Consider the following 55,045-nt stretch of genomic DNA (forward strand, 5'->3'; position numbering starts at 1 on the left):
CGAACCAGGGGAACTGAAACATCTAAGTACCCTGAGGAAAAGAAATCAACCGAGATTCCCTTAGTAGTGGCGAGCGAACGGGGACCAGCCCTTAAGCTGGTTTGAGATTAGTGGAACGCTCTGGAAAGTGCGGCCATAGTGGGTGATAGCCCCGTACACGAAAATCTCTTGCCAGTGAAATCGAGTAGGACGGAGCACGAGAAACTTTGTCTGAACATGGGGGGACCATCCTCCAAGGCTAAATACTACTGACTGACCGATAGTGAACCAGTACCGTGAGGGAAAGGCGAAAAGAACCCCGGAGAGGGGAGTGAAATAGAACCTGAAACCGTATGCGTACAAGCAGTGGGAGCCTACTTTGTTAGGTGACTGCGTACCTTTTGTATAATGGGTCAGCGACTTATATTCAGTGGCGAGCTTAACCGAATAGGGGAGGCGTAGCGAAAGCGAGTCTTAATAGGGCGCTTTAGTCGCTGGGTATAGACCCGAAACCGGGCGATCTATCCATGGGCAGGTTGAAGGTTAGGTAACACTGACTGGAGGACCGAACCGACTACCGTTGAAAAGTTAGCGGATGACCTGTGGATCGGAGTGAAAGGCTAATCAAGCTCGGAGATAGCTGGTTCTCCTCGAAAGCTATTTAGGTAGCGCCTCATGTATCACTGTAGGGGGTAGAGCACTGTTTCGGCTAGGGGGTCATCCCGACTTACCAAACCGATGCAAACTCCGAATACCTACAAGTGCCGAGCATGGGAGACACACGGCGGGTGCTAACGTCCGTCGTGAAAAGGGAAACAACCCAGACCGTCAGCTAAGGTCCCAAAGTCATGGTTAAGTGGGAAACGATGTGGGAAGGCTTAGACAGCTAGGAGGTTGGCTTAGAAGCAGCCACCCTTTAAAGAAAGCGTAATAGCTCACTAGTCGAGTCGGCCTGCGCGGAAGATGTAACGGGGCTCAAACCATGCACCGAAGCTACGGGTATCACCTTTAGGTGATGCGGTAGAGGAGCGTTCTGTAAGCCTGTGAAGGTGAGTTGAGAAGCTTGCTGGAGGTATCAGAAGTGCGAATGCTGACATGAGTAACGACAATGCGAGTGAAAAACTCGCACGCCGAAAGACCAAGGTTTCCTGCGCAACGTTAATCGACGCAGGGTTAGTCGGTCCCTAAGGCGAGGCTGAAAAGCGTAGTCGATGGAAAACAGGTTAATATTCCTGTACTTCCAGTTATTGCGATGGAGGGACGGAGAAGGCTAGGCCAGCTTGGCGTTGGTTGTCCAAGTTTAAGGTGGTAGGCTGAGATCTTAGGCAAATCCGGGATTTCAAGGCCGAGAGCTGATGACGAGTGCTCATTAGAGCGCGAAGTGGTTGATGCCATGCTTCCAAGAAAAGCTCCTAAGCTTCAGATAACTGGGAACCGTACCCCAAACCGACACAGGTGGTTAGGTAGAGAATACCAAGGCGCTTGAGAGAACTCGGGTGAAGGAACTAGGCAAAATGGCACCGTAACTTCGGGAGAAGGTGCGCCGGTGAGGGTGAAGCACTTGCTGCGTAAGCCCACGCCGGTCGAAGATACCAGGCCGCTGCGACTGTTTATTAAAAACACAGCACTCTGCAAACACGAAAGTGGACGTATAGGGTGTGACGCCTGCCCGGTGCCGGAAGGTTAATTGATGGGGTTAGCGCAAGCGAAGCTCTTGATCGAAGCCCCGGTAAACGGCGGCCGTAACTATAACGGTCCTAAGGTAGCGAAATTCCTTGTCGGGTAAGTTCCGACCTGCACGAATGGCGTAACGATGGCGGCGCTGTCTCCACCCGAGACTCAGTGAAATTGAAATCGCTGTGAAGATGCAGTGTATCCGCGGCTAGACGGAAAGACCCCGTGAACCTTTACTATAGCTTTGCACTGGACTTTGAGCTTGCTTGTGTAGGATAGGTGGGAGGCTTTGAAGTGGGGACGCCAGTTCTCATGGAGCCATCCTTGAAATACCACCCTGGCAACCTTGAGGTTCTAACTCAGGTCCGTTATCCGGATCGAGGACAGTGTATGGTGGGTAGTTTGACTGGGGCGGTCTCCTCCCAAAGAGTAACGGAGGAGTACGAAGGTGCGCTCAGACCGGTCGGAAATCGGTCGTAGAGTATAAAGGCAAAAGCGCGCTTGACTGCGAGACACACACGTCGAGCAGGTACGAAAGTAGGTCTTAGTGATCCGGTGGTTCTGTATGGAAGGGCCATCGCTCAACGGATAAAAGGTACTCCGGGGATAACAGGCTGATACCGCCCAAGAGTTCATATCGACGGCGGTGTTTGGCACCTCGATGTCGGCTCATCACATCCTGGGGCTGAAGCCGGTCCCAAGGGTATGGCTGTTCGCCATTTAAAGTGGTACGCGAGCTGGGTTTAGAACGTCGTGAGACAGTTCGGTCCCTATCTGCCGTGGACGTTTGAGATTTGAGAGGGGCTGCTCCTAGTACGAGAGGACCGGAGTGGACGAACCTCTGGTGTTCCGGTTGTCACGCCAGTGGCATTGCCGGGTAGCTATGTTCGGAAGAGATAACCGCTGAAAGCATCTAAGCGGGAAACTTGCCTCAAGATGAGATCTCACTGGAGCCTTGAGCTCCCTGAAGGGCCGTCGAAGACTACGACGTTGATAGGTTGGGTGTGTAAGCGCTGTGAGGCGTTGAGCTAACCAATACTAATTGCCCGTGAGGCTTGACCATATAACACCCAAGCAATTTGCTAACGCAGATTGCGGTGGTGAAGACGAAACGAACCGAAAGTTCGCGACGAACCACAAATATCGCATATCCGAATTGGCTGGCATGTCTGCAAAGACGTACTGGCAACCGAATTTCTTGACGACCATAGAGCATTGGAACCACCTGATCCCATCCCGAACTCAGCAGTGAAACGATGCATCGCCGATGGTAGTGTGGGGTTTCCCCATGTGAGAGTAGGTCATCGTCAAGATTCATTTCGCAAAACCCCTATCTGCGCGAGCAGGTAGGGGTTTTGTCTTTGTGCCCGGAAAATCGGCAGGCCATATCAACAGCAATCCGGTATCCCCAGGTATTGCGCGGCCGGCGTTACGCCAGGCCATATCGACAGCAAGCCAGTTCTCACAGCTACTGCGCGGTCAGTGTGGGAGCCGGCTTGCCGGCGATGCGCCGCGTCAGCGGCGCCCTGGGGGCCACGCTCATGGAAAGTGTGACTCGAACACCGATACAGCTCCTCATATGGCCATCTCCCACAATTCGAGTCGGAACACTAGAATAGAGCCGACGCATCCATTCAGAACCCCTTTATGCCTAACCCTGTCGAACCCGAAGCGCTCGCGCAGCTGCCGCTGGATGAACTGGTGGCCTGCCACGAGTGCGACCTGCTGATGCGCAAGCCAACCCTGCAGCATGACGAGAAGGCCCTGTGCCCACGCTGCGGCTATGAGCTCTATGCCCATCGCCACAACCTGGTCAACCGAAGCCTCGCCCTGGTGCTGACGGCGCTGCTGTTGTACGTGCCGGCCAACTTCCTGCCGATCATGCAATTGCACCTGCTCGGTCAGACCTCCGACGATACAGTCTGGAGTGGCGTGCTCGGCCTGTACAACTCAGAGATGCGCGGCATCGCCGTGGTGGTGTTCCTGTGCAGCATGGCCATCCCGCTGCTGAAGCTGCTGTGCCAGCTGGCGGTGCTGCTGAGCATCCGTTTCGACTTCGGTCGCAGCTATGGCCTGCTGATCTATCGTATCTACCACCACCTGCGTGAGTGGGGGATGCTCGAGGTCTACTTCATGGGCGTGCTGGTGGCCATCGTCAAGCTGGTCGACCTGGCCGAGCTGAGCATCGGCCTGGGCCTGTTCTGCTTCATCAGCCTGCTGCTGGTGCAGGTCTGGCTCGAGGTGGTCATGTCGCCGCACCAGATCTGGGTGGCCTTGTCGGGGGAGGATGTCCATGCGGGCGATTGATGCAGGCATCCTGGTCTGTAATGAATGCCATGAGCTGAACCGCCATGAGCCTGGCAGCACCTCGCAGGCCTGCACCCGCTGCGGTGCGGTGGTGCACGCTCGGCGGCCCAACAGTATCGTGCGTACGTGGGCGCTGCTGGTCACGGCGATGATTCTCTATATCCCGGCCAACGTGCTGCCGATCATGACCGTCAGTGCCCTGGGGCAGGGCAGCCCGGACACCATCATGTCTGGCGTCATCACCCTGATGAAGCACGGCATGTTGCCGATCGCCGCCGTGGTGTTCATCGCAAGCATCCTGGTGCCCACCTTCAAGCTGGTGGGTATCGCCCTGCTGCTCTATTCGGTGCAACGCCACCAGCCCCTGTCCGCACGGCAGCGCATCCTGATGTACCGCTTCATCGAATTCATCGGCCGCTGGTCGATGCTGGACATCTTCGTCATCGCCATTCTCGTGGCCGTGGTGAATTTCGGTCGCATCGCCAGTGTCGAAGCCAACCTGGGCGCTGTCGCCTTCGCCACTGTGGTGATCCTGACGATGCTCGCCGCTTTAACTTTCGATCCCCGACTGATCTGGGACAACACGGAGTCGGATGACGACCATGAGTGACTTGCCTACGGCTAAAACCCGCCCAGCTTCGAACTGGTCGGCCATCTGGATCCTGCCGCTGATTGCCTTGGCGATCGGTGGCTGGCTGGCATGGCAAGCCTACAAGGATGCCGGCATCGAGATACAGGTGCGCTTCGAGAGTGGCGAGGGCATCGTCGCCAACAAGACCGAGGTCATCTATAAAGGCATGTCGGTGGGCAAGGTGGTCGCCCTGGTGCTGGATGACAAAGGGGACAGCCGTGGCGTCGTCGCCACCGTCGAGATGCGCAAGGAGGCAGGCCCGCACCTGACCAAGGGCACGCGCTTCTGGCTGGTCAAGCCGAGCGTCAGCCTGGCAGGTATCTCGGGCCTGGAGACACTGGTTTCAGGTAACTACATTGCCGTCGATCCCGGGGAGGGGGAGCCTACCAAGCGCTTCACCGCGCTCAAGGAAGCTCCGCCACTGTCCGATGCCGAGCCGGGCTTGCACCTGACCCTCAAGGCCGAGCGACTGGGCTCGCTCAACCGCGACAGTCCGATCTTCTACAAGCAGATCCAGGTCGGTCGGGTGAAGAGCTATCGGCTGTCTGAAGATCAGGGCACGGTAGAGATCAAGGTGTTCATCGCGCCAGCCTATGCCAGCCTGGTGCGCAAGCACACACGTTTCTGGAACGCCAGCGGGGTCAGCATCGATGCCGACCTGTCCGGGGTAAAGGTGCGCACTGAATCGCTGTCGAGCATCGTGGCCGGGGGCATCGCCTTTGCAACGCCGGAGAACCGCAAGGACAGCCCGCCCACCGATCCAAGCCTGCCGTTCCGCTTGTACGAGGACTTCGACGCGGCCCAGGCCGGCATCCGCGTCAAGGTCAAGCTCAGTGATTTCGAAGGTTTGCAGAAGGGGCGTACACCGGTGCTGTACAAGGGCATCCAGGTGGGCACGCTCAAGGATCTCAAGGTCGAAAATGACCTTGCCAGTGCAACGGCCGAGCTGACCCTCGACCCACTGGCCGAGGACTACCTGGTCGAAGGCACGCAGTTCTGGGTGGTCAAGCCTTCGATCTCGCTTGCCGGTATCACCGGCCTCGAGGCATTGGTGAAGGGTAACTACATTGCGGTCCGCCCGGGCGAGCCAGGCGCCAAGCCCCTGCGCGAGTTCGAGGCGCGTCCCAAGGCGCCACCACTGGACCTGAAGGCGCCCGGCCTGCACATGGTGCTGTTCGCCGACACCCTGGGCTCGCTGGAAGTGGGCAGCCCGGTGATGTACCGCCAGGTGCGCGTGGGCAGCGTGCAGAGCTACCAGTTCGCTCGCAACAGCAAGCGCATCCTGATTGGCGTGCACATCGAGAAGGAATACGCCAACCTGGTCAACGGTTCCACGCGCTTCTGGAATGCCAGTGGCATCACCCTTACCGGTGGCCTGTCGGGTATCCAGGTCAAGAGCGAGTCGCTGCAGACGCTCATGGCCGGCGGTATCGCCTTCGACACGCCGAAACCGGATGTACCGCTCAAACGGCATATCCCGCGTTTCCGCCTGCATGAAAGCCAGGACGCGGCCAACCGTGCCGGTACCCTGATCACCATTCGCGTGGACCGCGCCGATGGCCTGAAGCCGGGCACGCCGATCCGCTTCCGCGGGTTGGACGTGGGCAGCGTAGAGAGCGTCGACCTGACTGGCGACCTGCAGGCGGTCCTGCTCCGTGCGCGGATTACTCAGGCGGCCGAGCGTATCGCCCGCACCGGTACGCAGTTCTGGGTGGTCAAGCCTGCCTTGGGGCTGGTGCGTACCCAGAACCTCGACACGCTGATCGGCGGCCAATACCTGGAGGTGCTGCCAGCGCTCAAGGATAAGGGGCCGCAGCGTGACTTCATCGCCCTGGGCGATGCCCCCGAGGTGAAAGGCGAGGAGGTCGGCCTGCCGCTGACCTTGAGCGCGGCGCGCCGTGGCTCGATCAAGCCGGGCGTGCCGGTCACCTACCGTGAGATCGCAGTGGGCAAGGTCACCGGCTTCGAACTGGGTCAGACCGCCGACCGGGTACTTATCCACATCCTTATCGAGCCTCGCTACGCCGGACTGGTGCGTGGCGGCAGCCGTTTCTGGAACAGCAGTGGGTTCGGCTTCGACTGGGGCCTGTTCAAGGGCGCCACGGTGCGTACCGAGTCGGTGGAGACCTTGATCGAGGGTGGGATTGCCTTCGCCACGCCCGATGGCGAGCAGATGGGCAACCCGGCGCGACCGCAGCAGACCTTTGCGCTGTTCGACAAGCCGGAGGATGAGTGGATGCAGTGGGCGCCGAAGATCCAGATCGGCAAGTAATGATGGGATGGGCCGCTATGCGGCCCTTTCGCCGCGGTTCTTCGTCACGACAAGCCGGCTCCCACGCCGACCGCATTGGCCTCGGGCCATTCGATATTCTGTGGCAGCCGGCTTGCCGGTAGCCTCGAAGGCACCGACGCTAATGCAGTTTTGGCGAGTAACGAGAAAAATCACAGGCATAAAAAAACCGACCCTAGGGTCGGTTTTTTCGACAAGAACGTCGCTTAGGCAGCTGCAGCTTCTTTCAGTGCCTTGATGTGGCCATTCAGACGGCCTTTGTGGCGAGCAGCTTTGTTCTTGTGGATGATACCCTTGTCGGCCATACGGTCGATTACAGGTACAGCCAGAACGTAAGCGGCTTGCGCTTTTTCGGCGTCTTTTGCGTCGATGGCCTTGACTACATTCTTGATGTAGGTACGGACCATGGAACGCAGGCTGGCGTTGTGGCTGCGACGCTTCTCAGCCTGTTTTGCACGTTTCTTGGCGGAAGGTGAGTTGGCCACCGTCGAGCTCCTCGAAAGACTTTAGGTAAATAGCAAACAAAATAGGCCGCGAATCATGCCGATGAGTCGATCGGATGTCAAGGCCACCTGCAAGGTTCCGCCGAGTGGTGAGCCAACAGGAGGGAAATATTCCTTTCTGTCGCACGACCTGTAAACTCGGGAATTTTTGGCTCCCCTGCGAAGGCGCGGGAGTATCGCACATTCGGACGCTGTCTGGCAGCGTCCTCTGCCCCTGGCGTGAAACTTTTCGATGAACCTGCTCAAATCCCTGGCCGCGGTCAGCTCCATCACCATGATTTCCCGGGTGCTCGGCTTCGTGCGCGATACCATCCTGGCGCGGGTGTTCGGCGCCGGCATCGCTACCGACGCCTTCTTCATCGCCTTCAAATTGCCCAACCTGCTGCGGCGGATCTTCGCCGAAGGCGCGTTCTCCCAGGCCTTCGTGCCGATCCTTGCCGAGTACAAGACCCAGCAGGGCGAGGAGGCCACCCGTACCTTCGTCGCCTATGTCAGTGGCCTGCTGACCCTGATCCTGGCCGTGGTCACCGTCATCGGCATCCTCGCCGCGCCCTGGGTGGTCTGGGTCACGGCACCTGGGTTTGTCGACAGCACCGAGAAGTACGAGCTGACCACCGCGCTGCTGCGGGTGACCTTTCCTTATATATTGCTGATCTCGCTGTCGTCGCTGGTCGGTGCGATCCTCAACACCTGGAACCGCTTCAGCGTGCCGGCGTTCACCCCCACGCTGCTCAACGTGGCGATGATTGCCTTCGCCGTGCTGCTCACCCCCTACTTCGACCCACCGATCATGGCCCTGGCCTGGGGCGTGCTGGCCGGTGGCCTGGCGCAACTGCTGTACCAGCTGCCGGCGCTGAAGAAGATCGGCATGCTCGTGCTGCCGCGCCTGAACCTGCGCGATACCGGCGTGTGGCGCGTGCTCAAGCAGATGCTGCCGGCGATCCTTGGGGTATCGGTGAGCCAGATCTCGCTGATCATCAACACCATCTTCGCCTCCTTCCTGGTGGCCGGCTCGGTGTCCTGGATGTACTACGCCGACCGCCTCATGGAGCTGCCCTCCGGCGTGCTGGGCGTGGCCCTGGGCACCATCTTGCTGCCGACCCTGGCCAAGACCTACGCCAACCAGGACCGTGAGGAGTATTCAAGGATCCTCGACTGGGGCCTGCGCCTGTGCTTCCTGCTGGTGCTGCCCTGCACCCTGGCCCTGGGCATCCTCGCCGAACCGCTGACCGTGGCGCTGTTCCAGTACGGCAAGTTCACCGCCTTCGACGCAGCCATGACCCAGCGGGCGCTGGTCGCGTATTCGGTGGGGCTGATGGCGATCATCCTGGTCAAGGTGCTGGCACCTGGCTTCTATGCGCAGCAGAATATCCGCACACCGGTGAAGATCGCGGTGTTCACGCTGGTGTGCACGCAGTTGCTCAACCTGGCCCTTGTCGGCCCGCTGGCCCATGCCGGGCTGGCCCTGGCGATCAGCCTGGGCGCCTGCCTGAACGCCGGCCTGCTGTACTGGAAGCTGCGCAGCCAGCAACTGTTCCAGCCACAACCGGGCTGGGCGATGTTCCTGCTCAAGCTGGTGCTGGCAGTGGCGTTGATGTCGGGCGTGCTGTTGCTGGGCATGCACTACATGCCGGCCTGGGAGCAGGGCAACATGCTCGAGCGCTTCGTGCGCCTGGGCGCTCTGATCGTCGCCGGTGTGGTGACCTATTTCGGTTGCCTGTACCTGTGTGGTTTCCGCCCACGGCATTTCGCCCGCAAGGCGCTGCACTGAGGCGCGAAAAGGGTCAGGCGTCGGTTTTTCGCATTCCATACCCCGTGGTGGCGCTGCTGCCTGTCACCAGCGCCCGGGTGTGGTTATAATCGGCCACTTTATGAGCAAGAAGCGCGTTATGCAGCTGGTTCGAGGTCTTCACAACCTGCGCCCCGAGCACCGGGGCTGTGTCGCCACCATTGGCAACTTCGACGGGGTCCACCGCGGCCACCAGGCGATCCTCGCGCGCCTGCGCGAACGTGGCCAGGAACTCGGCCTGCCCACCTGCGTGGTGATCTTCGAGCCACAGCCTCGCGAGTATTTTGCCCCGGATACCGCGCCGGCCCGCCTGGCGCGCCTGCGTGACAAGGTCGAGCTGCTGGCCGGCGAGGGCATCGACCGGGTGCTGTGCCTGTCGTTCAACCAGCGCCTGAGCCAGCTCAGCGCCGAGCAGTTCGTCAAGGCGGTGCTGGTCGATGGCCTGGGCGTGCGCCACCTCGAAGTGGGCGACGACTTCCGCTTCGGCTGCGACCGCGCCGGTGATTTCGCCTTCCTCACCGAAGCCGGCAAGCGCCATGGCTTCAGCGTCGAGGCGGCCAACACGGTCATCCAGGACGGCCTGCGGGTCAGCAGCACCGAAGTGCGCAAGGCCCTGGCCGATGGCAACTTCGAGCTGGCCGAACACCTGCTGGGCCGCCCGTACCGCATTACCGGCCGCGTGCTGCATGGCCAGAAGCTGGCCCGCCAGCTCGGCACCCCTACCGCCAACATCCAGCTCAAGCGCCGTCGCGTGCCGCTGTCCGGGGTCTACCTGGCCAGCATCGAAATCGACGGCCAGCAGTGGCCGGGTGTCGGTAATATCGGAGTACGCCCCACCGTTGCCGGTGACGGGCGTCCTCACCTGGAGATTCATCTCCTGGACTACGCCGGTGACCTCTATGGCCGGCGCCTGACGGTGGAATTCCACCACAAGCTGCGTGAAGAGCAGCGTTTCGCCTCCCTGGAGGCGCTGAAGTCGGCGATCGACGCGGACATCGCCGCCGCACGTGCCCACTGGCACGCTCAACCGCTAACGAAGAGCCTGAAATGACCGACTACAAAGCCACGCTTAACCTTCCGGACACCGCCTTCCCCATGAAGGCCGGCCTGCCTCAGCGCGAACCGCAGATCCTGCAGCGCTGGGACAGCATTGGCCTGTACCAGAAGCTGCGCGAAATTGGCAAGGATCGTCCGAAGTTCGTCCTGCACGACGGCCCGCCCTATGCCAACGGCAAGATCCATATCGGTCATGCGCTGAACAAGATTCTCAAGGACATGATCGTCCGCTCCAAGACCCTGTCGGGCTTCGACGCCCCGTACGTACCGGGCTGGGACTGCCACGGCCTGCCGATCGAACACAAGGTCGAGGTCACCCATGGCAAGCACCTGTCCGCCGACCGCACCCGCGAGCTGTGCCGCGAGTACGCAGCCGAGCAGATCGAAGGGCAGAAGACCGAGTTCATCCGCCTGGGCGTGCTGGGTGACTGGGACAATCCGTACAAGACCATGAACTTCGCCAACGAGGCCGGGGAGATCCGCGCCCTGGCCGAGATGGTCAAGCAAGGCTTCGTGTTCAAAGGCCTGAAGCCTGTGAACTGGTGCTTCGATTGCGGTTCGGCCCTGGCCGAAGCCGAAGTCGAGTACGCCGACAAGAAGTCCCAGACCATCGACGTCGCCTTCCCGGTCGCCGACGAGGCCAAGCTGGCCGCTGCCTTCGGCCTGGCCGCGCTGGCCAAGCCCGCCGCCATCGTGATCTGGACCACCACCCCGTGGACCATCCCGGCCAACCAGGCGCTGAACATCCACCCGGACTTCACCTACGCCCTGGTCGATACCGGCGAGCGCCTGCTGGTGCTGGCCGAAGAGCTGGTCGAGTCGTGCCTCAAGCGCTATGCCCTGGAAGGTTCGGTCATCGCCACCGCCCCGGGTTCGGCCCTCGAGCTGATCAACTTCCGTCACCCGTTCTACGACCGCCTGTCGCCGATCTACCTGGCCGAATACGTCGAGCTGGGCGCCGGTACCGGCGTGGTGCATTCCTCGCCCGCCTACGGTGAAGATGACTTCGTCACCTGCAAGCGCTACGGCATGGTCAACGACGACATCCTCACCCCGGTGCAGAGCAACGGCGTGTACGTCGAGTCGCTGCCGTTCTTCGGCGGCCAGTTCATCTGGAAGGCCAACCCGGCCATCGTCGACAAGCTCAGCGAAGTCGGCGCGTTGATGCACACCGAAACCATCAGCCACAGCTACATGCACTGCTGGCGCCACAAGACCCCGCTGATCTACCGCGCCACCGCGCAGTGGTTCGTCGGCATGGACAAGCAGCCCACCAGCGGCGACAACCTGCGCGAGCGCTCGCTCAAGGCCATCGAAGAGACCAAGTTCGTTCCGGCCTGGGGCCAGGCGCGCCTGCACTCGATGATCGCCAACCGTCCGGACTGGTGCATCTCGCGTCAGCGCAACTGGGGCGTGCCGATCCCGTTCTTCCTGGACAAGCAGACCGGTGAACTGCACCCACGTACCGTCGAGCTGATGGAGGAAGTGGCCAAGCGCGTCGAGCAGCAAGGCATCGAGGCCTGGTTCAAGCTGGATGCCGCCGAACTGCTGGGCGATGAAGCCGGCCAGTACGACAAGATTTCCGACACCCTCGACGTCTGGTTCGACTCCGGCACCACCCACTGGCACGTGCTGCGCGGCTCCCACGATATCGGCCACGCCACCGGCCCGCGCGCCGACCTGTACCTGGAAGGCTCCGACCAGCACCGCGGCTGGTTCCACTCTTCCTTGCTGACCGGCTGTGCCATCGACGGCCACGCGCCGTACCGCGAGCTGCTGACCCACGGCTTCACCGTGGACGAGAACGGCCGCAAGATGTCCAAGTCGCTGGGCAACACCATCGAGCCGGAAAAGGTTAACAACACCCTGGGTGCCGACATCCTGCGCCTGTGGGTCTCCGCCACCGACTACTCCGGTGAGATGGCCGTTTCCGAGCAGATCCTGCAGCGCAGCGCCGATGCCTACCGCCGCATCCGCAACACCGCGCGCTTCCTGCTCTCCAACCTGTCCGGCTTCGACCCGGCCCGCGACCTGCTGCCGGCCGAGGACATGCTGGCCCTGGACCGTTGGGCGGTCGACCGCACCCTGCTGCTGCAGCGCGAGCTGGAAGAGCACTATGGCGAGTACCGTTTCTGGAACGTCTACTCGAAGATCCACAACTTCTGCGTGCAGGAGCTCGGTGGCTTCTATCTCGACATCATCAAGGACCGCCAGTACACCACCGGCGCCAACAGTGTCGCCCGCCGCTCCTGCCAGACCGCGCTGTACCACATCAGCGAGGCGCTGGTGCGCTGGATCGCGCCGATCCTGGCGTTCACCGCCGACGAGATCTGGCAGTACCTGCCGGGCGAGCGCAACGAGTCGGTGATGCTCAACACCTGGTACCAGGGCCTGACGGAACTGCCGGCCGACGCCGAGCTGGACCGCGCCTACTGGGACCGCGTGATGGCGGTCAAGGCGGCGGTCAACAAGGAGCTGGAGAACCAGCGCACCGCCAAGGTCATTGGTGGCAACCTGCAGGCCGAAGTCACCCTGTTCGCCGAAGAGGGCCTGACCGCCGACCTGAACAAGCTCGGCGACGAGCTGCGCTTCGTGCTGATCACCTCGGCCGCCAGCGTGGTGCCGTTCGTCCAGGCCCCGGCCGATGCCGTGGCAACCGAAGTGGAAGGTCTCAAGCTGAAGGTGGTCAAGTCCGGCCATGTCAAATGCGGCCGTTGCTGGCACTTCCGCGCCGATGTGGGCAGCCACCCGGAGCATCCGGAAATCTGCGCCCGTTGCGTCGACAACCTGAGCGGTTCGGGCGAGGTGCGCCACTATGCCTAATGCGTCCGCGGGGCGTTTCGGGCGCCTTGCCTGGCTCTGGCTGAGTCTGGTGGTGCTGGTTCTCGACCAGGCCACCAAGGTCTACTTCGAGGGCGCGCTGAGCCTGTACCAGCAGATCGTGGTCATCCCTGACTACTTCAGCTGGACACTGGCCTACAACACCGGCGCGGCGTTCAGCTTCCTGGCCGACAGCTCCGGCTGGCAGCGCTGGCTGTTCGCCGTGATCGCCGTGGTGGTCAGCGCCGTGCTGGTGGTCTGGCTCAAGCGTCTGGGGCGTAACGAGACCTGGCTGGCCGTGGCCCTGGCCCTGGTGCTGGGCGGTGCATTGGGCAACCTGTACGACCGCGTGGTGCTCGGCCATGTGGTCGACTTCATCCTGGTGCACTGGCAGAACCGCCACTACTTCCCGGCCTTCAACCTGGCCGACAGCGCCATTACCGTGGGCGCGGTGATGCTGGCGCTGGATATGTTCAAGAGCAAGAAGTCCGAGGAAGCCGTCCATGACTGAGACCCGTATCGGCCAGAACACCGAAGTCACCCTGCACTTCGCGCTGCACCTGGAAAACGGCGACACCGTCGACAGCACCTTCGACAAGGCCCCGGCCACGTTCAAGGTCGGCGACGGCAACCTGCTGCCGGGCTTCGAGAACGCCTTGTTCGGCTTCAAGGCCGGTGACCAGCGCAAGCTGAGCATCGCCCCGGAGAACGCCTTCGGCCAGCACAACCCGCAGAACGTGCAGGTGATGCCGCGCTCGCAGTTCGAAGGCATGGAGCTGTCCGAAGGGCTGCTGGTGATCTTCAACGATGCCGCCAACACCGAACTGCCAGGTGTGGTAAAAGCGTTCGACGATAACCAGGTGACCATCGATTTCAACCATCCACTGGCTGGCAAGACCCTGAACTTCGAGGTGCAGATCCTCGACGTGAAGGCCGTGTGAGCCTGGAGCCGAGCATGCAAATCAAACTCGCCAACCCGCGCGGCTTCTGTGCGGGGGTCGACCGGGCGATCGAGATCGTCAACCGCGCCCTGGAAGTCTTCGGTCCGCCGATCTACGTGCGCCACGAAGTGGTGCACAACAAGTTCGTGGTCGAAGACCTGCGCAACCGTGGCGCGGTGTTCGTCGAAGAGCTGGACCAGGTGCCGGACGACGTCATCGTCATCTTCAGCGCCCATGGCGTTTCCCAGTCCGTGCGCCAGGAAGCCGCGGGCCGTGGCTTGAAGGTGTTCGATGCCACCTGCCCGCTGGTGACCAAGGTGCATATCGAGGTGGCCAAGTACAGCCGTGATGGCCGTGAGACCATTCTCATCGGCCATGAAGGGCACCCGGAAGTCGAAGGCACCATGGGCCAGTACGACGCCAGCAACGGCGGTGCCATCTACCTCGTCGAGGACGAGGACGATGTTGCCAGGCTGCAGGTGAACGACCCCGACCACCTGGCCTTCGTCACCCAGACCACGCTGTCGATGGACGACACCAGCCGGGTGATCGACGCCCTGCGCGCACGCTTCCCGAACATTGGTGGCCCGCGCAAGGACGACATCTGCTACGCCACGCAAAACCGCCAGGACGCCGTCAAGCAACTGGCCGACGAGTGTGACGTGGTGCTGGTGGTCGGCAGCCCCAACAGCTCCAACTCCAACCGCCTGCGCGAGTTGGCCGAGCGCATGAGCACCCCGGCCTACCTGATCGACGGTGCCGAGGACCTGCAACGCAGCTGGTTCGACGGTGTCCAGCGCATCGGCATCACCGCCGGTGCCTCGGCGCCCGAAGTGCTGGTGCGTGGCGTGATCGAGCAGCTCAAGGCCTGGGGCGCCACTGGCGCCGAAGAGCTCGACGGCCGCGAAGAGAACATCACCTTCTCGATGCCCAAGGAACTGCGGGTTCGCTCGCTGATCTGACTTAGTCACCTGCACAGCGGCGGTCCTCGTCGCTGCGCAGGCTGACCCGGCCACTGGGGCTCAGCACCACTTGATGCTGGCTGCCAGGCCCGCTGCGCTGGCAGATGTCCAGCGTGATGCCGACAAAGCCGCCCCCTATCGGCGCGCCACGCCTGCTGAAACGCACCTCCCGCGTGGAACTGGCCACCACCTTCACCGGCCTGGCCAGACGATGTTCGCGCAACATCTGGCCGTCGTGCTCTTGCGACACGCGCCAGCCTTTGCCCCAGTCACCTTCCAATGGATGAACCGTCAGCGCCTGCTGTTGCAGCGTGGCCTGGTTGCGCGCGGCGCGCAGTGCCTGCGCCAGTTCCCGGGCGACGGCGGCCAGTTGCAGGGTTTCGCCAAGCCTGGCGTAGGACGTTGCCCCCAGGTATGTCAGCAGGCTGCCAATCGTCAATGCGCACATCATTTGTAGCAGTGTTACGCCTTGTTGCTTCACCGTGCATTCCTCCCTGGAAGTGCTTCGCTGTAGCTTCCGGCTTGGCCACGCGAGGCGCCAGTCAGCCGGTTCGGGCAGACGGCGAGGAAAGATCCCAGGAGGGCGACGATGCGAGCGAAGGAAGGCGGGATGACGCTGCTGGAGGTGCTGCTGGCGATGACGGTGCTGGCGCTTGGGGTGTTCGCCGCAGCGGCCTTGCAGGTGCGTGGCATGCAGGCGGCCGAGAGCGCCCGGCGCGACGGTCAGGCGTTGCAACTGGCCCAGGGCATGCTCGAGCAGGTGAGGGCCAGCGGCACGCTCGAAGCGGGGGAGGAGAGTGCCTGGCGCTCGCGGGTTACCCAGGTGCTTGGCGCCTCGGCACAGGGGCGGATCAGGCACCACGCTGGCATGTTGGAGCTGCAGGTGAACTGGCCGGCCCAGGCAGAGGGCCGCCCGGCCTTGCAGTTGCAGGGCAAGGTACTGCCATGAAACGCGGGCAAGCGGGCGCCGGGCTGGTCGAGGTGTTGCTGGCCGTGGCCCTGGGGGCATTGTTGCTGGTGGCGGCGGGCCAGTTGTTCGGCCAGGCCTATCAGGCCTGGCGGCTGCAAGGCGCGGTGGCGAGGCTGCAGGACGATGCGCGCCTGGTCCTGCAGCGCCTGGCCGAGGATATCCGCATGGCGGGCATGTTCGGCTGCCTGCGCCTGGAGGCGGCAGACTTCGCCGATCCGCAGGCTGCGCTAGCCTTCGCCAGGCCAATCGAGGTCAACGCTGACAGCCTCACGCTGGTAGGCGCCGAGTTGCCGGGATTGCTCGGCGCGCCGGACTGGACCGTGCTTACCGACTGTCGCAGTTGGGCGCAGGTCCAGCGTGGGCAGCATGTACCTGGCGATGCCCAGCTGGCCTTGCCGGTGCGCCGGGTTACCTACCGGGTGCGCAATGGCAGCCTGTTGTTCACCAGCAACGCCCAGCACGCCAGCCTGGTCGATAATGTCCGGGCCCTGCGGGTGCGTCAGGGCGACGGTCGCGTCGACATCGAGTTGCTCATGCAGGACCGTGATCACCGGCTGGAGCAGCGCCATATCCTGAGCGTGGCCGTGCGCAATCCTGGGGCTGGCGCATGATTCGCCAGCGTGGGGTGGTGCTCTTGCTGGCCCTGAGCCTCAGCCTGCTGCTTGGCCTGCTGACCGCGCTGGGCATGCGCGAGGCCTTGCTGCAGGCGCGGCAGGTCGGCGAACAATGGCGCAGGGCGCAGGCCTTCGAACAAGCCGAAGCCAGCCTGGTGGAAGGGGCCGCGTTGCTGCAAGGCGGGTTGCCTGCGTTGTGTCTTGACTGCCTGCCGCCTGAGCTGCCGACGGCATCACCTGCCGCGCCGTGGCGAACCACCGACAGTGGCTACGTGCTGCTCCAGCACCTGGGGCAAACACTCCGTGCCGTCGGCCTGCCGCGAGACAAGCGGGTCGACCTCGTGCGGATCACGGCGCTGAGCCGCCAGCTGCGGGGCCGGCAATTCCTGGAAGCGGTCTATGCCGTGGACGGGCACGGCAATATCGGGCGTATCAGCTGGCGTCAGCGTCTGGAGGAGGGCTGACATGCAGCGGGGCCTTGGTCTGATCGAATTATTGATTGTCGTGGCGCTGATCGGCATGCTGGCAACCATTGCCTACCCCAGTTACAGCGACCAGCTACGGCGTGCCGCGCGCGGCGAGGTGGTCGGGCTGCTGCACGATGCGGCGTTGCGCCTGGAACAGCATCGCGCGTATGTCGGCGGCTACGCCGACACCGAGCAACTCGTCACGGTATTGTCGGCTGGCAGCCGCTACTACCGCCTGCAGGCTCAGCGCGACGAAGACGCTTTCACACTGCTTGCCCGCCGTGTGACGGAGGCGTTCATGGCAGGCGACCGCTGTGGCGACTTCCGCCTCGATCACGCTGGCGTGCGTGACAATCCGGGCGGCAGCGAAGACGAGCAGACATGCTGGGGAAGCTGAAGATCAAAAGGTGCCCGCGCACCGTGGAATTACTTCAGGTGTTGGATCGAACGATGAGCAAGCAAGTAGTAATTGTCGGCGGTGGCGTCATCGGCCTGCTGACGGCGTTGAACCTGGCGGCGGATGTCGACCGGGTGGTGGTGTGCGACCAGGGCGAAGTAGGGCGTGAGTCGTCCTGGGCCGGTGGCGGCATCGTCTCGCCGTTGTACCCCTGGCGTTATAGCCCGGCGGTGACGGCGCTGGCGCATTGGTCGCAGGATTTCTATCCACAGCTGGGCGAGCGTCTGTTCGCCAGCACCGGCATCGACCCGGAGGTCCACACCACCGGGCTGTACTGGCTGGACCTGGACGACGAAGCCGAGGCGCTGGCCTGGGCGGCGCGTGAGCAACGGCCGCTCAGCGCCGTGGATATCTCGGCTGCTTATGACGCGGTGCCCGTGCTGGGAGCGGGCTACCGCCGCGCCGTGTACATGGCGGGCGTGGCCAACGTGCGCAACCCGCGGCTGGTGAAGTCGCTCAAGGCGGCGCTGCTGGCGCTGCCCAACGTGACCCTGCGCGAGCATTGCCAGATCAGCGGTTTTGTCCATGAAGGCGGGCGTGTCGCCGGGGTACGTACCGAGCAGGGTGTGCTGGCTGCCGACGAGGTGGTGCTCAGTGCCGGTGCCTGGAGCGGCGATCTGCTGCAGACTTTGGGCCTGAGCCTGCCGGTGGAACCGGTGAAAGGGCAGATGATCCTGTTCAAGTGCGCCGAGGACTTTCTGCCGAGCATGGTCCTGGCCAAGGGCCGCTACGCGATCCCGCGCCGCGATGGGCATATCCTGGTCGGCAGCACCCTGGAGCATGCCGGTTACGACAAGACCCCGACCGCGGATGCACTTGAGAGTCTGAAGGCTTCGGCGGTGGAGCTGCTGCCGGCGCTGGCAGATGCCGAGGTGGTGGGGCACTGGGCTGGCCTGCGCCCTGGGTCGCCGGAAGGCATCCCTTACATTGGCGCGGTGCCGGGGCATGAGGGGCTATGGCTAAACTGCGGGCATTACCGCAACGGGCTGGTGCTGGCGCCGGCGTCGTGCCAACTGTTCAGCGACCTGCTGCTGGGGCGTGCGCCGATCATCGATCCGGCGCCGTATGCGCCTAAAGGGCGGCTGGGGTAAGTTCGTCGGGCCCGCTGTGCGGGCCTTTCGCCGGCAAGCCGGCTCCCACAATGACTGCGCTGTCTTCGAACCTTGCAGGTTCCCTGTGGGAGCCGGCTTGCCGGCGAAAGGCCGCAGGGCAGCCTCGCTCAGCGCGGTTGCCCCGGCCCTTGCTCCAGATGTTGCTGGCTGCAATACCACTCCTTGCCCAACTGCAACGCCCGGTCATTGGGCAGGTGCACGCCGCAATGGGCGCAACGCACCATCTGCAGCGGGTCCTGCAGGCGCGGTTCGGCAGGTGATTGCTGACTGGTCTTGAACTTGCGCCACAGCCAGAACGCGGCGGCGATCAGGGCGATCCAGAAAAGTAGGCGAACCATGGTGTCCAGCTTGTCGAATGAAGAAGGCGACAGTCTAGGACGCGGCCAATAAAAAAGGGAGGCCTCGGGCCTCCCTTTCTTTGCATGCGACGTATCAGTCGAACAGACCGAAGGTCATGTAGCTGAACCAGCTGCGGTCCTTCTCGGCTTCCTTCGGACCTTCCGGCAGGATCGGGTCGCCGTTCTCGTCCTTGGGCAGCAGTTCTTCGGGCATCTCGGAGCGGGCGTCCTGGAACTGCTTGACCACGTCCTGGTTGGCGCGGGTCTCGCCCGGCGGCAGCGGGGTATTGGTCTCGATCAGGCCCAGGGTGGCCTTGGACAGCCACGAGCGGTTGCCGTTTTCGTCGACCTTGGTGACGAACTGGCCATCGACCAGGCTCGGGTGGTCCGGGTAGTTGAGCTTGAGGGTCTCGAGGCTGGTGGCGGCCAGTTCGTCCAGGTGCATGCGCTGGTACGACTCGACCATCACCGCCAGGCCGTCACCCACCGACGGGGTTTCCTGGAAGTTCTCCACCACATAGCGGCCACGGTTGGCGGCGGCCACATAGGCCTCGCGGCTCAGGTAGTAGTTGGCCACGTGGATTTCGTAGGAGGCCAGCAGGTTGCGCAGGTAGATCATGCGCTGCTTGGCGTCCGGGGCGTAGCGGCTGTTGGGGAAGCGGCTGGTCAGCTGGGCGAATTCGTTGTACGAGTCGCGGGCGGCGCCCGGGTCACGCTTGGTCATGTCCAGCGGCAGGAAGCGCGCCAGCAGGCCGCGGTCCTGGTCGAACGAGGTCAGGCCCTTGAGGTAGTAGGCGTAGTCGACGTTCGGGTGCTGCGGGTGCAGGCGGATGAAGCGCTCGGCAGCCGACTTGGCGGCCTCCGGCTCGGAGTTCTTGTAGTTGGCGTAGATCAGCTCGAGCTGGGCCTGGTCGGCGTAGCGGCCGAACGGGTAGCGCGACTCCAGGGCCTTGAGCTTGTTCACGGCGCTGGTATAGCTGGAGTTGTCCAGGTCGGCCTGCGCCTGCTGGTACAGCTCGGCCTCGCTGAGGTTCTCGTCAATGACTTCCTTGTTCGAGGAACAGGCAGCGGTGAGCCCGAGGATGGCGATCAGCAGCAGGTGTTTCACTTGCATGGCGGCTTGCGTCCCTTTGACGGCCGCTGTCTTGGGCGGTGCCGTCCTGTTATGATGAGCGCCCCCGGCCAAACCCCGGGGCAAAAGAAGCCGTATTTAACCACAAGCGCGCAGCCGAAACCAAAGGCTGAACGCCCGTCGATTCGAGCATGTCCGAGATCATTCAACTTAGCGCAGAGGTCCCGTCCGAACTGGGCGGCCAACGCCTCGACCAGGTCGCCGCCCAATTGTTCGCCGAGTACTCGCGTTCGCGCCTGTCCTCGTGGATCAAAGATGGCCGCCTGACCGTCGATGGCGCGGTGCTGCGGCCGCGCGACACCGTCCACACCGGCTCCATCCTGGCCCTCGAGGCCGAGCAGGAGGCCCAGGGCGAATGGGTGGCTCAGGACATCGAGCTGGACATCGTCTATGAAGATGACCAGATCCTGGTGATCAACAAGCCGGCCGGGCTGGTGGTCCACCCGGCGGCGGGGCACCCCGACGGCACCCTGCTCAATGCCCTGCTGCACCATGTGCCGGACATCATCAACGTACCGCGCGCCGGTATCGTGCACCGCCTGGACAAGGACACCACGGGCCTGATGGTGGTGGCCAAGACCCTGCAGGCGCAGACCAACCTGGTCGACCAGCTGCAGAAGCGCTCGGTCAGCCGCATCTACGAGTGCATCGTGGTCGGCGTGGTGATCGCCGGCGGCAAGATCGACGCCCCGATCGGCCGCCACGGCGGCGAGCGCCAGCGCATGGCGGTCACCGATGGCGGCAAGCCAGCCGTCAGCCACTACCGCGTGCTCAAGCGCTTCCGCTCGCACACCCATGTGCGGGTCAAGCTGGAGACCGGCCGTACCCACCAGATCCGTGTGCACATGGCGCATGTGGGCTATCCGCTGGTCGGCGACCAGACCTACGGCGTGCGCTTCCGCATTCCGCCGGCCGCCAGCGTGGCCATGGTCGAGGCGGTGAAGAACTTCCCGCGCCAGGCCCTGCACGCCCGCTTCCTGGCCCTGGATCACCCGACCACCGGTGAGCGCATGGAATGGGCCTCGCCGCTGCCGGACGACTTCCTCTGGCTGCTGTCGCTGCTCAACGACGACCGCGAGAGCTTTATCGGATGAGTGGCCTGACGCAGGCGCTGATCATTCCCGACTGGCCGGCCCCGGCCTCGGTACGCGCCTGTGTCACCACCCGCGAGGGCGGCGTCAGCCTGCCGCCCTATGAATCCTTCAATCTTGGCGATCATGTGGGCGATGACCCCGCTGCGGTTGCCGAGAACCGTCGTCGCCTGAGCGACGAATTCGCCATCCAGCCCGCCTGGCTCAAACAGGTGCACGGGCTGGTGGTGGCCGATGCCGACCCTGCCGTGGTCGCCGAGGCCGATGCCAGCTGGAGCGACCAGCCGGGCATCGCCTGCACCGTGATGACCGCCGATTGCCTGCCGGCCCTGTTCTGCGACCGCGCCGGCACCCGCGTGGCCGCCGCCCATGCCGGCTGGCGCGGGTTGGCCGGTGGCGTGCTGGAAGCCACCCTCGACCGCCTGGCCCTGCCACCTGAAGAGGTGCTGGTGTGGCTGGGCCCGGCCATCGGACCGCAGGCGTTCGAGGTGGGCATGGAGGTGCGCGATGCCTTTACCGCCGTGCATCCCGAGGCAGCCGTGGCGTTCGTCGACGGCGAGCGGCCGGGCAAGCTGATGGCCGATATCTACCGGCTGGCGCGAATTCGCCTGGCGGCATGCGGTGTTACTGCCGTGTATGGCGGTGGGTTCTGCACTGTCAGTGATCCGCGCTTTTTCTCCTACCGCCGCACCCCTCAGGGTGGGCGGTTTGCTTCACTGGTGTGGCTCAGCCCTCGCTGAGCCTGGGGCCGCTTCGCGGCCCAATCGCTGGCAAGCCAGCTCCCACATGCCAAAGTCTGTACTGCCCCTGTGGGAGCCGGCTTGCCGGCGATTGGGCTGCGCAGCAGCCCCGGCAATATCAATCCCACCACCACCCTGCTGACCTCCGTCAACCCCGCTACGCTTGAATCTTCCAGAATCACCCTTATCTATTGGTCATCTCAGGCAGGTTCATCATTACAGGTGCTGTCCATCGCTCCGCCTGCCCTTTAAAGGAAGGTATCCCCCATGCGAATAGACCGACTGACCAGCAAGCTGCAACTCGCGTTATCCGATTCCCAATCCCTGGCCGTGGGCATGGACCACCCGGCCATCGAGCCCCTGCACCTGCTGCAGGCGCTGATCGACCAGCAGGGCGGCTCGATCAAGCCGCTGCTGATGCAGGTCGGCTTCGACGTCAACAGCCTGCGCAAGGCGCTGACCAAAGAGCTTGACCAACTGCCGAAAATCCAGAACCCCACCGGCGACGTGAACATGTCCCAGGACCTGGCGCGCCTGCTCAACCAGGCTGACCGCCTGGCCCAGCAGAAGGGTGACCAGTTCATCTCCAGCGAGCTGGTGCTGCTCGCCGCCATGGACGAGAACAGCAAGGTTGGCAAGTTGCTGCTCGGCCAGGGCGTGAGCAAGAAGGCCCTGGAAAACGCCATCAACAACCTGCGCGGCGGCGCGGCAGTGAACGACGCCAACGCCGAGGAATCGCGCCAGGCCCTGGACAAGTACACCGTCGACCTGACCAAGCGCGCCGAGGAAGGCAAGCTCGACCCGGTAATCGGCCGTGACGACGAGATCCGCCGCACCATCCAGGTGCTGCAACGCCGTACCAAGAACAACCCGGTGTTGATCGGTGAGCCCGGTGTGGGCAAGACCGCCATCGCCGAAGGCCTGGCCCAGCGCATCATCAACGGCGAAGTGCCCGATGGCCTCAAGGGCAAGCGCCTGCTGGCGCTGGACATGGGCGCGCTGATCGCCGGCGCCAAGTACCGCGGCGAATTCGAAGAGCGCCTCAAAGGCCTGCTCAACGAACTGAGCAAGCAGGAAGGCCAGATCATCCTGTTCATTGATGAGCTGCACACCATGGTCGGCGCCGGCAAGGGCGAAGGCGCCATGGACGCCGGCAACATGCTCAAGCCGGCCCTGGCCCGTGGCGAACTGCACTGCGTAGGCGCCACCACGCTCAACGAGTACCGCCAGTTCATCGAGAAGGACGCAGCCCTCGAGCGCCGTTTCCAGAAGGTGCTGGTCGAAGAGCCGAGTGAGGAAGACACCATCGCCATCCTGCGCGGCCTGAAAGAGCGCTATGAAGTGCACCACAAGGTGGCCATCACCGACGGCGCGATCATTGCCGCGGCCAAGCTCAGCCACCGCTACATCACCGACCGTCAGCTGCCGGACAAGGCCATCGACCTGATCGACGAAGCCGCCAGCCGCATCCGCATGGAGATCGACTCCAAGCCGGAGGTGCTCGACCGCCTCGACCGGCGCCTGATCCAGCTGAAGGTGGAATCCCAGGCGCTGAAGAAGGAAGAAGACGAAGCGGCGAAGAAACGCCTGGAAAAACTGACCGAGGAAATCGAGCGTCTGGAGCGCGAGTATTCCGACCTCGAAGAAATCTGGGCCTCGGAAAAGGCCGAGGTGCAAGGTTCGGCGCAGATCCAGCAGAAGATCGAGCAGGCCCGCCAGGAACTGGAAGCCGCGCGCCGCAAGGGCGACCTCAGCCGCATGGCCGAGCTGCAGTACGGGGTGATCCCGGACCTGGAGCGCAGCCTGCAGATGGTCGACCAGCACGGCAAGACCGACAACCAGCTGCTGCGCAACAAGGTCACCGAGGAAGAGATTGCCGAAGTGGTGTCCAAGTGGACCGGAATCCCGGTGGCGAAGATGCTCGAAGGCGAGCGTGAGAAGCTGCTGAAGATGGAAAGCCTGCTGCACGAACGGGTGATCGGCCAGGACGAGGCGGTGACCGCCGTGGCCAACGCCGTGCGCCGTTCCCGCGCCGGGCTGTCCGACCCGAACCGCCCGAGCGGCTCGTTCCTGTTCCTTGGGCCCACCGGGGTGGGCAAGACCGAACTGTGCAAGGCGCTGGCCGAGTTCCTCTTCGACACCGAAGAGGCCATGGTGCGCATCGACATGTCCGAGTTCATGGAGAAACACTCCGTGGCGCGTCTGATCGGTGCCCCGCCAGGGTACGTGGGCTATGAAGAGGGCGGTTACCTGACCGAGGCCGTGCGCCGCAAGCCGTACTCGGTGGTGCTGCTCGACGAGGTGGAAAAAGCCCACCCGGATGTGTTCAACGTGCTGCTGCAGGTGCTGGAGGATGGTCGCCTGACCGACAGCCACGGCCGCACCGTGGACTTCCGCAACACCGTGATCGTGATGACCTCCAACCTGGGCTCGGCGCAGATCCAGGAACTGGCCGGTGACCGCGAAGCGCAGCGTGCGGCAGTGATGGACGCGGTGGGCGCGCACTTCCGCCCGGAGTTCATCAACCGCATCGACGAAGTGGTGGTGTTCGAACCGCTGGGCCGCGAGCAGATCGCCGGTATCACCGAGATCCAGCTTGGCCGTTTGCGTGGTCGCCTGGCCGAGCGCGAGCTGTCGCTGAGCCTGAGCCCGGAGGCGTTGGACAAGCTGATTGCCGTCGGTTACGACCCGGTGTATGGCGCACGCCCGTTGAAGCGTGCGATCCAGCGCTGGATCGAGAACCCGCTGGCGCAGTTGATCCTGGCGGGCGAGTTCCTGCCGGGTGCGGCGATTACCGCGAAGGTGGAGGGCGACGAGATCGTCTTTGGCTGACCTGCAGTAAACGAAGAGCCCCGCGTCAGCGGGGCTTTTTTATGTGTGCTGTCCGGCCGTATCGCGGGGCAAGCCCGCTCCCACGCCGATCTGCGCCAGAAGATACCCAATGCGTGGGAGCGGGCTTGCCCCGCGATAAGGCCAGTGCAGGCAGCGCAAACCCCTGATTTTCCGGCTTCCCAGCTAACTTGCTGAAAATTTTGAAAAAAGTGCTTGCACAAAAATCAGAGTGCCCCTAATATTCGCCCCGCTGTCAGGCACTGAGCAGATCGCCAGCAACACCGACGATCTGAAAATAACTTACAAATCAGTAAGTTGAACGAAAAAAAGTGGTTGACAAGCAAAACGAAGAATGTAGAATAGCCGGCCTCAGCAGCGACAACGCGAAAGCGGATAGCCAAAGAGATCGAAGCTAACACAGGCTTCGAAGCAGTAAAGATGTACCGAAGTTCAGTTCCGCGATAGCTCAGTCGGTAGAGCAAATGACTGTTAATCATTGGGTCCCTGGTTCGAGTCCAGGTCGCGGAGCCAATCTCGGGGTGTAGCGCAGTCCGGTAGCGCGCCTGCTTTGGGAGCAGGATGTCAGGAGTTCGAATCCCCTCACCCCGACCATTTTCCGGGTCGTTAGCTCAGTTGGTAGAGCAGTTGGCTTTTAACCAATTGGTCGTAGGTTCGAATCCTACACGACCCACCATGTAAAAAGGGCATCTCGAATGAGATGCCCTTTTTCTTTTGTCCGCGATTTATATCCCCGCCCTTTGCTACCCTGTGGCCTTCGCCCGCAGGAGCGCCCGCGCATGCCACTCAAAGCCAGTGTTTTCATTGCCACCAGCCTGGATGGCTTTATCGCCCGCGAAGACGGCGGCCTCGATTGGTTGATGGGGGCGACTCAGTCCAGCGACGACCATGGCTATGCCGGTTTCATGGCGGGCGTCGATACGTTGGTAATGGGGCGCGGCACCTTCGACAAGGTCATGACCTTTGGTGAGTGGCCGTACCCTGATACGCGAGTGGTGGTGGTCAGCAGTACGCTCGAGGCACTGCCCAGGGGTGTGTCAGGGCGCGTCGAGCTGCATCCGGGGCCGATCCCGGCGTTGCTCGAACACCTGCAGGCCACGGGCGCAAAGAGCCTGTACCTGGATGGCGGCAAGCTGATTCAGGGGTTCTTGCGCGAGGGGCTGGTGGATGAGCTGACCATCACCCGCATCCCCGTGCTGCTGGGGCAGGGGATACCGTTGTTCGGCGAGTTGGCGAAGGATGTGCTGTTGCAGCACATGAAGACGACCAGTTACGAGAGTGGGTTCGTGCAGAGCACGTATCGCGTGGTCAGATAAATCGCGTCAAGGCCATCGCTGGCAAGCCAGCTCCCACAGGAGCGCGCATCCTTGTGGGAGCTGGCTTGTCGTGGCGACGAACCGCAGCGAAAGGGCTGCAAAGCAGCCCCAGGATCTTGAATCCTCAGTGCAGCTTCAGACGCGGCTCAGTGCCCCGGCCAATCTTGCTGCCCAGCATCAGCATCAAGGTGCGGAAGGTCCCGTACAGCGCCATCTGGTGCATCCGATACAGCGACACATAGAACATCCGCGCCAACCAGCCCTCCAGCTTCACGCTGCCCATCAGGTTACCCATCAAGTTGCCCACCGCCGAGAAGCGCGACAGCGATACCAGCGAGCCGTAGTCCTTGTACTCGTAGGTTGGCAGCGGTTTGTTCTCCAGGCGCAGCTTGAGGCTCTTGGCCAGCAGCGAGGCCTGCTGGTGCGCGGCCTGGGCCCGTGGCGGCACGTTGCGGTCGGTGCCCGGCTGCGGGCAGGCGGCGCAGTCGCCGAAGGCGAAGATGTTGTCGTCCAGGGTGCTCTGCAGGGTCGGGCGCACCACCAGCTGGTTGATGCGATTGGTTTCCAGGCCGTCGATGTCCTTGAGGAAGCCCGGCGCGCGAATGCCCGCCGCCCAGACCTTCAAGCTGGCCTGGATGACTTCGCCCGAGGCGGTCTTCAGGCCATCGGCGGTCACTTCGCTGACCGCGGCGTTGGTCATCACCGTCACCCCGAGTTTTTCCAGGGTCTTGTGCACCGGCACGCTGATGCGCTCCGGCAGCGCCGGCAACACCCGTGGGCCCGCTTCGATGAGGGTGATGTGCATGTCTTTCGGCTGGATCTTGTCCAGACCATAGGCTGCCAGCTCGTGGGCGGCGTTGTGCAGCTCGGCCGCCAGCTCCACGCCGGTGGCACCGGCGCCGACGATGGCCACGCTGATCTGCTCGCTGGCCACATCACCCGCGTGGGCGCGCAGGTAGTGGTTGAGCAGTTGCTGATGGAAGCGCTCGGCCTGCTTGCGGCTGTCGAGGAACAGGCAGTGCTGCGCCGCGCCGAGGGTGCCGAAGTCGTTGGTGTTGCTGCCCACGGCGATCACCAGGGTGTCGTAGCCGATGGTGCGCGCAGGCAGCAGCTCACGGCCCTCGTCGTCGAGGGTCGCGGCCAGCTGGATCAGTTTGCTTTCGCGGTCCAGGCCGCTCATGCGCCCCATCTGGAAGTTGAAGTGGTTCCACTTGGCCTGGGCCACGTAGTTCAGTTCGTCTTCCGAGGAGTTCAGCGAGCCGGCCGCCACTTCGTGCAGCAGTGGCTTCCAGATGTGCGTCAGGTTGGCATCAACCAGGGTGATCTCGGCCTGTTTGCGCTTGCCCAGGCTTTTACCCAGGCGGGTCGCCAGTTCCAGGCCGCCGGCGCCGCCGCCGACAATCACGATGCGATGAGTCATGGGGATATCTCACAAGTTTTACGGAATTCGTGGACACAAGGTCCGGCCGCATCCGGCATGAGAGGCGGGCGAGCGCGAGGCAGCTCATAGCACCAGTCCACTCAGCAGGCGGCTCAACAGGCCCAGACCGATGGTCACGGCCACCACCAGCAGCAGGAGCAGCCACGGCCGGAAGGGCCGGCGCTCGACTTGATGCTGGGGGGCGCTCAGATACTCATCGACGCGACGCTGATCTTCAGGATTCAGGCGGCTGGTCATGGTGGGCCTCGTCAGATAGACGTTCGTGACTGCGTGCACGCCACAGCGCTCACGCAAACGCATGGGTCGAATGATAATGCTTTCTATCCCTGGCGCCGAGTGTACGTGATCGCAAAGACACCCGGCACTGGATCAAAGACTGATGCCTACGTCGAACACGATGCTGCGCCCCAGGTTGCCGCGCAGGAAATCCGGCGCGTCCGGGTGGGCGAACAGCACCCGGGCGAAAGTCGGCCCCACCAGCGACAGCGACCGCCAGCCCTGGCGCAGGTACTCGGTGGGCGGCGGGAAATGGCTGTTGAGGTCGAGCACTTCGCGCTTGAGGCTGGCGAAGGCGATGATGTCCAGCTCGCTCAGGTCCAGCCCGCGCTCGCGGTAGTTGTGCGACTTCTTGCGCAGGGTCGGCGCCAGGCGCGCCAGCAGCTCCTGGGCGCTGATGCGCCGGGGCCGCTGCTCGCGGCGCACCAGCTGGGCCAGGGAGAAGGCGCTGCGCCGCCGTTGCAGCTCCTCGCGCCATTCATCGTTGAGCCGGCGGCCCTCGTCGAGCACGAAGAACACCTCGAACGCCGCGTCGCGGAACAGCACGTCCGGTGGCTCTTGCCCGGCCGGGGTGAAGTCCTCGCTGCGGTAGGGGATGTTCAGCCCTTGCAGCAGGCGCTGGCAAACCCAACGCTCGCGCTCCCATTTGCGGGCATTGGACAGGAACGCATTGGCTTGCTCGGCCTGGATGGTAAGCAGGCGCAGGTAGTCTGAGTCATCCATGGGGACAAGCTTAGTCGCTAATTGATGACGGTAAGATGCTGTTTGTGCGTAGGAATCAGCCCAGCACCAGCCATTGCTGCACCACCCCCAGCAGATGCAACAGCCCGCCACCCAAACAAATGGCCGAACTGACCGCGATGAACCGTCGGCTGCGCCCGGTGCCGGCCAGCACCAGCGGCCCCAGCAGGCCCCGCGCCAGGTACACCAGGGTGATCAGGCAGATCATTGGCAACAGCAAGGGTAATGGGCGGATCAGCCCGGCCGCCGACAACGCATAGGCTGACCACCCCAGCAACACCGCCGCGATTGCCGCGGTGACCAGGGCCGGGTAGGCGCGCCCTTGCTCCGCCGCCCTGGCCATGCGCTCGCCGGCGCCGAACAAGCGGTACCAACGCGGGCCAACGGCGATCACCGCCAGGTGCAGCACGCCGGCGATGGCGCTGAACGCCGCGCCGAGCAGCAGCGGCAGGTTAAGTCCTTCAGGCATGGCGGACGCGTCCTGCATCGAAATGAGGTGCCAGCCTATAGCAACCGGCTGAAAGGGAGAATGGGTGTAGACTCAGGCTTGTCCACATGGCCGACAGGGATATTGTTCAGGTGATCAGCGCACAAGTCTTGTCCAGCACCAGCCTTACCCTTGGCTGGATAGGTTACGTGCCCCTGCTGATCTGGGCCGCCAGCCGCACCCGCTGGGTCGAGCTGTTCACTGACACCCGCCGCCAGCACCTGCTGTTCGGCACGGTGTTCTGCCTGTTCATACTCTGGCTGGTGCGCCGCGACTTCGATACCGGGGTGTCGTACCACTTCATTGGCATGACCGCCGTCACCCTGCTGCTGGACTGGCCATTGGCCGTGCTCGGCGGCTTTCTCGCCCAGCTTGGCCTGTTGCTGATGGGCCGCCAGGACCTCGCCGCCATCGGCGTCAACGGCCTGCTGATCGTCGGCCTGCCGGTGCTGGTCACCGAGGTGTGCGCGATCCTGGTCGAGCGCGCCCAGCCGCGTAACCTGTTCGTTTATATCTTCTGTTGCGGGTTTTTCCCGGCGGCGTTGACGGTGTTGCTGTGCCTGGCGGCGGGGTTGGGGGTGCTGTGGATGGACGAGCGTTTCGCCATGCCGGAATGGCTAAGCGACTTCGTTGGCTACCTATGGCTGATGATGTTCCCCGAGGCGTTCATCAATGGCACGGTGATCAGTGCGTTGGTGGTGTTCTGCCCGGAGTGGCTGGAGACCTTCAACCGCAGCCGCTATTTGCAGGCGCCGTGGAAGGATGAAGAGCGCTAAAGCGTTATCGAGTGGCCTCTTGCCGGCAAGCCGGCTCCCACACCGACCGCGTAAACCTAAAGCCAAGCGCCGTCCCTGTGGGAGCTGGCTTGCCAGCGATGGGCCGCAACGCGGCCCCAGGATTCAAGCAGCAGCTGTTGTTAAGGCTGCGCGATCCGTTTAGTGCCGCGGCTCCAGATCCCCCGAATACAGCTCATCCTCGGACTCCTCCGCCCCGGCGATCTTATGCTCCTCGGCCGCCCAGGCGCCCAGGTCGATCAACTTGCAGCGGTCCGAGCAGAACGGCCGGAACGGGCTCTGCTCGCCCCATTCCACGGGCGCCCCGCAGGTCGGGCAATCAACGGTCATCGGCTGGCTCATGGCTGGCCTCCTCGTAAAGTCAGGTAAAAGTGGTGCAGGCGGTCGATTTCGTCGTGCAGCGATTGCAGGTCACGATCGTTGACCACCACGTCATCGGCATGGCGCAGGCGCTCTTCCCGGGCCAGCTGGGCCTTGAGAATCGCCTGCACCTGTTCCGCGCTGGTGTTGTCGCGGGCCAAGGTGCGTTGCACCTGCAACTCGGTCGGCGCGTCGATCACCAGGATGCGCTGGGTCTTCTGGTGCTGCCCCGACTCGATCAACAACGGCGAAACGTACACCGCATAGGGCGTCTCGGCCTTGGCCAGGTAGCTGAAGATCTCCTGGCCGATCAGCGGGTGCAGCAGTTGTTCCAGCCATTGCCGTTGGCTCGGGTCGGCGAAGATCAGCTGGCGCAGGGCGCCACGGTCGAGCTGGCCGTCCGCCTGCAGCACGCCGGCGCCAAAGCGCTCGACGATGCTGGCCAGGGCAGGGCGCCCCGGCTCGACGACCCAGCGCGCGGCCTGGTCGGCATCGACCAGGTGCACGCCCAGTTCGACGAAACGCTCGGCGGCGGCGCTCTTGCCGCTGCCGATGCCGCCAGTGAGGCCAAGAATCCAGGGGGTGAAGGGCGCTGTGCTCATCAGGTTCCAAGCAGTTGCAGGTATGAGGCGACTATTTCATCACCCCAGAGCACTGCGATCCACCCCGCAATGGCCAGATAAGGCCCGAAAGGCAATGCCGCGCCCATTTGCGTGCGCTTGAAACGCACCAGGGTCAGCCCGATCAGCGCCCCTACCAAAGAGGCCAGCATCAAGGTCAGCGGCAGGATCTGCCAGCCGCCCCAGGCACCGAGCATGGCCAGCAGCTTGAAGTCGCCGAAGCCCATGCCCTCCTTGCCGGTGATCAGCTTGAAGACCCAGTACACCGACCACAAACTCAGGTAACCCGCCACCGCGCCCCACAGCGCATCGCTCAGCGGCACCAGCAGCCCGAAGGCGTTGCCGATCAATCCCAGCCACAACAGCGGCAGCACCAGCACATCCGGCAGCAACTGGTGCTCGGCATCGATCAGGCTCAAGGCGATCAATCCCCAGGTCAGCAGCATCACTGCCAGCGCCTCCACGCCTGGCCCGAAATGCCAAGCGACCAACAGCGACAGCAGCGCGGTGGCCAGCTCCACGAGTGGATAACGCGCATTGATCCGTGCCTTGCACCCCGAGCAACGCCCACGCAAGGCCAGGTAACTCAGCACTGGAATGTTTTCCCACGTGCGAATCTGGCGCTGGCAGTGCGGGCAACGCGAAGCCGGCAGGCACAGGTCGAAGCGCTCATGCTCGGCCTGCGGCAGCCCCAGCACCTCCTGCGCCTCCCGCTGCCATTGGCGCTCGAGCATGATCGGCAGCCGGTACGCCAGCACATTGAGAAAACTGCCCACCAGCAGTCCCAGCACTGCGGCCAGGGCGTAGAAAAACGGCGGATGATCGACGATTACGGTCCAGGCATTCATGTTCAGATCAGGCTACCCAACTGGAAGATCGGCAAATACATCGCCACGACGAGGCCCCCCACCAGCAGCCCGAGGATCAGCACGATGGCCGGCTCCAGCAGCGTGGTCAACTGCTCCAGCGCCTGGCTCACCTGTTCTTCGTAATGCAGCGCGGCCTTGTCCAGCATCCGGTCGAGGGTGCCGCTGGCTTCGCCCACCGCCACCAGCTGGCGTAACAGCGGCGGGAACAGCGCATCCGCCTCCATCGCCTGCTGCAGCCCCATGCCGCCGGCCACGTCCTGGCGCAACTTGAGGATCGCCCGCTCGTGCAGGCTGTTGCCACTCACCGGCGCCACCGTGGCCAGCGCATCCAGCAACGCCACCCCGGCGGCATAGGAGGTCGCCAGGCTACGGGCAAAGCGCGCCAACGCCGCCTGCCCGAGCAAGGTGCCCACCACCGGCACCCGCAACACCCCGCGCAATATCCACAGGCGCGCCGGCAGATGCCGCCGATACATCGCCCGCATGCCAAACCCCAGTGCAGTTATCAACAGCACCAACCACCCGACGTGATTGCCCAGCCCTGTGGATAAATCGATCACCCACTGGGTGAACACCGGCAGCGCCTTGTCGAAACTGGCGAACAACCCCTGGAACCGCGGCACCACCTCCAGCAGCAACAACGCCGCCACCCCCAGCCCCGTGAGCAGCAACAGCGCCGGATACAGCATCGCCTTGCGCACCTTCTGCCGCAGCGCCTGGCGCTTCTCCAGCATGGTCGCCATCTGCTCCAGTTGCCGGTCCAGCGTGCCCGACTGCTCGCCCACCCGCACCAGGTTGCAGTACAGCGCATCGAACCACCCCGGATGGCGCTGCAAGGCATCCGCCAAACCCAACCCCGCCGCCACATCCTGTTGCAACCGCACCAGCAGCGCCGCCATGGCGCTATTCACCGTGCTGCGCGCCATCACCTCGAACGCCTGCAACAGCGGCACCCCCGCCGTGAGCAAGGTCGCCAGCTGCCGGCTGAACCCCGGCGCATCCACCTTGCCCGCCCGTTGCGGCCAGCGCCAGCGCAGCCCACCCGCCAGCCGCACCCGCGTCGCGCGAATCCCCTGCTGGCGCAACCACGCCTGCACGAACGCCGGGCTGCGCCCAGTGTGCTGGCCCTGTTGCGGCGTGCCGCTGGCATCGACGCCTTCCCAGGCGTACAGACGGGTGGAAGCAGGCATGGCGAGAGTCCTTTTGCGCTGGGGCGAAAAGCCCGGTAACAGCTTGCCCGGCCTGCTGCCGGGCGCGTTTCCCTGTGGCTCACTAGAGTAGTCCAGCGAAGATGACGCCCCGCCGCGTAGGGGTGACAAAAGGTGTCGGTTCAGGCCTACTGCGCGCCTGCCGGCCGGGGCGCGCCACACAGCAAAGCGCCCGCCGCGCCTCCACGTATCACGAAGGAAGACCGTTCATGAAAGGGCAACGAGGTATCACCCTGATCGAACTGATGATCGTCGTCGCGATCATCGGCATCCTGGCGACCATCGCCATCCCCCTGTACACCAACCACCAGGCCCGCGCCAAGGCTACCGCCGCGCTGCTGGAAATCTCCGCGCTGAAGACGCCGATGGACGTGCGCCTGAACGACGGCAAGGACGTACCCGACGTCGCCAGCCTCGGCGGCCAGCCCGCCACCGCCCATTGCGCGATCACCGCCAGCGGCAAGGCCGCCGACGGCACCGCCAGCATCGCCTGCACTCTGGCCGACGCACCGGCCAATGTGCTGGGCAAGACCGTGACCCTGGCGCGTACCCAGGCAGGCTGGACCTGCGTGACCACGGTGGAGGAAGACCTCGCGCCCAATGGCTGCACGGTGCAATGAAAGTGAGGTGAAACAGGGGTTTGCGTAACCGACACGGCAGTGGTACGTTGCGCAACACGCCGGTGTAGCTCAGTCGGTAGAGCAGCGCACTCGTAACGCGAAGGTCGCAGGTTCGATTCCTGTCTCCGGCACCAGTAAAATCAAGGGTTTAAGCGTTTTGGCACAGGATGGATTAGGGGCTGTGTCAGCAGGGTGACAGCAGTAGATGTGCTGCTGGCAGTGTCTGTATGGGGTAAATCGCTCATGGATGAGTGAGGTCAGGCTTATCCGGTAGGGCGGTACCTCTGCAACGGAGGCACCTGCAGCTTTGATCAGACTTCAAGCCTGAGGGCCGCTGCGCGAGCAGAAAGTTGTTAATACAATAGGCCATTACTAAAGTTTGGCCGGACTGCCAATCTTTTCTAAGAAAAATATTATGCTCGATAAGTATGAACGCTGGATTCATTTCTATACAGCATCGCTTGTAACTGTTCCGTTGGGCGGGCCTGGTTTCAAGATGATGGATGTGCTTCAGAAGCTTGAATCGAAGTTCAAAAAAGGTACCTGCTACAAGCTTGTAGAAAAAGATTCTGCTTGCATCAGAATTACAGGGTTTAAGTTTAACTCAACCCGCACCGCTGTTGCTCTGCTTTTACAGTACTCGGACTCAAAGGCGTCTGATCCGTCATTTGGCGACTTGGCCTCTGGCAAACTCAGGCAGGAGCCAAAGCTTGCTGGCGAAGGCATCGCAGTCTCCGCGCATATGCTGATACGGCTTGAGCATCTCCCTAAAAGGCCTCTTGAATTCATGTTGTTATTAGAGGATGTGCCTGGGATCGGTAAAACCAGGATTGTGCCTTTCTTTAATACCATGCTCAAAGAGCTGGCTACAACTGATTTTATTGATGCGACAGATGGAAAAACTAAGTCTTGTCATCCAGTATTTGTGATGGAGCATCATGCTTCACAAACTTTAAAGGATGATCTTGATTCTGGTCAGTTGCGATTCATTGAAATTAGTAAGAATCAGACCGTGTCAGATATGGATGAAGAGCCTTACTTGGTCAAAGGCACCAGCACTATAAAAGTGAAAGTAGTCTCAAATCTGGACGGCGCTGATGCGGTTGGGGTAGTTAACCGCCTCAAGGCGAAATATACAAAACAGGGCTTTGAGCATTTCAAGGTGGTGTTCAAGCACCAGGGTGGTAAGCAGAGGACTGTAGATGTCAGCGGTGCTCGTCAGGATGCTGGTGAGGCTCTGTTTGGGCGGGTGGAGATGATCACAATGGCTGACCCTCTACCTCAGTGCTCTGATACACTAAACTCCGAAGTGCTTAAAGCTATGAGCAAGTTAAAATGATGGAGGGATCATGCGTAGTGCTAAGAGACTCCTGACTCCGCTTTCATATCTTAGGATCGAGCGTCAAGATAAGTGGCTTGACGAGCTAATACTGCCCCTGATTTTTTTGTTAGTCACGCTGTTTGTTTTTTGGCTGCTGGATTGGAAGTTAGTGATTTTTGGCAGCAGTGGTTTGCTTGCTGGTGTGGGTAGTTACCTCCAGGTCGTAACGGGATTCTATATTGCTTCTTTGGCTGCCGTTGCTACTTTCAATCAAAAGAATATGGACCATCGGATGGAGGGTGAGAGCCCTTCTCTTACTGTGGAGTGGAAGGGCGGAAAGAGAGAAGAAAAGCTTACGCGACGACGTTTCCTTTGCTTCCTATTCGGCTATCTGTCTTTTCTGTCAATATTCGTTTATTTCGGAGGTGTTGCGGCTAATTTGTTGGCTCAGGCTATTCTAAATGCGCTCCCGATCGCCGCTGTTTTCTGGGTTAAGTGGTTCTTTGTCTCCGCGTATTTGTTTGTTGTTTACAATTTGATTTGTACTACCTTGCTTGGTTTGTATTATATGACCGAGCGTATTCACAGGCCAAAGTCTGAGTTCGTTGAAGTTGCTGGGGATAATGTCCCAGAACAGGATGATGCAAATAGCGATCAGGGCGTTAGTACCGATGCTCAGGCTCCTAAGCAAAGCGAGGAAGGCTGGTAACTTCCATCACGCTTCGTTTCTGATGCGTAACACGGTAGTGGTTGAACAGTCCGCGTGTCTTGCCGTGGCCCGGATGCCAAGGCCGGCTCCGAGCAGTTCCTTGACCCGCTTGTGTAGCTCCTCGTCGACCGGCCGGCCTTGGTACTTGCCAGCGGCCTTGGCCTTCTGAATTCCCTGCGCCTGCCGCTCCCGCCGCTGCTCGTAGTCCTTCCTAGCGATCGCCGCCATCATTTCCACCAGCATCGAGTTAATCGCGGCCAGCATCCTACCGGTGAACTCGTCGCCTTGGGTGTCCCGCATACCCTGATGGCTGGTGGGCAGATCGAGCGCGACGATGCGCAGGCCCTTGGCGTCGATCGCACCCTTGAGCTTGGCCCAGTCGTCGGCGGGGAGGCGGGAGAGGCGGTCGATGGATTCCACCAGCAGCACGTCACCCTTGCGGGCATCCTTGAGCAGGCGCAGCAACTCAGGCCTATCCGCGGCGGCACCGCTGGCGTTCTCCAGGTACTGGCAGGCGATGACCTTGTTGTGGTCGCTGGCGAACTTCTCCAGGGAGGCCCGGGCGCGGCCGGCGTCTTGCTCGTCGGTGGAGGCCCGGAGGTAAGCGCGAATGAACATAGTGCAACCTGTATCAGTTAGGGTGTTGTACTAATACTGTTGCACTTTGGGTGGTACTTATCAACCGAAAAGGCTGATAAAGGCTCAAGTTGCCCGTATCAGCCTAGGCATACCCAATCGTATGGCTGCAGGGTTAGATCGGCGCCCAAGCCTTGCTGCCCGGGGCAAGCACCAACTTCGTCAGGCGCTCCAGTGATATCGCCGCTTCGGCTCTACCCGTCTGGATGTAGTGCGCCGGGTTCTGCTCGAACCCGGGCATGAGCGCAGCAGTGGCCAGAGTGGCCGCTTCCAACATCTCGCCAAGCAAAGCCTTCACTGCTTGGGCATTTGGCTGCGCCGGTACCATCAGCATGAATTCGTTGGTGATGGCGTCCCCTACGGCCTTCAACAAGCGGGCGTGTTGTTCGTGATTAATCGTGGTTTCCATAAGGGGCCTCGTCTTTCTTTGCGGCAATCATCGACGCTGCATGGTCCTGCCAATGGCGCCATCAGGACGCAGGTCCATGCTCAACAGTTTCCGGTACTTTGCCTCTACCAATGCGCCAATCTCCTTGCCAAACTGGTCCATCATCGGCGCCTTCGATTCGACCTGAGTAGATCCGTCGCTGTTGATCGTGATCGATACGCTGACCGGTGCCGCTACAGTGGCCGCTGAGTCACTACCAGGTCTTCCCAGGGCACGCACCCCAAGGTTTCCATCCGGCGCCCGGGTCAGCGGCATGATCGCCTCCGGCCCAGCCTCACCGAACACGCCAGCCCCTTTCGCGAATGCGAAGAACTGCGGCGAGCTGTGCACCTGGTTGCTGAAGTGCGAGAGGCTCGGCGAGTCGTACACCCCGCCCTTGGCGTTCACGCGAACATCAGAGATCGTCTCGCTGAAGCCGGTCATCCTCCCTGAGCCAGCAGTAGATGCGCCACCGCCGAAGAACCCGCCGATGGCCGACCCGAATAGGCTGCCGGCGATGCCGGTTATGGCCTGCCTGGCCGCTATCCTGGCCATATCTGCAAGGACAGATTTGGTGAAGTCCGCGAATGAGAGTTTTCCGGTCATGGTGAACTGCACGAGAGCGTCCTCCATCCCTTCGAAGGCGCCTGTAACTACGGTCTGCGCCTGGCCAGCAAAGTCCCTTGCGCTGTCCAAGTAGTTCTGGAAGCCGGAACTAACCCCGGAGCGCCATTCACCCTGGGCGGCGGTCATTTTTTCGTAGTTCGACACCACGGTGTCACGGTACTTGTTCTCCGCCACTTCGAGGTCGGCCAGGTCCCTCCGGTAATCATCGGCGCTGTATTTGTCTGGCGCGATGCGGCGGCGATCAAGAAGCGTGTCACGCTTGCGGTTGAACTCATCCGTCACGCTATCCAGATCGCGCTGAAGTCCTGCCTGTCGATCACTTAGGCCCAAACTCGCAGCCGCTCGATCACCTGCGGTTACCAGCGCCTGGCGCTCTCGTTCGAGTTGATCGACGAATGCCTTGGACGCAGCAATCTGCTGCTCTTGGCGACCCCGTTCGTTGGTGGCTAATACCGCCAGCTCTGAGTCGGCCTCACGCTGGGCACGGACCATCTCAGAGCGAGCCTTGGCGATTCGCTGGTCAAGCTGAATGCGCTGCTCGCCGGTGGTGGACGCTCGCCCCTTGGCCTCTTCGAGCGCTTGGATCTCCTCCATGTAGGCGCCAGTCACATCGGCCCGCTGCTGCTTGGCCATTGCCACCCGCTGCGCGTATACCGCATCCTGCGAAATCACACCGGACTTCTGGATTGCGTTTAGTTCCTTCTCATACCCGCGATAGTCGGAAAGGATCATGGACAAGGCGTTGCGTGAATCCTTCACATCCGTGAGGTTGACCGGGGTCGTAGGTGTCTTCGTCTCCTTGAAGTCTTTCCGTGCTCTAGCGCGCAGCTGCTCGACCTGCTCATCTGTTACGGTGAAACCCTGCTTACGGTTCGAGGCCACGAGACGATCAATCTCTTTCATGCGATCCGCCAGCTTCTCAGCCTTCGGAGCGGCACGATCAAGCATCGCATTGAGCTTATCGTTGTCGCCTTGCCCCTGAATGGTCACTGCGCCACCAGCAGGCTTCGAGAGACCTTCGATTTCGGCCAGCCTGGTCCTCCAAACCTTCAGTTTTTCGGGGTCATAATTCTTCTCGTTGCGGAACTCCTTCCGGATATTCTCCATAGACTGGATTTGGAGGCGCAGTCCATCAGCAACTTTATCCAGGGTGGGGTCGCGCCATACACCCTTGATCCCATCCCACATCCGGCCCGCTGCCTCTCCAATGTCGTCAAACAGCTTGGGCAGGCCGCTCATTTCCTCTCTGATGATCTGCGCTCGGCGCGTCATGGTCTCGCCGAACTGCTCGGTGACCAGCCTTACAGCCTCGGTTTTCTCGCCCTGATCCACCAAGGCCCGGACCTGTTCAAGCGTGGATGCCGTCAACCAGTGATACCGCTTGTTCAGTTCCTCTGCGGCCTTCACAGGGTCGTCCGCGATCTTGCGAAACTCGGCAATGGTCTCGTCAATGGACTTGCCGGTGGCCCGCTCCATCTCGATTGCCGTCTGAGCCACGATCTTGAAGCTCTCCCCGGCCAAGTCGCCGGCGCCGGCTACTTGAGCGAGGGCAGAAATGGCCGTCCCAGTGGTGCCGACAGTAGTGGCGATCTGGCGTGCCATATCGCTGAGGGAGGTGGTGGTGGTGCCCGCGTAGTTGCCCGTGAGGATGATGGATTGGTTGAGTCGATCCTGCTCGCGGCCAGCTTGATAGGCAGCCAACCCCAGGGCGCCCATAGCGCCGGCAGTTACCGTTAGAGGGTTCACCAGACCAAGAACATAACCGCCCAGGGCGCGGGTGGCCGGACCGACTCCGCCGAACATATCTTTCAGCTGCCCGCCCTGCTGAAGCAGCACGGTGAAGGGGTTCATGCCGCCTTGCAGCGAGACGGCAATGTCCGTGAATTGCGCGGGCACTCCTCGGAGCGCTGCAGTGTACGCCTTGGTCGACAAACCTGCTGCTTGGGCCTGTCTAGCGTAGCGCTCAGTGGCTTGCTCGGCCCCCTTTGTCCTGTCAGCTAACTCCTTGATGGATACTCCAGACTTCGCGCTCTGAACTGCTACCTCCGCGGTCGCTTTCTCTGCTTTGCCACCCGCCGAAGCGAGCTTATCTAGTTCGTCGGTCGCCTCGACCGCGCCGGTCGAGGTGACTTCTACGCCCAGCCGGGCGACGTTGTTCATGCGGCCGCCTGCCCCTTAGTCTGATGACTTCCGGATTGCTCCGTGAGCTTGGCTACCTCGGATGGAAGCGGAGTATTGCTCGGAAGCTCCAGCGGAATCGGTTTAAGCCACTCGATCAGGTCCAACAGGCCCTGGCTCACTTTGGTCAGCGAACCGATCTCTGCTGTCTTGCTGTCGAGCTCTACCCCGGCCCGGATGACGTCGTGGCCCAGGGTCTGGACCATGTGCAACAGATCTCGCATACCACCTGCCAGGCGGCCCAGCGTCAGCACGGCATCAGCGTGATGGACAGCAATGCCGGCGGCGCCGAGCTGGATCAGCTGTTGATTGGAAAAACCACTGAGACGGGCGGGGCCGCGCAGAATGGCTGCAGTGATGCGCTGCTCCCGGCCCTGGCGCATTTCGGCCATCAGCTCACTACGGTCCTTCGAATTCAGATCATAGACATAGGCCCTGCACTCGGCATCCATCGCCGCGCCCGCTGCGTCAGTCGACGCCAGTGGCTGAACGGGCAGCAACTGGGTGGATGCGAAAGTGTGAAGGTTGGTCGCTGTTTCGGCGATGCTGGGCAGAGCCGCTTTAGCGGCATCGGCGAAGAGAGTGTATGCGTCCAGCGACTGGCGGGCCTTGGCCGCGGTTGTCAGATCGACGTTCTCCCGGATTCGCTGAGCCTTGGCGAGCGCGGCCCCGTGCTGATCCATGATCAGGTTTTGTAGGCGCATGAGTGGGCCAACGTTCGGCCAGAGTGCCCACTTAGTGCCCGGCAGGTTCTGACCTTGATACTGGACGAAGTCGTTTACGAAGGCGCTCGCGTCGCCTATGCGGGTGAGGGTGCCTACAGCGTGATTCAGTTGCATGGTTCGATCCCTTTTTGGGTGGTTTTCTGCTCTGCCTCCAGGTCGGAGAACAGGGTTGCTAGGTCGTTTGTCCTGGCGCCGCTTCCGCCGGCGGCCGCGGCGCTTAGCTCATCCATGATCTTGCTGACTTCCATCACGGCCTGATCCTCGCTCAGGGTGGAAACCTGCCTGCGCAGGCCATCAATGCGCTTGCGTGTGCTCATCTCGTGCCTCAATGGCTTGTTGATATAGGGTGGCCGCGTAATCAGGAACGGAGGTGCCCGCAGGGGGCTGGCAGGCCATGACCGCTCCTGGCGTAGGGAATGTCATATCGAGAAGGCCGGCCGGGCTCCTACGACCCAGGCGCTCGGTATTGCGGGTGTGCTGGACAATCGCCAGGGCTAGTTCCTCTGCCTGAGCGCTGCTCATCGCCGAGAAGGGGAAGAAGAACGATGCGGGACGCCCCTGGACGCGATATGCCAGGACGTGGCCCGTGTCGTCAGGGAGATCCATCTGCCCGGCGGATGCATCCACAACGGTCAGCGTCACCAGGTGTACCGGCTCCTCATCTGCTCCGACGAGTGCTGCCAGGCGTTTCACCTCGGAGCGAAGACTGCGCGCATTCATCGCTGCATCTCCTCGATCTGCTCCCGCAGTTCTTCGACGGCTTTCTGGAGCTCCTCTACTTCAATCACCTTGGCAACGGAGCTGAGCGCTTCGATCAGGTGGCGCCCTTGATCCGGCGGCAACTCGCCGGAAGCGATCGCCCGCAAGATGGATTTCGCCGCGCTGGGCAGGTCGGAGTCATCTAGAGCGAACAGCACGGGCTCAGAGGTGGCTTTGATCGGCGGCACCAAGCGCTCAAGGATCAACCGGCACGCCTGCATATCACCCTTCTTGGCAGCGGCCATCACCTTCTTGGTCACCGCCTCGGCGCCCTCTGCGAGCTTGGCGCGGATGGCTTGCGTTTGACTCGAGCGCCCGCCTGGGTTGCCGGAGTGGCCTGGCTTGAATTGCCCGCGAGCACTGCGCCCTGGCTGATTACCCGAATCGTGCAAGGGCGCCCTCCATCGCGAAAGTCGGCTTGTTCTCGGCAAGTGCAATCAGCAGTGCGTTTGCTTCGATGTGACCCTGCTCAGCGGCAGCGCGAAGGCGCGCCCAGGCGGCGGAGATTTCTGCCTTGGTGGGCCGTACCTGCTGGCCGCGCAGCTTCGTAGGCGTAGTCATGTAGGGTCCTCAAATAGAGACTTGAGAACCCACATTAGGCCGGATGTGGTCGCATAACCAGTGTTTTATGGGTGCACCTAAGGTGCTACACGTAACTGGACATAACGGGATGAATAAGCCTGATTTCCAGGCCTTCGAGAGCGTGTTTTTCGTTGCACTTAATTGGCGCAACCCTAAGTGATACGAACGAGGAATGACTTGCGAGAGAAGTTGTAGGTGGCGAGGAAACTACGAATGTCTTGTAGTAAGGGGCTGCTGTCTCAGCATCACCCAGGTGGTGACGCAGGTTCGCGCCGCCGGTGGAAACCTCGCGCCACGAAATGAAGAAGTGCCGTTTTGTGGCGCGCCTGCTCCTGGGCTCCTCATTTTTGAGGACACACCGGCCATCAGGTGAACGATTCGCTCACCCCCAACGGGGAATACCCGGAGAGCAGGAGGGGTTCGATTTGAAATCGCTCCCCGCATCCGGCCTAGCTGAAGCGAGGTGGGATTTCCTCACATCGACGGAATGGGCTTATCCCTACACCCTGGCCAACTCTGCCCGGTAGCAGAATTGCAAGGGTGGGGTATCTTGGTCATCCCCATGGCTCAAAAGTGAGCCACGTTCACAATTACCTGCTCCGGCCTGCTGTCAGGGCCGCAGGGCCGAATCGGACGATATGGTCTGTCTCGGCTTTTGTTCCGGCTTTCGGACTTCAAATCCAGAAGCTGGAGACCAAAGCCGGAATCACGGCTTAGCCAAAGCGGGAATTCCCGCCCAGTCCTTTTACGAGACGGTCACGAAAGGGGCTCGGCTGAATTCTCCGCTCAGCCCGGGGTAATGCCCTCAAAGCTGAGGACATCTCGCCCGCCTGAAGATGCGCTCAGGTTTGAGTACAGCTCGCCGCCGACCGCTCGTGCGAGATGCGCGGACTTCTGCTTGCATCTCGCTGGTCCCTCTAGTTCGTTCATCTACATCTGGATGCATTATTGACGTTAAATTATAGGATCTCTACTTGGACTTCGGAGTCAGCGAGGCCAGCGATTTTGTGATTTCTATGAACTGATTTTTCTCCAGTTCTATTTTCTTCAGCTCTAGAGTGGTTTGCCCCTTCTCGAGAATGTGGTTTCTTTCTGTCTCGGAAAGACTTGAAATGACTTTGTGCGAGGTTTCGGCGCGTTCGATGTGTAGCGCAGCGTCTAGTGAGAGGTATCTTATTTCAAGGTTGGTGAGTTCGTTTTGGTAATACTTTGCCTCGACCAAGTTCGACTTGTGAAGCCGAAGAAAGAAATAAGCCAGGATCTCAATTGAGATGATAAATGAAAATTTTGGGATGTAGTGAATTGCAGTAGCGTAATCACTTGATCCGATTGTTGGTCCAGTGTTAAAAAATTTTGAGTAAACTCCGAAGGCATCTGGAAATACAAATCCGGCTAGCGCAAGGATTCCCAAGATTGCTAGAGCAACGCCTGCCGCTAGATAGATCGCGCCTCGGAATCCGCAGCGATCTATCTCTCTTCGAATTCGGCCAAAAGACGCATCGCGAGTAAGGTTGATAATTGTATTTATTCGCGGTGTCGAATCGGTATCCTCGGTCGCATGTGCATATTTTTGGTAAATATATTTCGGAGTGCTTGTGATTGCGCTGAATTTAATGCTTTTGTTTAGCTGCTCATTTAAGAAGTTAATGTGGGTCTCTTGTGCCTTTATTGTTTCCTTGAGTTTCGTTCTGTCGTTATGTGTTTTTAGTGCATCAGGATCTTGTTCAAGTATTTTTCTGTCCCTAAATCCTGTCTGAAGAAACCAATATAAGATGTAAAACAAGCCTGCAGCAAATAAGATTGGATAGGCGTATTCCGCAATTTTCACCCACGGGGTTGGCTCAAAGCGGAATGGTACATCTACATAGAATTTAAGAAGTCCGCCAATCACGAGTGGCGTAAGGCTTAATATCCAACGAGCTCTGACTTTCCCATCAATAAAGAGTTTGTTTTGTAAATCTGTGTTCATAGAAGAAGACCTTTGATTTTTGCGGCATTATGCCACCACTGCAAGCGGGTTGGGCTGACGATGTTCAACTCTGATGAGTGCAGCTGTACGATGAGGCTTGCGTTTCCCGTAACGGTGGCTTAGAGTGTTTTACCGTTACGGGTAACGAGGGCGCTATGACTAACGACAAGAAGCCGAAAACCAATGCTGCCCGGCAGCGCGAATTTCGGGAGCGACAGCGAGAGCAGGGTTTCAAGCAGCAGACTATGTGGATTCACTCCGAAACGGAGCAGGAAGGGCGCCAGGCGGCGCTAGACGGTAAGCCACTCAAGCCCCTGGGGAGCAAAGACCCCATCAGTTGGGCGATCGGGTGGCTGAGCGAGAAGGGCAAGCAGTAAAGGGTGGGATTCCCCACATTTGAAAGTGGCCAACCCGGTGCGGCAACACCGGGAGGGCCTGCCACACGACGACACTTGAAGGTACACGTCATGCAACCTAAACAAGATACCAGCACCAAGCAACAAGGCCAACTTAAGTTCAAACGGCGCAAGCATCCGGCGGCGAAGCTGCCCTACATCGGCACCGAATTTTACACTCCAAAATCCAATGGTCATTGTTTGTGGGACGTTCCATTGACCGGTGACTACTGGGGAGGTTGGGACACTGGCCGGGCTCTCTCGCTTATGGCCCTTAAACACATCAAGGCCAACCATGACAATCCGATAGGCCACCTCGGCGGGATCGCGGCGAGCTGGCTGGAGCGCGCTCAGCAGGCCACACCAGAGGAGTTCGCGACATTGCGCGGCCAGGTGCTCGGTTTCATGCGTACCGTTGAGGTGGCGGCAATCGGCGGCCTGTTCCACGCTGGCTACGACACTGATTCCTGGGATGAGAAGAGTCTGCTCAAGGAGGCGAACAAGGGCCTCGCGTTCAGAGCTCCGGCAGAATGGAAGAACTGAGGACGGCAAGCGAATCATCACCATGATGGTGACAACTGGGCACTACCCTGGATCGGGGTGGTGCCCTTTTTCGTTGTGGGCCCGATAGTCCAGATCTGCATCACGGTGTCGCCGCCCTGGTCCTGCAGTGCGCGTAATTAATACCCTTGGGGGTGGTAAATTATAAAGACTGGGATATTTTCCGTTCACAGACTCATGGCAAACTCAGCAAATTCGGCAGATGACTAGGAAAAAATCCCAGTCGCTAGGAGGGCGCCCAACGCAACCGGACACAACCGGAAAACCGTATGGGAAAAAATCCCAGTCGATGGCGGAAAAAATCCCACCGAAAAAATCGAAATCAGGTGAACTTGAAAGGCGCCGGCCCTGGTGCGATCTCGAGGTTTTTCCCGGGGCATTCGTCGATGTACGCCCAGGCGAGCGCGTAGAGCGCGCATTGCGCCATTCCTGGCTCCCTGCCGCCCTTCCGGTAGGTGCGGGTGCGAATGATCAGTCCTGCATCGATCAACTCCTGGAGAGCCGACGCGAGCGTCTTGGCATCCATCTTTCGACCCTCGGCCATCATCTCGACTGTGCACGCCAAATCGCCGTTGTTGCGCCCGTTGTAATGCCGGCCGAGCTTGATGAGCACGGTCACTGCCTTGGGGCTGAGGTTGTCGAATGCTGGATGCATGAGCAGTCGATGGGGGAGAGCGAACACCCTCCCGCCGAAGTCGACCTTGTACTGCTTCTTTCTTGCCATTCGGCGACTCACACAATGGCGCCGGCGAGCGAGTTAGACTCACGCCCGCCGGCCGGTGCCTTAGTCGATATCTGCGTCCAGGACGTACAGTCCCACCCGGTGCGGCGGACGACCAGGCGCTGCAGCCTGGTAGCACCACCTGGTCAAGATGCCCCAGCCCTGCCGCCGCAAATGGCGGATCGTGGACGGTGGGTGGACGATATCCAGCTCCTGCGCAGCCTCGATGGACGACACAGGCCCCTTGCGCAGTGCGGCGATCATTCGCAAGGCTTGGGCGTTGGTGGAGTGGTTGTCAGGCAGATCTTCATCTGCGATAGTTTCAGCCGTCATAGTGGCTCCTTTCTGTAGGGGTCAGGCCCAGGTGGTGGTGGTGCACTGCCTGGGCAATTTCTCTCTCCTCGTATCCATCCTTTCGCTATGCCCCGCGGCCATCAGTCGCTGCAAGCCCCTCAAGCACACGCCCGAGATAGTGCTGACTAGTAGCGGCAGCCCTTGCCGTTGAGCTGGCCAACTTTCGGACTTCCTGCGCACTGCCATAGCCGCCGGCGATCATTCGCATACCCGAGGCCAAGAGGCTCAGCATTGCGTGGGCTTCGTCTACGGCTTCTCGTAGGTCTTCATAGGTAGGTCGGTAAGGGGTGGCGCCAGATGCGGGCGGATGGGTAGAATCGAGTCGCTGCGAGTCGTCTCCAGATTGATTTGCGGCACGCTGGGCCAGTGCCTCTAACACTGGCTCGGCACCACCCTTCACAAGCGCCAGTTTTGGCGTTTGCTTGTCTTCCTTGCTGCTCATCCTTAACCCTCCGTTTTGAAGAACTCGAGCACCTGCTCGGCGCTCATGTCGAAGCGCTCACCGGCCTCCACGCGATTGGTCGTAGCCTCCACCAACATGAAACCGCCACCGTTGTCGACCGAGAGGGTTCGCTTTGTGCTCTTGATGGCCCGATATCCCTCGCGTTCGGCCACCATCCTGACGCGTGCCTCCAGTGCTGCCTGATCCCTATTCATCGGGCATTCTCTTGGGCAGTGCGCTCGATGAACGCCTTCAGCTCCGACATCAGGGCCAGGCGGCGGCGCCCGATCTTGAACGTCTTTATCTCGCCCTTGGCGATGAACTCATAGGTGGCCGACCGGGAAATCCCAAGGATGCGGCCTGCTTCCTCTACGCCCACAGAAAGTGGGGCGGCTTGTATTGCTTGTTCCATGGTGTCTCTCCTTCATCCCGCGGCGCGGGCTCGAGAGGAATGCTAGGCGAGGAGGATCATGCACGTCAACTGATGTGCAGTGCGTAATGTGAATGCATGGACTTCTGTGGACGTGCCGTATACGCTTCTACGCCTCAAATGGAGGAATGTGATGACCAAGAACAAGCCCAACCAAGGTGCGCGCAAAACTGAAGCCTTGACATTGCGCCTGGATCCAAAGGTGCGATTCCTCATCGACTTGCTAGCGAGACAGAAACGACAGTCGATCACTGGCGTAATTGAGTCTGCGATTGAGACTTACGCGACGAATTTCCACATTGAGGCGGATATATGGAGTGAGGAGGATGGAGAAGAAAAAAAACAGACAGTATCAATGTATAGGCTCGCAAAAGAGCTATATTGCACAGATGATTCGTTCCGCTTCATGATGCTCGTGTGGCGTTGCCCGAGGCTTTTAAGTTATGAGGAGCTTAGGCTTAAGGAAACTATATACGGCTCAGAGTTTTTCTGGGATCAATATCCAGGTAGTACAAATCCTGTCGACGATATAGATACTACTCTTCTTCGAGAGCATTGGGCCGCCCTGCTCAAGCACGTAGATGAACATAAAAACTCGCCGACTGTAGTTCCTTACGAACCTAAATGAGTTCGACTGCAGCCGCCTTACTGTCTGGCGCCAGGTGAGCGTAGCGCAGCGTCATCTTGAGGTCGGCGTGCCCCAGCAGATCCCTAATCGTGTTCAGCGGCACACCCTTCATGGCCAACTTCGATGCGAACGTGTGTCGCAAGTCGTGCCAGCGAAACGAAATAATATTTGCCTCTTTCAATACGCGATCCCAAGACTTCTTGACGTTATCCATTACGCCGCCAGTTTGGCTTGGGAAGAGCAGAGGTAGGTCATTCGCCTGGTTTTTCCACTCCTTGATAGTTTGTAGGGCTTCCTTGTTCAACGGGATGTGTCTGGTTTGATCTGACTTTGCCCCTTCGCCCACAACTGTTAATATCTTCTGTCCAATATCAATATCAGACCAAGTTAAGTTGAAGAGCTCGCCGCGGCGCAGCCCAGTATTGAGGCTGATAATCGCCATCGGCTTTAAGTGGTCGGTAAAAGACCTGGCTCTCAAGTCTGGTAGCTCTTCCTTCTTCCGCTCTCGCCGCCACTGGTTTGCGCTGTCACGTTCAGCCCTGATCCGTTCCTCTCGATCGTCCAGAGCTTGGCGCAGTCGCTGTTCCTCTTCCGAGGATAGGAATCGAACCCGAGCGCGAGTGTCGAGCCGCATCGGCTTGAGCTTGGTCATCGGGTGCTGATCGAGGGCTCCCCACTCGACGGCCTTGGAAAGCGCTCCACGTAGGGCTGCAAGTTTTCTGTTTGCCGTGGCGTCCTTCAGGCCGGCAGCAAGCCACTTAACTCGCATAGCCTCCAGATCGCGCTGATTGATATCAGTGAGTGGTTTCCGCATCAGCGCACCGAAGCTGTACTCTATGGCGTGCCGCGTCTTCTGGTGAGCCTTGTGGTGTGTTTCCAGCCACGGGTAATAGCTTTCCTCCAGGTAGCTCTGAAGGGTGTGCGCAACTCGACGCTTGCTCTTGGTAGCCACTAGCGGGGCGCCGTGGGCGTGAGCCTCAGCAAGCCAGCGAGCGGCCTCTCTTCTCGCCTGGTCCAAGGTCATCATGCCCACTCGGCCCAAGGTGGCGGCCTGGTTCCGCCCCCAGGTCACCATATAGCTGGCGTGGCCACTGGGCAGAACCCTGATCGACAGGCCGGGTTGGGCTGTGTCGTGGATGCGGTAGGCCTTCTCCTGTGGCTGGATTCCGGAGAGTACCTTTGCGGTGATCTTGGTTTTCATGGTTAGACATCCGTGACAGCAGGGTGACAGCAAAAATGACTATACGGACCTGTCTCGGCGGACTCAACCAGACGGTATACCCCAATGAATGCGGGATTTACCCTGTAATCACAGGGCGCTATAACGCACTCGTAACGCGAAGGTCGCAGGTTCGATTCCTGTCTCCGGCACCAGATATCAAGAAGGCTTGCAGCGATGCAGGCTTTTTTTGTGCCTCGAACAAGGCGATAGGCCCAGGGCAATCGAGTCGCCCGCTGAAACAAATTACCGAGTGCCGATGGTTTGACCTATCCAGGCAAATCTTCGAGAATGAGCACTGAGGACTGCAACCGCGCATGTTTGGGCATGGCTTGCCAGTAATTGGCCCCCCGAATCTGGCAGCAGTGAAGCTGGCACTCACTGACGTAGGGACAGTCGATAGGCCCCACTATATGGCCGTTGATTTGACTGGGTTCTGACCTTAAGGATCGTAGATCCGGAAACTAAAGAATCGCTGCGACTACAGCCTCTTTAACATCCGAAGGCGACCCCGCAAGGGGCGCCTTTTCTTTTGCCCAATCAATCATGATTTCACCGACTTTGGTTCCTCGTGGAGTAGGTTGGGGCGTCCAGGTCACTACCGAGTAGTGGAATCCGAGTACGCGATCTCCTTCCCGCGGCTCTAGCGTCAGCGTCCCGTCTACCGTTCGCAACAGTGTGATGCGCTTTTTAGCCGCTAGAGGATGATTGGCGTCGTGGTAGATCTCGGTGCCCCTTGCCATGAGTGATGCGATAAAAGCCGCCAGCTGGTCCGGGCTTTTGATCCCCCTTTTGCGTAGAAACGCTTTCTTGCCATGCCAGATGTGCAGAAGCCCGTGGCCACTTGCTCTACCGCCCTTGCCCTGGTGATGCTGGCCGACTTTGACGTAAACCCTTCCCTCAGCGAGGTTGAGGCTCATGGCTGAAATCCGAGGGATCACGCCAAAGACGATGCCGCCCGTGGGGTGCTCCACGAGGTCGGCTGGTTTCATCTTGAAAATGGGGGAGGGGTGGTGACCACGGCGGCTCCTTTACTGCCGCTATGGTAAGGAAAAATGGAGGGCGGGCTCCTTGGAGAACATTTGCCGAGTGTTTCCCTGTGGTGCTTCCTCGACCGTGTGCGTCTGAACGACCTGAATGATTCGCTTACCTACTGCGAAGCGAGAAAATAAATCCGTCCCCTTTTTCCAGCGAGGCGACGCAGTATTACTATTTGCTGACTGTACGGCTACTCGCTTGTCGTCTACAAAAAACATGGGTGTTTAACCTCTGAGCGAGTATCTGATTTTGATAAGCACGACTGGCAGCAATCGACCCATTACTGCGCTTTAGGAAGGGCAGCTAACGGCCAAAAGCAGCCGCTCGAAAGGGTCTAGAAAAGCCGGGGCGATTCAACTATCTGCTGATTGTGCGGCTGCTCGCCGCGTTTGCAAAAAGCATGGGCGTTCAATCGCTGAGCGAGGTACTGCTCTTGATAGGCACGACTGGAAGCAATCAACCCATAGCTGCCCTTCGTGGAGGACAGCTAACGACCCACAGCGGTCCCTCACCGAAGACGGTTATCAGACAATAGTGGGCAATGGAATTGAAACTGTATTCAAATAGCGGATACTATGTGAGCACGATCGGCCTTGTATCAATTCCTAGATAGGTCTTTCATTTGGCAAGTCAACCCTAATCCTATGAAAATAATGCATATGGTAATTTGTTAAGACGCATCAATCCTCAAGCTCGATTTCAGTGATATATTAATTTCAGAGAGCTTTATTAGGAGTGTTGTGATATGGGGTCGATTAATATAAATAATTTTCAGTAGTATTACGGTCTTGGTAGCACCATTTTTGGTGCGCGGATGATGATTTATAATTGGATTTTCCAGAAATGGAGTTGCAAATGAGCGCTGAGGATTTCGCACTGAATGATCTCCCTGTTTCGAAAACTCTTATTGCGTTTGCCACACGATGGGGGACGCAGTTCGGAGGGGTCAATAGCTTTAATCAGGATTTGATCAGTGCTATTGCCGCTGTTGGCTTCGATAATGTAAAAACCATATGCGTAGTTTTAAATGCGAGCATTGAAGATCAGCAAAGTGCTCTCAACGATCAAGTGCACTTGGTTTCCCTTGATCTTCCCAATGAATCAGTATTTAAATCAGAGTTGGAGAGTTTGGTCTGGGGCAAGCTACAATCGAGCGCGATTAAATTTGACTGCAACCATACTGTATGGTTAGGCCATGATAGAATTACTGGTGCGATAGCGATTGCCGCCAGTAATCAGCGCGGTGGAAGATCAGCCCTTATTCATCATATGAGTTACAGTCGATACGAATCCTTCGCTGAAAAGAGTAGCACCGCGAAAGGCAAAGAAAACGAGCAGGCTAGGTTATTTGAAAATGCAGATATCGCAATGGCAGTTGGCCCGTTGCTGAGCGATGCGTTGTCAGACATTCGGAATGGTCAGGATGTTTTACAATTGGTTCCCGGTCTGCCTGACATAGTTGTTAAGGATACGCCAAAAATATTTAAAGGGTTTCTAAGTGGTCGGCTAAGTGACGATGCCTTGCGAATAAAACAAGCTCATCTCGGTGTTGCAGCTTTTGCCGACTCTATTCGACAGGCAGATGAAAACTCGGGCCTGCCGAACACCTTGCGCGGAGAGAATGAGCCTATGTTGACTCTCCGCGGAGTCGACTTTGAGAATCCCCATATTGAGCATCACCCAAGCGCAGAGCAGGAACTAAAGCTTTTTGCTGAAAAATATGCTGGTCGCGCTTTCAATTTAGTGGCTTTACCCTTCACAACTGATCGTAAAGAGCTATTTGATGACCTCAGAAGCTCTAGTGTAGCCATGATGCCATCGTGGCATGAAGGCTTTGGACTTGTCGCATGGGAAGCGATTGCGGCCGGAGTACCACTTATCGTCAGTAAAAAAAGTGGAGTTTATCGATTGCTCAGGGAGCTAAATGATGGAGCTTATCTATCTTGGCTATTCCCGATTGACGTAGCAGGCAGTAGTAACGAACCATACTTTCTAGATAAGGATATAACAGGTTTATCTAGAGAGCTAATAAGTATTGCGAAGGATCCTCAACTTGCACGTCAAAAAGCTGCACGACTGAGAGAAGCTTTAATTGGTGAGTTTACGTGGGCGAATTGCGCAAGAAGCATTGTTGGGGTGCTAGGTTGGCAGGCAATTGAAAGTGAACCTAGAATTGAGCTAATAGATCATAGGTTTGAAACGCTTTCATCAAGTAAAAGCGTAGATTTCATTAATCTTCCTAATCCGCGCTGGAGCGCGAATGCTGGTTTGAGTGACAGTCAGTTGCTGAGAGCAGAGGAGGCCATAATTCCCTTTGATCCCAAACGTGAGCCATTCCTGAACTCTCAGTTGAATTGGGCAACCTCACAGTTCCCAATCGCTGTTCGCTTACTGATAGGTGCAGGTGGTGTTGGGAAAACTAGGTTGGCGTTGGAGTTGTGCCTGCGCCTAAAAGTACAGGGGTGGGATGCAGGCTTCCTGTCCAGTGAGTGCGAAGTTAACAATTGTGAAAAGCTGATTAGCCAGATAAACGATTCTGGGAGGCCGTGTTGCGTTGTAATCGACTACGCTGAGACTCGCCAAGTTGTTTTGCTTGCAATCTTAAGATCCTTGCTTAAGGCCAAAACTTCAAGTGCTGTTCGTATTCTTCTATTGGCTCGTGATGGCGGTGAATGGTGGGCCGGCTTATCTGCAAAGGATGCGAGTTGTGAGGCCCTATTGGAAGGAGATGCCAGTAGTGGACCTTTTCTACTACCGCGCTTGCACAATAGTGAGTCTGAACGTCAAGAAGCATATTCGATAGCATTAAATACATTTGCAGATCTGTTGGGACTTACCCCGGGGCAACATATTCCCAAGCTTGTTGACCCGCACTTTGCTCATCCCCTATACATACAAATGGCGGCCTTGATGGCGCTTCGTGGTGAGCGACCGCGCTCAGCAGAGGCTCTTCAGCGAGCAGTTGTTAACCATGAGAAACGCTACTGGGGGAGGATCTTGTCTATTGTTCCAGGTGATAATAGTGCATATGAAAGACAGGCTGCACTTTTAATGACTCTTGCCACGCTTGCAAATGGTATCGCTACCGAACGAAGTATTGAAAAAGCGTGGGTGGCGGCTGGAGAAAAAAAATCAGACCTGCGCAGAGTTTTTACTTCTTTATCATCACTTTATCCTGACAGGCAGGGGCTTCAGGGTCTACGTCCGGACTTGATCGGAGAGGCACTAGTAGCACAAAGCCTGCTCGCCCGTAACGGCTCGATACTATTGGATGTTGTCATTGGTGGAGAAAAGAAGATACGACAATCAAGTTTGACTGTCCTTGCACGGCTGCTGCGTCACAGGACAGAATTAGCTTCACTTACTGAAGAAGTCCTGACAAAAAAATTTATACTTTGCATCGACGAAGTTATATCCGTCTGCATTGAAACCCCTAGCTCCCTACCTGAAATTGTACAGCGTGCCTACGAGAAATTGTCAAGGCCTCAAAAGCTGCAGGCAGCAGGCGTTCTCGAAGATAGATTGCATCATGAGGTATTACAACTTACGGCCTTGGATGTGGCGGTATCTAAAACTATTGCCGAAAGAAGGGCTGGGCAAGTCAAAAATAACAAGGAAGAAGATGTCGCGCAGTACGCGTCCGCAGTGAAAAATTTATCCATAGCTTATTATCGTGACGGGAAAGGTGATGAGGCGCTGTCTTTTGCGCGGGATTCTGTAAAGATTTACAGAGAGATCGCTCAACCGAAAACGATCAAGTTTAAATCTGGCTTTGCGGAATCGTTAATTAACTACTCGAACCGACTATGTGAACAAGGTCAGGCGGAAGAGGCGTTAACAATAGCTTTGCAGGCAGTTGAAATTTATCGCGCAATCAACAAGGTTGAACATGAAGGATATAATCGAGAACTTGCCGTCGCGCTAAATAGTTATGCATGCCGCCTAGATAATTTAGGTAGGGCCGATGAATCCATCGTGATTGCTAAAGAGTGCCTAGATCTTTACCAGAAAATAACCCTCGAGACTTCTGAGGATCTGAGAGGGGAGATCGCATCCGCCTTTAATAACTACGCAAACCGTCTAGTCACTGAAGGGAGGGACGAAGAAGCATCTGCGGCAGCAAAAGAAACCATGAATGCTTTTCAAGAGTTAGCAATTTCTGCACCACATCGCTTTCAGTCACAATTCGCGATGTCGCTTTGCAATTACTCTGGCTACTTATTCTTTCAGGAAAAATTCCCAGAGGCGAGAGACGCAATTGAACAAGCACTTGAAATATACAGACAATTGGTGGGGTTACGCCCTGATCGGTTCATTGGCGATTTGGCAAGCACACTTAGGAACTATGGAGACCACCTAAGCAAGATAGGTGAGTACGAAGATGGCCTTGCAGCGTATGAGGAGTCTTTAAATATTTGCCAAGAGCTAGCAGAGGTAAGATATGCTAGATTTAGTACTGATCTGACTTTTTCTTATTTGGGCTATGCAGATGGGTTGGCAAACACAGGGGATATCGAAGGAGCACTATCTGCAGAGCGTGAGGCTTTAAGCATATTAGATGACTTGGTAAGATCAAATCCAGGCTTCTATATGCCTCATCGAGAACATTGTCGACTGCATCTCAAATTACTGCAATGGCTATTGTCGGGGGAAATAGCTGTTGACGAAGTCCGCTACCAAGCCCCAGTGACTCGAAATGCGAGTATGCAGCGGGGTATCGAGTTTCACAGGCTCTGGCTAGTGGCATGGACCGAGCAAGGCTCCGGGCTTGTTTCAGAAGCACTTGGTTTTTTCTCCTTGTTGAATAGCACTCAACAAAGAGGGGCTGAAGCCCATATGTTTTTGCTAGTTAATTTGGCCGAGCATTTGTTTGGGAGTGGATTTATCGCAGATAGCTGGCGAGAAATGTCTGATCGCTACCGCATGAGAGTAGGTAATAAATATTCGCACTGGATGATCAAGGCAGCCGAAGCTAGAGGTCTAACTCTTTTATAGGCTGCGAATTATGAGATCTGGGAGTTATTAAATACCCAGAATTACAATAGTGGCCATTTATTGAGTTGCGCCTTGCTTGTCACATGCCTTGATTTTTTTTGGCACAAGTTGGGCGTTGGTGAATGGCCGCTATTGGCGTGAGCGGATTTCCACGAAGAACCTACATTATGTCGGTTTCTGCCGTTCCTTACGTATCATTTAAAGTAGGTGGGAGGAACCTCCGTAATTCCCAAATCGATTCCACTGAAAGCCACCGCTATCTGATTTTTTATAGATACCCTATGCGGTATGCAAAAAAATCCACCAAATTCCAGTCCCGCGAAAATGGGGCCATCACGGCCAACAATCGTCTGTTTGTCTCCGCACCTATCACCGCAGTCCTTGCAGTGCGGGCGTTTTGTTTCTAGCTATCTCAGCAAGCCTCATCAATGACCAGATGCAGCTAACCTGCACACGTCTGCTGTGACATGGCTACTGTACGCAGGAGACCACCAGGTCTGCCGAGTTATCTTTTCCTCGGTTCGCCAATCTGCGTACAGTTGCCACCCTTTCCACACGTAGGGCTGTCCATATCGGGCACGTTTTCAACATGGCAGCAGCACGTGGGACACCTCCGGTGTGCCGGTTCCTTTCGTTCCGTTCGGCCAACCCACGTACTGTTGCCACCCAGCCTCTTCGCGCAAGCCACTTCCTACGCTTCCTATCGCCAATTCCCATCCCCAAAACCTTGCACTAGAAGCCCCCAAGGAATAAATTCCCTACCAGTCGCGGCAAACTCCGCGACCGGGTTTGGCGACCCGGATAAACTTGGCGCAGCAGCGCCCCACACGATTGCAGGCGCTTTTTTTGTGCCCGCAGCCTCGTGCCATGGCGG

The 55,045-nt window shown here is 59.6% G+C and carries 52 protein-coding genes, 4 tRNA genes, 2 rRNA genes and 1 pseudogene (1 of these 59 running past the window's edge); 32 read left to right on the forward strand and 27 right to left on the reverse strand.

Features of this window, described 5'->3' with window-relative positions:
* The 5 genes from LOY42_RS04050 to LOY42_RS04070 form a co-directional block, all read left to right on the forward strand.
* Positions 1-2,716, forward strand: a 23S ribosomal RNA gene (locus tag LOY42_RS04050) (it extends 178 nt beyond the left edge of the window).
* A gap of 134 nt (positions 2,717-2,850) precedes the next feature.
* A 5S ribosomal RNA gene (gene rrf / locus LOY42_RS04055) occupies positions 2,851-2,966 on the forward strand.
* Positions 2,967-3,300: 334 nt separating this feature from the next.
* Positions 3,301-3,960, forward strand: a complete 660-nt coding sequence (locus LOY42_RS04060; RefSeq protein ID WP_139668857.1) for a paraquat-inducible protein A — start codon at positions 3,301-3,303, stop codon at positions 3,958-3,960.
* Positions 3,947-4,570 (forward strand): paraquat-inducible protein A, encoded by a 624-nt coding sequence (locus tag LOY42_RS04065; RefSeq protein ID WP_102682163.1) that lies wholly within the window; start codon positions 3,947-3,949, stop codon positions 4,568-4,570. Before LOY42_RS04060 ends, LOY42_RS04065 begins: the two co-directional genes overlap by 14 nt.
* Entirely contained in the window at positions 4,563-6,863 is a 2,301-nt protein-coding gene (locus LOY42_RS04070) for a PqiB family protein (RefSeq protein WP_139668859.1), read from the forward strand. Before LOY42_RS04065 ends, LOY42_RS04070 begins: the two co-directional genes overlap by 8 nt.
* 224 nt (positions 6,864-7,087) lie before the next feature.
* On the opposite strand, the gene rpsT is transcribed toward LOY42_RS04070, so the two are convergent.
* Complete coding sequence (gene rpsT / locus LOY42_RS04075) at positions 7,088-7,366, reverse strand: 30S ribosomal protein S20 (protein ID WP_023533220.1); 279 nt, start codon at positions 7,364-7,366, stop codon at positions 7,088-7,090.
* Between the two features lie 250 nt (positions 7,367-7,616).
* Between rpsT and murJ the strand changes: the two genes are divergently transcribed.
* The 6 genes from murJ (at position 7,617) to ispH (ending at position 14,952) form a co-directional block, all read left to right on the forward strand.
* Positions 7,617-9,155: a murein biosynthesis integral membrane protein MurJ gene (gene murJ / locus LOY42_RS04080; RefSeq protein WP_139668861.1), complete on the forward strand. Its 1,539-nt coding sequence runs from the start codon at positions 7,617-7,619 to the stop codon at positions 9,153-9,155.
* Positions 9,156-9,273: 118 nt separating this feature from the next.
* A complete protein-coding gene (ribF, locus tag LOY42_RS04085) occupies positions 9,274-10,224 on the forward strand; it encodes a bifunctional riboflavin kinase/FAD synthetase (RefSeq protein ID WP_102682160.1) in 951 nt (316 codons plus the stop codon).
* Entirely contained in the window at positions 10,221-13,052 is a 2,832-nt protein-coding gene (gene ileS, locus LOY42_RS04090; protein ID WP_110700075.1) for an isoleucine--tRNA ligase, read from the forward strand. The genes ribF and ileS overlap by 4 nt, the downstream gene beginning before the upstream one ends.
* Positions 13,045-13,560 carry a signal peptidase II gene (lspA, locus tag LOY42_RS04095; RefSeq protein WP_102682158.1) on the forward strand — a complete coding sequence of 172 codons (516 nt, stop codon included), beginning with the start codon at positions 13,045-13,047 and terminating at the stop codon, positions 13,558-13,560. Before ileS ends, lspA begins: the two co-directional genes overlap by 8 nt.
* Positions 13,553-13,990, forward strand: a complete 438-nt coding sequence (locus LOY42_RS04100; protein WP_023629753.1) for a peptidylprolyl isomerase — start codon at positions 13,553-13,555, stop codon at positions 13,988-13,990. Before lspA ends, LOY42_RS04100 begins: the two co-directional genes overlap by 8 nt.
* Positions 13,991-14,004: 14 nt before the next feature.
* On the forward strand, positions 14,005-14,952 hold the full coding sequence (ispH, locus tag LOY42_RS04105) for a 4-hydroxy-3-methylbut-2-enyl diphosphate reductase (RefSeq protein WP_258599833.1): 948 nt from the start codon (positions 14,005-14,007) through the stop codon (positions 14,950-14,952).
* A gap of 1 nt (position 14,953) precedes the next feature.
* On the opposite strand, the gene LOY42_RS04110 is transcribed toward ispH, so the two are convergent.
* Positions 14,954-15,433: a GspH/FimT family protein gene (locus LOY42_RS04110; protein WP_258599835.1), complete on the reverse strand. Its 480-nt coding sequence runs from the start codon at positions 15,431-15,433 to the stop codon at positions 14,954-14,956.
* A 108-nt stretch (positions 15,434-15,541) separates the two neighbouring features.
* On the opposite strand from LOY42_RS04110, the pseudogene LOY42_RS26555 reads away from it, so the two are divergent.
* From LOY42_RS26555 to thiO, 5 genes and pseudogenes are all read left to right on the forward strand, one after another.
* Positions 15,542-15,712, forward strand: a pseudogene (locus LOY42_RS26555) (prepilin-type N-terminal cleavage/methylation domain-containing protein); the annotation flags it as partial.
* Positions 15,713-15,897: 185 nt separating this feature from the next.
* Positions 15,898-16,533 (forward strand): PilW family protein, encoded by a 636-nt coding sequence (locus LOY42_RS04120; protein WP_139668868.1) that lies wholly within the window; start codon positions 15,898-15,900, stop codon positions 16,531-16,533.
* Positions 16,530-17,000, forward strand: coding sequence for a hypothetical protein (locus LOY42_RS04125; protein ID WP_139668870.1), 471 nt, complete (start codon positions 16,530-16,532; stop codon positions 16,998-17,000). Before LOY42_RS04120 ends, LOY42_RS04125 begins: the two co-directional genes overlap by 4 nt.
* A 1-nt stretch (position 17,001) precedes the next feature.
* A complete protein-coding gene (locus tag LOY42_RS04130; RefSeq protein WP_139668872.1) occupies positions 17,002-17,400 on the forward strand; it encodes a type IV pilin protein in 399 nt (132 codons plus the stop codon).
* A 53-nt stretch (positions 17,401-17,453) separates the two neighbouring features.
* Positions 17,454-18,551 (forward strand): glycine oxidase ThiO, encoded by a 1,098-nt coding sequence (gene thiO, locus LOY42_RS04135; protein WP_110700060.1) that lies wholly within the window; start codon positions 17,454-17,456, stop codon positions 18,549-18,551.
* Positions 18,552-18,679: 128 nt separating this feature from the next.
* On the opposite strand, the gene LOY42_RS04140 is transcribed toward thiO, so the two are convergent.
* Together LOY42_RS04140 and LOY42_RS04145 are read right to left on the reverse strand one after the other, a co-directional pair.
* The gene (locus LOY42_RS04140) at positions 18,680-18,910 is read right to left on the reverse strand and encodes a PP0621 family protein (RefSeq protein WP_258599839.1); all 231 of its coding nucleotides are present in this window, start codon (positions 18,908-18,910) and stop codon (positions 18,680-18,682) included.
* A gap of 94 nt (positions 18,911-19,004) precedes the next feature.
* Positions 19,005-20,024, reverse strand: a complete 1,020-nt coding sequence (locus tag LOY42_RS04145) for an outer membrane protein assembly factor BamD (RefSeq protein WP_258599841.1) — start codon at positions 20,022-20,024, stop codon at positions 19,005-19,007.
* 149 nt (positions 20,025-20,173) lie between these two features.
* On the opposite strand from LOY42_RS04145, the gene rluD reads away from it, so the two are divergent.
* The 7 genes from rluD (at position 20,174) to LOY42_RS04180 (ending at position 26,039) form a co-directional block, all read left to right on the forward strand.
* Positions 20,174-21,136: a 23S rRNA pseudouridine(1911/1915/1917) synthase RluD gene (rluD, locus tag LOY42_RS04150; protein ID WP_038706814.1), complete on the forward strand. Its 963-nt coding sequence runs from the start codon at positions 20,174-20,176 to the stop codon at positions 21,134-21,136.
* A complete protein-coding gene (gene pgeF, locus LOY42_RS04155; protein ID WP_139668874.1) occupies positions 21,133-21,873 on the forward strand; it encodes a peptidoglycan editing factor PgeF in 741 nt (246 codons plus the stop codon). The genes rluD and pgeF overlap by 4 nt, the downstream gene beginning before the upstream one ends.
* A 267-nt stretch (positions 21,874-22,140) precedes the next feature.
* Positions 22,141-24,705 (forward strand): ATP-dependent chaperone ClpB, encoded by a 2,565-nt coding sequence (clpB, locus tag LOY42_RS04160; RefSeq protein WP_023631670.1) that lies wholly within the window; start codon positions 22,141-22,143, stop codon positions 24,703-24,705.
* 455 nt (positions 24,706-25,160) lie between these two features.
* A tRNA-Asn gene (locus tag LOY42_RS04165) sits at positions 25,161-25,236 on the forward strand.
* Between the two features lie 4 nt (positions 25,237-25,240).
* A tRNA-Pro gene (locus tag LOY42_RS04170) sits at positions 25,241-25,317 on the forward strand.
* A 6-nt stretch (positions 25,318-25,323) separates the two neighbouring features.
* A tRNA-Lys gene (locus LOY42_RS04175) sits at positions 25,324-25,399 on the forward strand.
* 103 nt (positions 25,400-25,502) lie between these two features.
* A complete protein-coding gene (locus LOY42_RS04180; RefSeq protein ID WP_139668876.1) occupies positions 25,503-26,039 on the forward strand; it encodes a dihydrofolate reductase family protein in 537 nt (178 codons plus the stop codon).
* 124 nt (positions 26,040-26,163) lie between these two features.
* Here the strand turns inward: LOY42_RS04180 and LOY42_RS04185 are convergent, their stop codons facing one another.
* From LOY42_RS04185 to LOY42_RS04200, 4 genes are all read right to left on the reverse strand, one after another.
* Positions 26,164-27,459, reverse strand: a complete 1,296-nt coding sequence (locus LOY42_RS04185; protein ID WP_258599843.1) for an NAD(P)/FAD-dependent oxidoreductase — start codon at positions 27,457-27,459, stop codon at positions 26,164-26,166.
* A gap of 84 nt (positions 27,460-27,543) precedes the next feature.
* Entirely contained in the window at positions 27,544-27,717 is a 174-nt protein-coding gene (locus LOY42_RS04190; protein ID WP_023631877.1) for a DUF3094 family protein, read from the reverse strand.
* Positions 27,718-27,849: 132 nt separating this feature from the next.
* On the reverse strand, positions 27,850-28,479 hold the full coding sequence (locus LOY42_RS04195) for a DUF1780 domain-containing protein (RefSeq protein ID WP_038706811.1): 630 nt from the start codon (positions 28,477-28,479) through the stop codon (positions 27,850-27,852).
* A 55-nt stretch (positions 28,480-28,534) separates the two neighbouring features.
* Positions 28,535-28,966 (reverse strand): hypothetical protein, encoded by a 432-nt coding sequence (locus LOY42_RS04200; RefSeq protein ID WP_139668880.1) that lies wholly within the window; start codon positions 28,964-28,966, stop codon positions 28,535-28,537.
* A gap of 86 nt (positions 28,967-29,052) precedes the next feature.
* On the opposite strand from LOY42_RS04200, the gene LOY42_RS04205 reads away from it, so the two are divergent.
* Complete coding sequence (locus LOY42_RS04205; protein WP_102682144.1) at positions 29,053-29,760, forward strand: energy-coupling factor ABC transporter permease; 708 nt, start codon at positions 29,053-29,055, stop codon at positions 29,758-29,760.
* 159 nt (positions 29,761-29,919) lie between these two features.
* Here the strand turns inward: LOY42_RS04205 and yacG are convergent, their stop codons facing one another.
* From yacG to LOY42_RS04225, 4 genes are read right to left on the reverse strand one after another with little or no spacing between them, the layout of a single operon-like run.
* Positions 29,920-30,120 (reverse strand): DNA gyrase inhibitor YacG, encoded by a 201-nt coding sequence (gene yacG / locus LOY42_RS04210; protein WP_046854173.1) that lies wholly within the window; start codon positions 30,118-30,120, stop codon positions 29,920-29,922.
* Entirely contained in the window at positions 30,117-30,740 is a 624-nt protein-coding gene (gene coaE / locus LOY42_RS04215) for a dephospho-CoA kinase (RefSeq protein WP_038706809.1), read from the reverse strand. The genes yacG and coaE overlap by 4 nt, the downstream gene beginning before the upstream one ends.
* Complete coding sequence (locus LOY42_RS04220; protein ID WP_258599846.1) at positions 30,740-31,606, reverse strand: A24 family peptidase; 867 nt, start codon at positions 31,604-31,606, stop codon at positions 30,740-30,742. Before LOY42_RS04220 ends, coaE begins: the two co-directional genes overlap by 1 nt.
* 2 nt (positions 31,607-31,608) lie before the next feature.
* Entirely contained in the window at positions 31,609-32,817 is a 1,209-nt protein-coding gene (locus LOY42_RS04225; RefSeq protein ID WP_258599848.1) for a type II secretion system F family protein, read from the reverse strand.
* 227 nt (positions 32,818-33,044) lie between these two features.
* Between LOY42_RS04225 and LOY42_RS04230 the strand changes: the two genes are divergently transcribed.
* From LOY42_RS04230 to LOY42_RS04245, 4 genes are all read left to right on the forward strand, one after another.
* Positions 33,045-33,455 (forward strand): pilin, encoded by a 411-nt coding sequence (locus LOY42_RS04230; protein ID WP_258599850.1) that lies wholly within the window; start codon positions 33,045-33,047, stop codon positions 33,453-33,455.
* Positions 33,456-33,513: 58 nt separating this feature from the next.
* Positions 33,514-33,589 (forward strand) — tRNA-Thr (locus LOY42_RS04235).
* Positions 33,590-33,870: 281 nt separating this feature from the next.
* The gene (locus LOY42_RS04240; protein WP_258599852.1) at positions 33,871-34,794 is read left to right on the forward strand and encodes a hypothetical protein; all 924 of its coding nucleotides are present in this window, start codon (positions 33,871-33,873) and stop codon (positions 34,792-34,794) included.
* A 10-nt stretch (positions 34,795-34,804) separates the two neighbouring features.
* Entirely contained in the window at positions 34,805-35,485 is a 681-nt protein-coding gene (locus LOY42_RS04245) for a hypothetical protein (protein WP_258599854.1), read from the forward strand.
* A 6-nt stretch (positions 35,486-35,491) separates the two neighbouring features.
* On the opposite strand, the gene LOY42_RS04250 is transcribed toward LOY42_RS04245, so the two are convergent.
* The 9 genes from LOY42_RS04250 to LOY42_RS04290 form a co-directional block, all read right to left on the reverse strand.
* Positions 35,492-36,103, reverse strand: coding sequence for a recombinase family protein (locus tag LOY42_RS04250; protein ID WP_258599856.1), 612 nt, complete (start codon positions 36,101-36,103; stop codon positions 35,492-35,494).
* Positions 36,104-36,236: 133 nt separating this feature from the next.
* Positions 36,237-36,530, reverse strand: coding sequence for a hypothetical protein (locus tag LOY42_RS04255; protein ID WP_258599858.1), 294 nt, complete (start codon positions 36,528-36,530; stop codon positions 36,237-36,239).
* 27 nt (positions 36,531-36,557) lie between these two features.
* Positions 36,558-39,335, reverse strand: a complete 2,778-nt coding sequence (locus LOY42_RS04260) for a phage tail tape measure protein (protein WP_258599860.1) — start codon at positions 39,333-39,335, stop codon at positions 36,558-36,560.
* Positions 39,332-40,192 (reverse strand): hypothetical protein, encoded by an 861-nt coding sequence (locus tag LOY42_RS04265; protein ID WP_258599862.1) that lies wholly within the window; start codon positions 40,190-40,192, stop codon positions 39,332-39,334. Before LOY42_RS04265 ends, LOY42_RS04260 begins: the two co-directional genes overlap by 4 nt.
* Positions 40,183-40,395: a hypothetical protein gene (locus tag LOY42_RS04270; RefSeq protein WP_258599864.1), complete on the reverse strand. Its 213-nt coding sequence runs from the start codon at positions 40,393-40,395 to the stop codon at positions 40,183-40,185. The genes LOY42_RS04265 and LOY42_RS04270 overlap by 10 nt, the downstream gene beginning before the upstream one ends.
* Positions 40,373-40,798 (reverse strand): hypothetical protein, encoded by a 426-nt coding sequence (locus LOY42_RS04275; protein WP_258599866.1) that lies wholly within the window; start codon positions 40,796-40,798, stop codon positions 40,373-40,375. Before LOY42_RS04275 ends, LOY42_RS04270 begins: the two co-directional genes overlap by 23 nt.
* Positions 40,795-41,229, reverse strand: a complete 435-nt coding sequence (locus LOY42_RS04280) for a DUF5681 domain-containing protein (RefSeq protein WP_258599868.1) — start codon at positions 41,227-41,229, stop codon at positions 40,795-40,797. Before LOY42_RS04280 ends, LOY42_RS04275 begins: the two co-directional genes overlap by 4 nt.
* Positions 41,213-41,398, reverse strand: a complete 186-nt coding sequence (locus LOY42_RS04285; protein ID WP_258599870.1) for a hypothetical protein — start codon at positions 41,396-41,398, stop codon at positions 41,213-41,215. The genes LOY42_RS04280 and LOY42_RS04285 overlap by 17 nt, the downstream gene beginning before the upstream one ends.
* 991 nt (positions 41,399-42,389) lie before the next feature.
* Positions 42,390-43,388 carry a hypothetical protein gene (locus tag LOY42_RS04290; protein ID WP_258599871.1) on the reverse strand — a complete coding sequence of 333 codons (999 nt, stop codon included), beginning with the start codon at positions 43,386-43,388 and terminating at the stop codon, positions 42,390-42,392.
* A gap of 155 nt (positions 43,389-43,543) precedes the next feature.
* Between LOY42_RS04290 and LOY42_RS04295 the strand changes: the two genes are divergently transcribed.
* Together LOY42_RS04295 and LOY42_RS04300 are read left to right on the forward strand one after the other, a co-directional pair.
* Positions 43,544-43,765 carry a hypothetical protein gene (locus LOY42_RS04295; RefSeq protein ID WP_258599872.1) on the forward strand — a complete coding sequence of 74 codons (222 nt, stop codon included), beginning with the start codon at positions 43,544-43,546 and terminating at the stop codon, positions 43,763-43,765.
* A gap of 90 nt (positions 43,766-43,855) precedes the next feature.
* Positions 43,856-44,326, forward strand: a complete 471-nt coding sequence (locus LOY42_RS04300) for a hypothetical protein (RefSeq protein WP_258599873.1) — start codon at positions 43,856-43,858, stop codon at positions 44,324-44,326.
* 340 nt (positions 44,327-44,666) lie between these two features.
* Here the strand turns inward: LOY42_RS04300 and LOY42_RS04305 are convergent, their stop codons facing one another.
* The 4 genes from LOY42_RS04305 to LOY42_RS04320 all read right to left on the reverse strand — a co-directional run bounded on the left by LOY42_RS04305 (position 44,667) and on the right by LOY42_RS04320 (position 46,273).
* Positions 44,667-45,068, reverse strand: a complete 402-nt coding sequence (locus tag LOY42_RS04305) for a helix-turn-helix domain-containing protein (protein WP_258599874.1) — start codon at positions 45,066-45,068, stop codon at positions 44,667-44,669.
* A gap of 60 nt (positions 45,069-45,128) precedes the next feature.
* Entirely contained in the window at positions 45,129-45,398 is a 270-nt protein-coding gene (locus tag LOY42_RS04310; protein WP_258599875.1) for a helix-turn-helix domain-containing protein, read from the reverse strand.
* 465 nt (positions 45,399-45,863) lie between these two features.
* The gene (locus LOY42_RS04315) at positions 45,864-46,076 is read right to left on the reverse strand and encodes a hypothetical protein (protein WP_258599876.1); all 213 of its coding nucleotides are present in this window, start codon (positions 46,074-46,076) and stop codon (positions 45,864-45,866) included.
* Complete coding sequence (locus LOY42_RS04320; protein ID WP_258599877.1) at positions 46,073-46,273, reverse strand: helix-turn-helix domain-containing protein; 201 nt, start codon at positions 46,271-46,273, stop codon at positions 46,073-46,075. The genes LOY42_RS04315 and LOY42_RS04320 overlap by 4 nt, the downstream gene beginning before the upstream one ends.
* Before the next feature lie 151 nt (positions 46,274-46,424).
* On the opposite strand from LOY42_RS04320, the gene LOY42_RS04325 reads away from it, so the two are divergent.
* Positions 46,425-46,919, forward strand: a complete 495-nt coding sequence (locus LOY42_RS04325; RefSeq protein ID WP_258599878.1) for a hypothetical protein — start codon at positions 46,425-46,427, stop codon at positions 46,917-46,919.
* Here the strand turns inward: LOY42_RS04325 and LOY42_RS04330 are convergent.
* Entirely contained in the window at positions 46,912-48,120 is a 1,209-nt protein-coding gene (locus LOY42_RS04330; protein ID WP_258599880.1) for a site-specific integrase, read from the reverse strand. The genes LOY42_RS04325 and LOY42_RS04330 overlap by 8 nt on opposite strands.
* 482 nt (positions 48,121-48,602) lie before the next feature.
* Positions 48,603-49,058 (reverse strand): hypothetical protein, encoded by a 456-nt coding sequence (locus tag LOY42_RS04335; protein ID WP_258599881.1) that lies wholly within the window; start codon positions 49,056-49,058, stop codon positions 48,603-48,605.
* A gap of 973 nt (positions 49,059-50,031) precedes the next feature.
* Here LOY42_RS04335 and LOY42_RS04340 point away from each other — a divergent pair.
* Positions 50,032-54,171, forward strand: a complete 4,140-nt coding sequence (locus LOY42_RS04340) for a tetratricopeptide repeat protein (RefSeq protein WP_258599883.1) — start codon at positions 50,032-50,034, stop codon at positions 54,169-54,171.
* The last annotated feature ends 874 nt before the right edge of the window (positions 54,172-55,045 follow it).

It is taken from the genome of Pseudomonas sp. B21-023, from assembly GCF_024749165.1.
In the GTDB taxonomy this organism is placed as follows: Bacteria; Pseudomonadota; Gammaproteobacteria; order Pseudomonadales; family Pseudomonadaceae; genus Aquipseudomonas.

Coding starts and splice junctions, on each gene's coding strand:
- LOY42_RS04100 (WP_023629753.1), top strand. CDS start 13,553: ATGACTGAGACCCGTATCGGCCAGAACACCGAAGTCACCCTGCACTTC.
- LOY42_RS04290 (WP_258599871.1), bottom strand. CDS start 43,388: ATGAACACAGATTTACAAAACAAACTCTTTATTGATGGGAAAGTCAGA.
- murJ (WP_139668861.1), top strand. CDS start 7,617: ATGAACCTGCTCAAATCCCTGGCCGCGGTCAGCTCCATCACCATGATT.
- LOY42_RS04195 (WP_038706811.1), bottom strand. CDS start 28,479: ATGGATGACTCAGACTACCTGCGCCTGCTTACCATCCAGGCCGAGCAA.
- LOY42_RS04205 (WP_102682144.1), top strand. CDS start 29,053: ATGGCCGACAGGGATATTGTTCAGGTGATCAGCGCACAAGTCTTGTCC.
- LOY42_RS04065 (WP_102682163.1), top strand. CDS start 3,947: ATGCGGGCGATTGATGCAGGCATCCTGGTCTGTAATGAATGCCATGAG.
- LOY42_RS04285 (WP_258599870.1), bottom strand. CDS start 41,398: ATGACTACGCCTACGAAGCTGCGCGGCCAGCAGGTACGGCCCACCAAG.
- LOY42_RS04310 (WP_258599875.1), bottom strand. CDS start 45,398: ATGACGGCTGAAACTATCGCAGATGAAGATCTGCCTGACAACCACTCC.
- LOY42_RS04260 (WP_258599860.1), bottom strand. CDS start 39,335: ATGAACAACGTCGCCCGGCTGGGCGTAGAAGTCACCTCGACCGGCGCG.
- LOY42_RS04315 (WP_258599876.1), bottom strand. CDS start 46,076: ATGAATAGGGATCAGGCAGCACTGGAGGCACGCGTCAGGATGGTGGCC.
- LOY42_RS04220 (WP_258599846.1), bottom strand. CDS start 31,606: ATGAATGCCTGGACCGTAATCGTCGATCATCCGCCGTTTTTCTACGCC.
- LOY42_RS04305 (WP_258599874.1), bottom strand. CDS start 45,068: ATGGCAAGAAAGAAGCAGTACAAGGTCGACTTCGGCGGGAGGGTGTTC.
- LOY42_RS04140 (WP_258599839.1), bottom strand. CDS start 18,910: ATGGTTCGCCTACTTTTCTGGATCGCCCTGATCGCCGCCGCGTTCTGG.
- ribF (WP_102682160.1), top strand. CDS start 9,274: ATGCAGCTGGTTCGAGGTCTTCACAACCTGCGCCCCGAGCACCGGGGC.
- LOY42_RS04330 (WP_258599880.1), bottom strand. CDS start 48,120: ATGAAAACCAAGATCACCGCAAAGGTACTCTCCGGAATCCAGCCACAG.
- thiO (WP_110700060.1), top strand. CDS start 17,454: ATGAGCAAGCAAGTAGTAATTGTCGGCGGTGGCGTCATCGGCCTGCTG.
- LOY42_RS04125 (WP_139668870.1), top strand. CDS start 16,530: ATGATTCGCCAGCGTGGGGTGGTGCTCTTGCTGGCCCTGAGCCTCAGC.
- rluD (WP_038706814.1), top strand. CDS start 20,174: ATGTCCGAGATCATTCAACTTAGCGCAGAGGTCCCGTCCGAACTGGGC.
- coaE (WP_038706809.1), bottom strand. CDS start 30,740: ATGAGCACAGCGCCCTTCACCCCCTGGATTCTTGGCCTCACTGGCGGC.
- LOY42_RS04060 (WP_139668857.1), top strand. CDS start 3,301: ATGCCTAACCCTGTCGAACCCGAAGCGCTCGCGCAGCTGCCGCTGGAT.
- LOY42_RS04240 (WP_258599852.1), top strand. CDS start 33,871: ATGCTCGATAAGTATGAACGCTGGATTCATTTCTATACAGCATCGCTT.
- LOY42_RS04190 (WP_023631877.1), bottom strand. CDS start 27,717: ATGACCAGCCGCCTGAATCCTGAAGATCAGCGTCGCGTCGATGAGTAT.
- LOY42_RS04225 (WP_258599848.1), bottom strand. CDS start 32,817: ATGCCTGCTTCCACCCGTCTGTACGCCTGGGAAGGCGTCGATGCCAGC.
- LOY42_RS04300 (WP_258599873.1), top strand. CDS start 43,856: ATGCAACCTAAACAAGATACCAGCACCAAGCAACAAGGCCAACTTAAG.
- LOY42_RS04335 (WP_258599881.1), bottom strand. CDS start 49,058: ATGAGCCTCAACCTCGCTGAGGGAAGGGTTTACGTCAAAGTCGGCCAG.
- ileS (WP_110700075.1), top strand. CDS start 10,221: ATGACCGACTACAAAGCCACGCTTAACCTTCCGGACACCGCCTTCCCC.
- LOY42_RS04255 (WP_258599858.1), bottom strand. CDS start 36,530: ATGGAAACCACGATTAATCACGAACAACACGCCCGCTTGTTGAAGGCC.
- LOY42_RS04340 (WP_258599883.1), top strand. CDS start 50,032: ATGAGCGCTGAGGATTTCGCACTGAATGATCTCCCTGTTTCGAAAACT.
- LOY42_RS04250 (WP_258599856.1), bottom strand. CDS start 36,103: ATGTTCATTCGCGCTTACCTCCGGGCCTCCACCGACGAGCAAGACGCC.
- LOY42_RS04200 (WP_139668880.1), bottom strand. CDS start 28,966: ATGCCTGAAGGACTTAACCTGCCGCTGCTGCTCGGCGCGGCGTTCAGC.
- LOY42_RS04120 (WP_139668868.1), top strand. CDS start 15,898: ATGAAACGCGGGCAAGCGGGCGCCGGGCTGGTCGAGGTGTTGCTGGCC.
- ispH (WP_258599833.1), top strand. CDS start 14,005: ATGCAAATCAAACTCGCCAACCCGCGCGGCTTCTGTGCGGGGGTCGAC.
- yacG (WP_046854173.1), bottom strand. CDS start 30,120: ATGAGCCAGCCGATGACCGTTGATTGCCCGACCTGCGGGGCGCCCGTG.
- LOY42_RS04275 (WP_258599866.1), bottom strand. CDS start 40,798: ATGAATGCGCGCAGTCTTCGCTCCGAGGTGAAACGCCTGGCAGCACTC.
- clpB (WP_023631670.1), top strand. CDS start 22,141: ATGCGAATAGACCGACTGACCAGCAAGCTGCAACTCGCGTTATCCGAT.
- LOY42_RS04270 (WP_258599864.1), bottom strand. CDS start 40,395: ATGAGCACACGCAAGCGCATTGATGGCCTGCGCAGGCAGGTTTCCACC.
- LOY42_RS04130 (WP_139668872.1), top strand. CDS start 17,002: ATGCAGCGGGGCCTTGGTCTGATCGAATTATTGATTGTCGTGGCGCTG.
- LOY42_RS04070 (WP_139668859.1), top strand. CDS start 4,563: ATGAGTGACTTGCCTACGGCTAAAACCCGCCCAGCTTCGAACTGGTCG.
- LOY42_RS04295 (WP_258599872.1), top strand. CDS start 43,544: ATGACTAACGACAAGAAGCCGAAAACCAATGCTGCCCGGCAGCGCGAA.
- LOY42_RS04185 (WP_258599843.1), bottom strand. CDS start 27,459: ATGACTCATCGCATCGTGATTGTCGGCGGCGGCGCCGGCGGCCTGGAA.
- LOY42_RS04245 (WP_258599854.1), top strand. CDS start 34,805: ATGCGTAGTGCTAAGAGACTCCTGACTCCGCTTTCATATCTTAGGATC.
- LOY42_RS04145 (WP_258599841.1), bottom strand. CDS start 20,024: ATGCAAGTGAAACACCTGCTGCTGATCGCCATCCTCGGGCTCACCGCT.
- LOY42_RS04325 (WP_258599878.1), top strand. CDS start 46,425: ATGACCAAGAACAAGCCCAACCAAGGTGCGCGCAAAACTGAAGCCTTG.
- LOY42_RS04320 (WP_258599877.1), bottom strand. CDS start 46,273: ATGGAACAAGCAATACAAGCCGCCCCACTTTCTGTGGGCGTAGAGGAA.
- lspA (WP_102682158.1), top strand. CDS start 13,045: ATGCCTAATGCGTCCGCGGGGCGTTTCGGGCGCCTTGCCTGGCTCTGG.
- LOY42_RS04265 (WP_258599862.1), bottom strand. CDS start 40,192: ATGCAACTGAATCACGCTGTAGGCACCCTCACCCGCATAGGCGACGCG.
- LOY42_RS04230 (WP_258599850.1), top strand. CDS start 33,045: ATGAAAGGGCAACGAGGTATCACCCTGATCGAACTGATGATCGTCGTC.
- pgeF (WP_139668874.1), top strand. CDS start 21,133: ATGAGTGGCCTGACGCAGGCGCTGATCATTCCCGACTGGCCGGCCCCG.
- LOY42_RS04180 (WP_139668876.1), top strand. CDS start 25,503: ATGCCACTCAAAGCCAGTGTTTTCATTGCCACCAGCCTGGATGGCTTT.